Annotated in this window: 57 protein-coding genes and 2 pseudogenes (2 of these 59 cut by a window edge); 35 read left to right on the top strand and 24 right to left on the bottom strand. The window is 72.7% G+C overall.

Going from position 1 to position 54,892, the window contains the following annotated elements:
• The 3 genes in view from I4Q55_RS35540 to I4Q55_RS35530 are tightly spaced (each overlapping or abutting the next) and all read right to left on the bottom strand, a layout consistent with a single transcriptional unit that may run on beyond the window.
• Window positions 1-191, bottom strand: partial view of an ATP-binding protein gene (locus I4Q55_RS35540; RefSeq protein ID WP_206794454.1) — the beginning only. Its footprint begins 226 nt before the window's first position; the window shows 191 of its 417 coding nt (coding positions 1-191); the start codon lies at window positions 189-191; its stop codon lies beyond the left edge, outside the window.
• Window positions 188-1,771, bottom strand: coding sequence for a PP2C family protein-serine/threonine phosphatase (locus I4Q55_RS35535; protein WP_206794452.1), 1,584 nt, complete (start codon window positions 1,769-1,771; stop codon window positions 188-190). Before I4Q55_RS35535 ends, I4Q55_RS35540 begins: the two co-directional genes overlap by 4 nt.
• Window positions 1,768-2,151 carry an STAS domain-containing protein gene (locus I4Q55_RS35530; RefSeq protein ID WP_206794450.1) on the bottom strand — a complete coding sequence of 128 codons (384 nt, stop codon included), beginning with the start codon at window positions 2,149-2,151 and terminating at the stop codon, window positions 1,768-1,770. Before I4Q55_RS35530 ends, I4Q55_RS35535 begins: the two co-directional genes overlap by 4 nt.
• A 169-nt stretch (window positions 2,152-2,320) precedes the next feature.
• Here I4Q55_RS35530 and I4Q55_RS35525 point away from each other — a divergent pair, with 169 nt between their 5' ends.
• The gene (locus I4Q55_RS35525; RefSeq protein ID WP_206794448.1) at window positions 2,321-2,704 is read left to right on the top strand and encodes an STAS domain-containing protein; all 384 of its coding nucleotides are present in this window, start codon (window positions 2,321-2,323) and stop codon (window positions 2,702-2,704) included.
• Window positions 2,705-2,726: 22 nt separating this feature from the next.
• On the opposite strand, the gene I4Q55_RS35520 is transcribed toward I4Q55_RS35525, so the two are convergent.
• On the bottom strand, window positions 2,727-3,947 hold the full coding sequence (locus tag I4Q55_RS35520) for a PP2C family protein-serine/threonine phosphatase (RefSeq protein ID WP_206794446.1): 1,221 nt from the start codon (window positions 3,945-3,947) through the stop codon (window positions 2,727-2,729).
• Between the two features lie 82 nt (window positions 3,948-4,029).
• On the opposite strand from I4Q55_RS35520, the gene I4Q55_RS35515 reads away from it, so the two are divergent.
• Window positions 4,030-4,749 carry a histidine phosphatase family protein gene (locus I4Q55_RS35515; protein WP_206794445.1) on the top strand — a complete coding sequence of 240 codons (720 nt, stop codon included), beginning with the start codon at window positions 4,030-4,032 and terminating at the stop codon, window positions 4,747-4,749.
• A complete protein-coding gene (locus I4Q55_RS35510; protein WP_206794443.1) occupies window positions 4,727-5,596 on the top strand; it encodes an NAD(P)H-hydrate dehydratase in 870 nt (289 codons plus the stop codon). The genes I4Q55_RS35515 and I4Q55_RS35510 overlap by 23 nt, the downstream gene beginning before the upstream one ends.
• A gap of 12 nt (window positions 5,597-5,608) precedes the next feature.
• On the opposite strand, the gene I4Q55_RS35505 is transcribed toward I4Q55_RS35510, so the two are convergent.
• Genes I4Q55_RS35505 through I4Q55_RS35490 form a run of 4 tightly spaced genes read right to left on the bottom strand, consistent with a single transcriptional unit; the run spans window position 5,609 to window position 9,655 of the window.
• Window positions 5,609-6,328, bottom strand: a complete 720-nt coding sequence (locus I4Q55_RS35505) for an SDR family oxidoreductase (RefSeq protein WP_206794441.1) — start codon at window positions 6,326-6,328, stop codon at window positions 5,609-5,611.
• The gene (locus tag I4Q55_RS35500; protein ID WP_206794439.1) at window positions 6,325-7,173 is read right to left on the bottom strand and encodes an oxidoreductase; all 849 of its coding nucleotides are present in this window, start codon (window positions 7,171-7,173) and stop codon (window positions 6,325-6,327) included. Before I4Q55_RS35500 ends, I4Q55_RS35505 begins: the two co-directional genes overlap by 4 nt.
• A 33-nt stretch (window positions 7,174-7,206) precedes the next feature.
• Window positions 7,207-8,028 carry a helix-turn-helix transcriptional regulator gene (locus I4Q55_RS35495; protein WP_206794437.1) on the bottom strand — a complete coding sequence of 274 codons (822 nt, stop codon included), beginning with the start codon at window positions 8,026-8,028 and terminating at the stop codon, window positions 7,207-7,209.
• Between the two features lie 55 nt (window positions 8,029-8,083).
• Window positions 8,084-9,655, bottom strand: coding sequence for an alkaline phosphatase D family protein (locus tag I4Q55_RS35490; RefSeq protein ID WP_206794435.1), 1,572 nt, complete (start codon window positions 9,653-9,655; stop codon window positions 8,084-8,086).
• Window positions 9,656-9,802: 147 nt separating this feature from the next.
• On the opposite strand from I4Q55_RS35490, the gene I4Q55_RS51070 reads away from it, so the two are divergent.
• The gene (locus tag I4Q55_RS51070) at window positions 9,803-12,001 is read left to right on the top strand and encodes a PHB depolymerase family esterase (protein ID WP_206794433.1); all 2,199 of its coding nucleotides are present in this window, start codon (window positions 9,803-9,805) and stop codon (window positions 11,999-12,001) included.
• Window positions 12,002-12,064: 63 nt separating this feature from the next.
• Entirely contained in the window at window positions 12,065-12,277 is a 213-nt protein-coding gene (locus tag I4Q55_RS35480) for a hypothetical protein (RefSeq protein WP_206794431.1), read from the top strand.
• A gap of 234 nt (window positions 12,278-12,511) precedes the next feature.
• On the opposite strand, the gene I4Q55_RS35475 is transcribed toward I4Q55_RS35480, so the two are convergent.
• Entirely contained in the window at window positions 12,512-13,027 is a 516-nt protein-coding gene (locus tag I4Q55_RS35475) for an ATP-binding protein (RefSeq protein ID WP_307793404.1), read from the bottom strand.
• Between the two features lie 247 nt (window positions 13,028-13,274).
• Here I4Q55_RS35475 and rho point away from each other — a divergent pair, with 247 nt between their 5' ends.
• Window positions 13,275-14,339 carry a transcription termination factor Rho gene (rho, locus tag I4Q55_RS35470; protein ID WP_206794429.1) on the top strand — a complete coding sequence of 355 codons (1,065 nt, stop codon included), beginning with the start codon at window positions 13,275-13,277 and terminating at the stop codon, window positions 14,337-14,339.
• Here the strand turns inward: rho and I4Q55_RS35465 are convergent.
• Window positions 14,336-14,518, bottom strand: a complete 183-nt coding sequence (locus I4Q55_RS35465) for a hypothetical protein (protein ID WP_206794426.1) — start codon at window positions 14,516-14,518, stop codon at window positions 14,336-14,338. The genes rho and I4Q55_RS35465 overlap by 4 nt on opposite strands.
• Before the next feature lie 32 nt (window positions 14,519-14,550).
• Window positions 14,551-14,829, bottom strand: coding sequence for a hypothetical protein (locus I4Q55_RS35460; RefSeq protein WP_206794425.1), 279 nt, complete (start codon window positions 14,827-14,829; stop codon window positions 14,551-14,553).
• A 255-nt stretch (window positions 14,830-15,084) separates the two neighbouring features.
• On the opposite strand from I4Q55_RS35460, the gene I4Q55_RS35455 reads away from it, so the two are divergent.
• Window positions 15,085-16,017 (top strand): PrsW family intramembrane metalloprotease, encoded by a 933-nt coding sequence (locus I4Q55_RS35455; RefSeq protein ID WP_206794423.1) that lies wholly within the window; start codon window positions 15,085-15,087, stop codon window positions 16,015-16,017.
• A gap of 4 nt (window positions 16,018-16,021) precedes the next feature.
• Here the strand turns inward: I4Q55_RS35455 and I4Q55_RS35450 are convergent, their stop codons facing one another.
• From I4Q55_RS35450 to I4Q55_RS35440, 3 genes are all read right to left on the bottom strand, one after another.
• Window positions 16,022-16,222 (bottom strand): DUF3072 domain-containing protein, encoded by a 201-nt coding sequence (locus I4Q55_RS35450; protein WP_206794420.1) that lies wholly within the window; start codon window positions 16,220-16,222, stop codon window positions 16,022-16,024.
• Between the two features lie 66 nt (window positions 16,223-16,288).
• Complete coding sequence (locus tag I4Q55_RS35445) at window positions 16,289-16,711, bottom strand: hypothetical protein (RefSeq protein ID WP_206794419.1); 423 nt, start codon at window positions 16,709-16,711, stop codon at window positions 16,289-16,291.
• Window positions 16,712-16,774: 63 nt separating this feature from the next.
• Window positions 16,775-17,824 (bottom strand): NlpC/P60 family protein, encoded by a 1,050-nt coding sequence (locus I4Q55_RS35440; protein ID WP_206794416.1) that lies wholly within the window; start codon window positions 17,822-17,824, stop codon window positions 16,775-16,777.
• Between the two features lie 491 nt (window positions 17,825-18,315).
• On the opposite strand from I4Q55_RS35440, the gene I4Q55_RS35435 reads away from it, so the two are divergent.
• Both I4Q55_RS35435 and I4Q55_RS35430 read left to right on the top strand, forming a co-directional pair.
• On the top strand, window positions 18,316-19,146 hold the full coding sequence (locus I4Q55_RS35435; RefSeq protein ID WP_206794414.1) for a peptidoglycan-binding protein: 831 nt from the start codon (window positions 18,316-18,318) through the stop codon (window positions 19,144-19,146).
• Between the two features lie 183 nt (window positions 19,147-19,329).
• Window positions 19,330-20,148, top strand: a complete 819-nt coding sequence (locus I4Q55_RS35430) for an LLM class flavin-dependent oxidoreductase (RefSeq protein WP_206794412.1) — start codon at window positions 19,330-19,332, stop codon at window positions 20,146-20,148.
• Here the strand turns inward: I4Q55_RS35430 and I4Q55_RS35425 are convergent.
• Window positions 20,090-21,043 carry a threonine/serine dehydratase gene (locus I4Q55_RS35425; protein ID WP_206794410.1) on the bottom strand — a complete coding sequence of 318 codons (954 nt, stop codon included), beginning with the start codon at window positions 21,041-21,043 and terminating at the stop codon, window positions 20,090-20,092. The genes I4Q55_RS35430 and I4Q55_RS35425 overlap by 59 nt on opposite strands.
• An 84-nt stretch (window positions 21,044-21,127) precedes the next feature.
• Between I4Q55_RS35425 and I4Q55_RS35420 the strand changes: the two genes are divergently transcribed.
• Complete coding sequence (locus tag I4Q55_RS35420) at window positions 21,128-21,865, top strand: LysR family transcriptional regulator (RefSeq protein ID WP_206794408.1); 738 nt, start codon at window positions 21,128-21,130, stop codon at window positions 21,863-21,865.
• 129 nt (window positions 21,866-21,994) lie between these two features.
• On the opposite strand, the gene I4Q55_RS35415 is transcribed toward I4Q55_RS35420, so the two are convergent.
• Complete coding sequence (locus I4Q55_RS35415; RefSeq protein ID WP_206794406.1) at window positions 21,995-22,918, bottom strand: LysR family transcriptional regulator; 924 nt, start codon at window positions 22,916-22,918, stop codon at window positions 21,995-21,997.
• A 73-nt stretch (window positions 22,919-22,991) separates the two neighbouring features.
• On the opposite strand from I4Q55_RS35415, the gene I4Q55_RS35410 reads away from it, so the two are divergent.
• From I4Q55_RS35410 to I4Q55_RS35395, 4 genes are read left to right on the top strand one after another with little or no spacing between them, the layout of a single operon-like run.
• Window positions 22,992-23,909 (top strand): DMT family transporter, encoded by a 918-nt coding sequence (locus I4Q55_RS35410; RefSeq protein ID WP_206794404.1) that lies wholly within the window; start codon window positions 22,992-22,994, stop codon window positions 23,907-23,909.
• Between the two features lie 10 nt (window positions 23,910-23,919).
• A complete protein-coding gene (locus I4Q55_RS35405) occupies window positions 23,920-24,810 on the top strand; it encodes an NAD(P)H-binding protein (RefSeq protein WP_206794403.1) in 891 nt (296 codons plus the stop codon).
• Window positions 24,807-25,421 (top strand): CPBP family intramembrane glutamic endopeptidase, encoded by a 615-nt coding sequence (locus I4Q55_RS35400; RefSeq protein WP_206794401.1) that lies wholly within the window; start codon window positions 24,807-24,809, stop codon window positions 25,419-25,421. The genes I4Q55_RS35405 and I4Q55_RS35400 overlap by 4 nt, the downstream gene beginning before the upstream one ends.
• Window positions 25,422-25,427: 6 nt before the next feature.
• Entirely contained in the window at window positions 25,428-26,039 is a 612-nt protein-coding gene (locus I4Q55_RS35395) for a precorrin-3B C(17)-methyltransferase (protein ID WP_206794399.1), read from the top strand.
• Window positions 26,040-26,043: 4 nt separating this feature from the next.
• Here the strand turns inward: I4Q55_RS35395 and I4Q55_RS35390 are convergent, their stop codons facing one another.
• Window positions 26,044-26,514, bottom strand: a complete 471-nt coding sequence (locus I4Q55_RS35390; protein WP_206794398.1) for a MarR family winged helix-turn-helix transcriptional regulator — start codon at window positions 26,512-26,514, stop codon at window positions 26,044-26,046.
• Between the two features lie 82 nt (window positions 26,515-26,596).
• Between I4Q55_RS35390 and I4Q55_RS35385 the strand changes: the two genes are divergently transcribed.
• From I4Q55_RS35385 to I4Q55_RS35375, 3 genes are all read left to right on the top strand, one after another.
• Window positions 26,597-27,238, top strand: coding sequence for an FMN-dependent NADH-azoreductase (locus I4Q55_RS35385; protein WP_206794589.1), 642 nt, complete (start codon window positions 26,597-26,599; stop codon window positions 27,236-27,238).
• A 178-nt stretch (window positions 27,239-27,416) separates the two neighbouring features.
• The gene (locus I4Q55_RS35380) at window positions 27,417-27,923 is read left to right on the top strand and encodes a histidine kinase (RefSeq protein ID WP_091314726.1); all 507 of its coding nucleotides are present in this window, start codon (window positions 27,417-27,419) and stop codon (window positions 27,921-27,923) included.
• Between the two features lie 64 nt (window positions 27,924-27,987).
• Window positions 27,988-28,614, top strand: coding sequence for a response regulator (locus I4Q55_RS35375; protein ID WP_206794396.1), 627 nt, complete (start codon window positions 27,988-27,990; stop codon window positions 28,612-28,614).
• Here the strand turns inward: I4Q55_RS35375 and I4Q55_RS35370 are convergent.
• The gene (locus tag I4Q55_RS35370; RefSeq protein WP_277992031.1) at window positions 28,595-32,083 is read right to left on the bottom strand and encodes an indolepyruvate ferredoxin oxidoreductase family protein; all 3,489 of its coding nucleotides are present in this window, start codon (window positions 32,081-32,083) and stop codon (window positions 28,595-28,597) included. The genes I4Q55_RS35375 and I4Q55_RS35370 overlap by 20 nt on opposite strands.
• Window positions 32,084-32,097: 14 nt before the next feature.
• Between I4Q55_RS35370 and I4Q55_RS35365 the strand changes: the two genes are divergently transcribed.
• From I4Q55_RS35365 to I4Q55_RS35355, 3 genes are all read left to right on the top strand, one after another.
• Window positions 32,098-32,538, top strand: a complete 441-nt coding sequence (locus tag I4Q55_RS35365) for an Lrp/AsnC family transcriptional regulator (protein ID WP_206794391.1) — start codon at window positions 32,098-32,100, stop codon at window positions 32,536-32,538.
• A 149-nt stretch (window positions 32,539-32,687) separates the two neighbouring features.
• Window positions 32,688-33,275, top strand: coding sequence for a hypothetical protein (locus I4Q55_RS35360; RefSeq protein ID WP_242547352.1), 588 nt, complete (start codon window positions 32,688-32,690; stop codon window positions 33,273-33,275).
• 201 nt (window positions 33,276-33,476) lie between these two features.
• A complete protein-coding gene (locus I4Q55_RS35355) occupies window positions 33,477-34,706 on the top strand; it encodes an HNH endonuclease signature motif containing protein (RefSeq protein ID WP_206794387.1) in 1,230 nt (409 codons plus the stop codon).
• 317 nt (window positions 34,707-35,023) lie between these two features.
• On the opposite strand, the gene I4Q55_RS35350 is transcribed toward I4Q55_RS35355, so the two are convergent.
• The 3 genes from I4Q55_RS35350 to I4Q55_RS35340 form a co-directional block, all read right to left on the bottom strand.
• Window positions 35,024-36,007 (bottom strand): hypothetical protein, encoded by a 984-nt coding sequence (locus tag I4Q55_RS35350; RefSeq protein WP_206794385.1) that lies wholly within the window; start codon window positions 36,005-36,007, stop codon window positions 35,024-35,026.
• Window positions 36,008-36,098: 91 nt separating this feature from the next.
• Window positions 36,099-37,718, bottom strand: coding sequence for a thiamine pyrophosphate-binding protein (locus I4Q55_RS35345; protein WP_206794383.1), 1,620 nt, complete (start codon window positions 37,716-37,718; stop codon window positions 36,099-36,101).
• Entirely contained in the window at window positions 37,715-38,488 is a 774-nt protein-coding gene (locus I4Q55_RS35340; RefSeq protein WP_206794381.1) for a cyclase family protein, read from the bottom strand. Before I4Q55_RS35340 ends, I4Q55_RS35345 begins: the two co-directional genes overlap by 4 nt.
• A gap of 109 nt (window positions 38,489-38,597) precedes the next feature.
• Between I4Q55_RS35340 and I4Q55_RS35335 the strand changes: the two genes are divergently transcribed.
• The 9 genes from I4Q55_RS35335 to I4Q55_RS35295 all read left to right on the top strand — a co-directional run bounded on the left by I4Q55_RS35335 (window position 38,598) and on the right by I4Q55_RS35295 (window position 48,900).
• Entirely contained in the window at window positions 38,598-38,993 is a 396-nt protein-coding gene (locus I4Q55_RS35335; protein WP_206794587.1) for a GntR family transcriptional regulator, read from the top strand.
• A 10-nt stretch (window positions 38,994-39,003) separates the two neighbouring features.
• Entirely contained in the window at window positions 39,004-39,888 is an 885-nt protein-coding gene (locus I4Q55_RS35330; RefSeq protein WP_206794379.1) for an ABC transporter ATP-binding protein, read from the top strand.
• Window positions 39,885-40,856: an ABC transporter permease subunit gene (locus I4Q55_RS35325; RefSeq protein ID WP_206794377.1), complete on the top strand. Its 972-nt coding sequence runs from the start codon at window positions 39,885-39,887 to the stop codon at window positions 40,854-40,856. The genes I4Q55_RS35330 and I4Q55_RS35325 overlap by 4 nt, the downstream gene beginning before the upstream one ends.
• A gap of 124 nt (window positions 40,857-40,980) precedes the next feature.
• Complete coding sequence (locus tag I4Q55_RS35320; RefSeq protein ID WP_307793403.1) at window positions 40,981-42,525, top strand: trypsin-like peptidase domain-containing protein; 1,545 nt, start codon at window positions 40,981-40,983, stop codon at window positions 42,523-42,525.
• Entirely contained in the window at window positions 42,522-44,708 is a 2,187-nt protein-coding gene (locus I4Q55_RS35315; protein WP_206794375.1) for a serine/threonine-protein kinase, read from the top strand. The genes I4Q55_RS35320 and I4Q55_RS35315 overlap by 4 nt, the downstream gene beginning before the upstream one ends.
• 4 nt (window positions 44,709-44,712) lie before the next feature.
• Complete coding sequence (locus tag I4Q55_RS35310; protein ID WP_206794373.1) at window positions 44,713-46,131, top strand: vWA domain-containing protein; 1,419 nt, start codon at window positions 44,713-44,715, stop codon at window positions 46,129-46,131.
• Window positions 46,128-47,243 carry a hypothetical protein gene (locus tag I4Q55_RS35305; RefSeq protein WP_206794371.1) on the top strand — a complete coding sequence of 372 codons (1,116 nt, stop codon included), beginning with the start codon at window positions 46,128-46,130 and terminating at the stop codon, window positions 47,241-47,243. The genes I4Q55_RS35310 and I4Q55_RS35305 overlap by 4 nt, the downstream gene beginning before the upstream one ends.
• The gene (locus I4Q55_RS35300) at window positions 47,240-48,529 is read left to right on the top strand and encodes an ABC transporter substrate-binding protein (protein WP_206794369.1); all 1,290 of its coding nucleotides are present in this window, start codon (window positions 47,240-47,242) and stop codon (window positions 48,527-48,529) included. The genes I4Q55_RS35305 and I4Q55_RS35300 overlap by 4 nt, the downstream gene beginning before the upstream one ends.
• Before the next feature lie 26 nt (window positions 48,530-48,555).
• Window positions 48,556-48,900 (top strand): CU044_2847 family protein, encoded by a 345-nt coding sequence (locus I4Q55_RS35295; protein WP_206794367.1) that lies wholly within the window; start codon window positions 48,556-48,558, stop codon window positions 48,898-48,900.
• Window positions 48,901-48,920: 20 nt separating this feature from the next.
• Here I4Q55_RS35295 and I4Q55_RS35290 read toward each other — a convergent pair whose 3' ends face one another.
• Complete coding sequence (locus tag I4Q55_RS35290) at window positions 48,921-49,115, bottom strand: hypothetical protein (RefSeq protein ID WP_206794365.1); 195 nt, start codon at window positions 49,113-49,115, stop codon at window positions 48,921-48,923.
• A 209-nt stretch (window positions 49,116-49,324) separates the two neighbouring features.
• Between I4Q55_RS35290 and I4Q55_RS35285 the strand changes: the two genes are divergently transcribed.
• Window positions 49,325-50,071: a sugar phosphate isomerase/epimerase gene (locus I4Q55_RS35285; RefSeq protein ID WP_206794363.1), complete on the top strand. Its 747-nt coding sequence runs from the start codon at window positions 49,325-49,327 to the stop codon at window positions 50,069-50,071.
• Window positions 50,068-51,168 carry a Gfo/Idh/MocA family protein gene (locus I4Q55_RS35280; protein ID WP_206794361.1) on the top strand — a complete coding sequence of 367 codons (1,101 nt, stop codon included), beginning with the start codon at window positions 50,068-50,070 and terminating at the stop codon, window positions 51,166-51,168. The genes I4Q55_RS35285 and I4Q55_RS35280 overlap by 4 nt, the downstream gene beginning before the upstream one ends.
• On the opposite strand, the gene I4Q55_RS35275 is transcribed toward I4Q55_RS35280, so the two are convergent.
• The gene (locus I4Q55_RS35275) at window positions 51,165-51,752 is read right to left on the bottom strand and encodes a TetR/AcrR family transcriptional regulator (RefSeq protein ID WP_206794359.1); all 588 of its coding nucleotides are present in this window, start codon (window positions 51,750-51,752) and stop codon (window positions 51,165-51,167) included. The two genes, I4Q55_RS35280 and I4Q55_RS35275, sit on opposite strands and share 4 nt — an antisense overlap.
• A gap of 123 nt (window positions 51,753-51,875) precedes the next feature.
• Between I4Q55_RS35275 and I4Q55_RS35270 the strand changes: the two genes are divergently transcribed.
• Together I4Q55_RS35270 and I4Q55_RS35265 are read left to right on the top strand one after the other, a co-directional pair.
• Entirely contained in the window at window positions 51,876-52,658 is a 783-nt protein-coding gene (locus tag I4Q55_RS35270) for a DeoR/GlpR family DNA-binding transcription regulator (RefSeq protein WP_307793402.1), read from the top strand.
• Window positions 52,655-53,854 carry an MFS transporter gene (locus I4Q55_RS35265; protein WP_206794357.1) on the top strand — a complete coding sequence of 400 codons (1,200 nt, stop codon included), beginning with the start codon at window positions 52,655-52,657 and terminating at the stop codon, window positions 53,852-53,854. The genes I4Q55_RS35270 and I4Q55_RS35265 overlap by 4 nt, the downstream gene beginning before the upstream one ends.
• A gap of 53 nt (window positions 53,855-53,907) precedes the next feature.
• Here the strand turns inward: I4Q55_RS35265 and I4Q55_RS35260 are convergent.
• Window positions 53,908-54,177: pseudogene (locus I4Q55_RS35260) on the bottom strand (cation transporter); the annotation flags it as partial.
• Between I4Q55_RS35260 and I4Q55_RS49665 the strand changes: the two are divergent.
• Window positions 54,170-54,348 (top strand): annotated as a pseudogene (locus I4Q55_RS49665) (transcriptional regulator); the annotation flags it as partial. The pseudogenes I4Q55_RS35260 and I4Q55_RS49665 overlap by 8 nt on opposite strands.
• Before the next feature lie 302 nt (window positions 54,349-54,650).
• Window positions 54,651-54,892, top strand: partial view of a nitroreductase family deazaflavin-dependent oxidoreductase gene (locus I4Q55_RS35255; protein ID WP_242547351.1) — the 5' portion only. Its footprint extends 205 nt past the window's final position; 242 of the gene's 447 nt are visible here — the first part of the coding sequence; its start codon is at window positions 54,651-54,653; the stop codon falls past the right edge of the window.

The following is a 54,892-nucleotide window of genomic DNA, read 5'->3' as shown; positions in this document are numbered from 1 at the left end:
TCGGCCGAGTTGGCCATCGCCTCGTAGCCCGCGAGGACGATGTCCTCCCGCCGCTCGAGGCTCAGGGGCAGTGTGGTCAGCCAGCGCGCCAGTGCTTCCCGCAGTTCCGGCAGCCGGCCGGCCTCCGCGGCCGTGCGCCGGTGGAACGAGGCCGGGGGAGCGGGCGCGCCGGGCGGGAGCGGGTCCGTCATGGGGCGTCCTCTCCGCGGTGGCGCACGTGGATCACGGCGATGTCGTCGTCGTGCCGTCCGCGCGTCAGTTCGTCGACGAGCTTGTCCCACGCCGTTTCGAGGTCGGCCGCGGTCAGCAGCCCCGGGATACCCGCCAGCAGCCATTCGATGCCCAGGGTGAGGTCGCGGGTGCGGCTTTCGACGAGCCCGTCGGTGTAGAGCACCAGGTCCGCGCCGACCGGGAAGCCCGCGGTGCGCTGCGGGAAGACCGAGCCGATGCCCAGCGGCTGCGCGAGCGCCTCGCCGATCTGCTCGGGTGGTTCGCCCGGGCGGACCAGGATCGCCGGCAGGTGGCCGGCGTTCGCGTAGGCGAGCGAGCCGTCGGACGGCCGGTGGACCGCGTAGAAGCACGTCACGAAGCTCTCGCCGAACAGCCCGACGGCCAGTTCGGAGACGTTGCGCAGGACTTCCGACGGCGGCAGCTCCAGCAGGGCGTAGCTGCGGATGGCCGTCCGGACCTGGCCCATCACCGTCGCGGCGGTGACGCCGTGGCCGACGACGTCCCCGATGACGAACGCGGTGGCGCCCGACGGCAGCCGGATGACGTCGAACCAGTCGCCGCCGACCTTGCTCCCGGTGGCCGCGGGCAGGTACCGGGTGAACACGGCGAGGCCCGGGGTGGGCGGGGCGACCGGCAGCATGCTGCGGGACAGCTCCGAAGCGAGGGTGCGTTCGCGTTCGTAGAGCCTGGCGTTGTCCAGCGCGATGGCCGAGTAGGCGGCGATGCCCTCGGCCAGGTACTCGTGCCGCGCGGTGAACCGGTCCGGCTCGGGGTGGCCGAAGAAGAACCCGCCCAGCACCTCGCCGGAGATCGGGCTGATCACCGGGACGGCGAGGTAGCTGCACACGGGCAGGTGCCCGGCCGGCATCCCGTGGTGCGGCGCGTTCTTCCCGAACCGCGGGTCGCGGGTGATGTCGGGGCTGCGCACGGTCCCGGTGCCGTCGAAGGTCGGCGCGAACACCGCGGTGTTGCGCGGCATCGGGAAGCCGGCGAACGCCTCCCGCGGCACACCCGAGATCGTGTACAGCGTGTACGACTCGCCGAACTCGTCGACGAGGTTGTAGAAGAACGCGCCGAAGCCGGCGCCGGTCGCTTCCGTGGCCGCGTCGGTCGCGTCCTGCACGATCCGGTCGATGTCGAGCTGCGCGGTGAGTTCGCGACCGGTGGAGTGCAGCGCGTCGAGGACCGCGGCTTCGCCGCGCAGCCGCCGGACGGTGGCGGCCAGGCCGGTGGTGGCGGCGTCGATGGCGGCGGCGACGTCCACGGGCAGCGGCCCGGCTTCGTCGGTGGTATAGACCAATGCGCCGCGCTCGCCGCCGTCGGCCGCCACGGCGATCGCGCGGGTGATCTTCTTGCCGGGCACCAGTTCGGCGAGGACCGCGGGGTCGGTGACCGCGAGCGCGACGTGGTCGCCGAGCGTCGCCCGCACCTCGGCCGGGCCGAGCGGGCGGACCTCGGTGGCCGCCGGAACCCCGGTGCCGTCGACGAAAGTGCCGCGCACGGCGGCGAGGACGGCGTCGAACTCCGGCGGGGACGTCATCGGGGAGCCAGTGCTTCGGACAGCGACGGGTAGATGGCGAGTTCGTCGACCAGCCGGGTCAGCTCCAGGGGCCGCAGGGTGATCCGGCCGGTGGCCACCACGCGCAGCGGCACCGAGGCGGCAGGCCCGCGGTGCGCCCGGACGAGCTCGGCCATGCCCGCCGAGGCCAGGAAGGTGACGCCGGTGAGGTCGATGACGAGCAGCGCCGGCCGCAGCCGCGCCGCCCGTTCGGCCAACCGGCGCAGTTTCGGGGCGAGCGCGAGGTCGAGGGCACCGTCGACGCGCAGCACCGCGGCGCCGTCCCGGCTCTCCAACGCCACCGATCCGGCGGAACTGGCGGCGTCTTCGAGTGAGTCCCCCGTCACGTCCCGTTCACCCATGGCGCCCATCCTGCCTGCTCGCGGGCGCGGCGGGAAGCGGACGGGGTGCTGACACGGCGGCGTGTCGCCGGGACAGGCATGATTGACAGCGGTTGAGCAGACAGCCTTCGTGATCACGCACGCCCACCGGATGCCCGGTGGCGCTTGCCGAAGGCGAGGAGAAATCGTCATGACCGAGCCCACCCACTTCGAAAGCTCGGCCACCGCTGTGCCGTTCGGGGAGTTCCGGATCGCCCGGACGGAGCAGGAGGAAGCGATCGTCGTCGAGGTCGCCGGGGACGTGGACACGACCACCGCGCCGGCGCTCGTGCAGGCCGCGGACGAAGCACTGGCGGAGCAGCCGCCGGTGCTGGTGGTCGACCTGAGCCGGGTCGAGTTCCTCGCCTCGCCCGGCCTGACCGCGTTGCTGACGATCCACCGCAACGCCGGCACCGGCACCGCGGTCCGGATCGTCGCGTCCGGGCGGGCCACCCTGCGCCCGATCCAGCTGACCGGCCTCGAGGAGAGCCTTTCGCTCTTCCCGACGAGGGAAGCGGCGCTGACCGGGTCCTGACCCGGATCGTCCCGGCCGCGTTTCAGCCGGCCGGGACGGCACGGCGCCGGATGGCCAGCACGGCGACGTCGTCCTGGGCCGCCCGGTTGCCGATCATCGCGGCCATGACCTGCGCGCAGACCCGCTCGGGGTCCCCGGCGCGGGTGGCCGCCGCCAGCTGCCGCATGCCGACGTCCACCGGCCGGTCCCGGCGCTCGACCAGTCCGTCGGTGTAGAACACCAGCACGGCGTCTTCCGGCAGGCCGACCACCGTCGTCCGGCGTTCCGGCACGCCGATGGTCAACCCGATCGGGGGATCCGGGGGCGCGTCCACCAGCTGGCCCGCCTCGCCGGGCCGGGCGAGCACCGGGGGCAGGTGCCCGGCCAGCGACAGCGTCAGTGCCTCGCGGTCGGGACCGATGATCCCGTAGGCCACCGTGGCCATCGCCCCGTGCTCGAAGTGGTTGGCCTTGCGGTCGAGCTTGGCGAGCACTTCGGCGGGGCTCTCGCAGTCGAGGGCGTAGGCCCGCAGGGCACTGCGCAGCCGTCCCATGATCACGGCCGCGTCGAGGCCGTGGCCGGAGACGTCGCCCATCACGATGCCGAGCCGGTCACCCGGCAGGGAGAACAGGTCGTACCAGTCCCCGCCGAGCCCGGTTTCGGCACCGGGCACGTACCGGGCGCCGAAGGCCAGGCCGGGGACGTCGGGCAGGCTGCTGGGCAGCAGGCTGCGCTGCAGCGCCATGGTGGCGGTGCGGTTCTCCTCCAGCGCCTCCATCTGGACCGCCAGCGCGAGGCGGTCGGCGACCAGCTGCATGGTGGCCACTTCGGCCTCGCCGAACTCCCGGGGCGCCACGGAACCGATGTGCAGCACGCCGACGAGCTCGGTCCCGGCGATCATGGGCACGCCGAGCATCGAGTGCAGACCGCGTTCCCACAGCAGGGAGTTCACGACGGTGGTGTCGTCGACGTGGTCGATGATGACGGGGGCCCGCTCGAGCGCGACCCGGCCGGCGAACCCGCTGCCCACCGGCACCCGTACGCCCTGGTGGACCTCCTCTTCGATACCCGCCGCCGCGAAGGCGGCCAGCTGGCGGCCGCTGTGCTGGTACCGCAGCACGGTGGCGGTGTCGACCGCCATGACCTCGCGCAGGCGCTGGAGGGTTTCGGCGAGCATCTCGGCCAGCCCGAGGTGCGCGGCCGGGGCACCGAGGATCGCCTCCAGCTGCTGCAGCCGGTCGTGGGCGTCGAGACTTCGCGACATGCGACGACCCTAGCCGCAACCCCTTTGCGGCCCTAACCATCCCGGGTTTCGACGGCGGGTCCCGCGGGGTAACCAGAGCGGCGTGAACGTCGACTTGGACTGGGTGGGAGTGCTGCGGCACGGCCAGAGCACCGGGAACGTGGCCAGGGAGGAAGCGGAGTCGGCAGGCGCGGACGTGATCGACATCGCCGAGCGCGACGCCGACGTGCCGCTGACGGACCTGGGGCGCGAACAGGCTGCGGCGGCGGGGAAGTTCCTCGCCGAGGCGCCCCCGGACGTCGTCGTCACCTCCACCTACCGCCGCGCCTGGGACACCGCCCGGCTGGCGGCGCCCGACGGCGTGCCGGTCATCCCGGACGAGCGGCTGCGCGACCGCGAGCTCGGTGTCCTGGACCTGCTGACCTCGCACGGCGTCCGCGAGCGGTGGCCCGACGAGCTGCGGCGCAAGCGGCGGCTGGGCAAGTTCTACTACCGGCCGCCGGGCGGGGAGTCCTGGGCGGACGTCGTGCTGCGGCTGCGGTCCCTGCTCGCCGAGCTGAGCGTGGAGCACGCCGGGCAGCGGGTGCTGCTGGCGGCGCACGAGATGACCGTGTTCGGCCTGCGCTACCTGCTCGAAGGACTGCCCGAACCCGATCTGCTGCGCGCGGCCGGCGCCACCGAGGTCCCGAACGGCTCGGTGACGGCCTGGGAGCGCGACTCCGACGGCGGGTTCACGATGGTGCTGGCCCAGGAGGTCGGCCACCTGCACGCCACCGACACCCCGCCGACGGCGGACGACGATGCCGCACAGCAGCTCACCTGACCCGGCGCCGATCAGCCCGGCCCTGCTGCGGGACTGGCGGATCGGCGCGGACGACCGCGGCACGGTGCTCGTCGTCGGCGGCGCCCGGACGGTGCCGGGCGCACCGGCGCTGTCCGGCACCGCCGCCCTGCGCGCCGGGGCGGGCACGCTGCAGGTGGCGGTCGCCGAACGGCACGCGACGGCACTCGGCGTCTCGGTCCCCGAGTCGTCGGTGTTCGGGCTGCCGGAGACGAAGACCGGCGCGATCGCGGCCGACGCCGTCGACCGGCTGGCCGAGGTCCTGCCCGGCGCCGGCACGGTCGTGGTCGGTCCCGGCCTGACCGGCGCGCCGGAGACCGAAGACCTCCTGCGGCGCCTGGTGCCGGCGATCGCCCCGGACGCGCGGGTGGTGCTCGACGCGTTCGCGCTCGGCGCGCTGAGCCGCGCCCCGGCGCTCGCGGAACCCCTGGCCGGCCGGCTCCTCCTGACGCCGAACCGGGTCGAAGCCGCGTTCCTCGACGGCTGCGAGGAGAAGGACGTCGACGACCTGGAGACGGCGGTGCGCATCGCCGGCCGCTACGGCGGCGTGGTGCTGCTGATGGGCGTGGTCGCCGCGCCGGAGGGCCGGACGTGGCGCGACGGCAGCGGCCACGTCGGCCTGGCGACGTCCGGCAGCGGCGACGTCCTGGCGGGGCTGACCGGCGGTTTCCTGGCCCGAGGGGCAACGGCCGGCCAGGCGGCCTGCTGGGCCACGCACGTCCACGCGGTGGCCGGCCAGCGGCTGATCCCGGACACCGGCAGCACCGGCCTGCTGGCCCGTGAGCTGGTGGCGGAGATCCCGCGGGTCATCGCCGAGCTGGAGCGCTGAGCCCCGCACGGCCTACCGCTGGGCGGTCGGCCGCACGATGATCTCGTTGACGTCGACGTCCTCCGGCTGCCCGATCGCGTAGGACACGGCCCCGGCGATGGCGTCCGCCGGGAGGGTCACCGCGCGGTAGGCGCGCATCGCCTCCCGAGCACCCGGTTCGGTGATCGTGTCCGCGAGTTCGGACTCGGTGACGCCGGGGGAGACGGTCGTCACGCGGATACCCGGGCCGGCCTCCAGGCGCAGGCCTTCGGTGATCGCCCGGGCCGCGTACTTGGTGCCGCAGTAGACCGCGGCTGTCGGCACGACCTCGTGCGCGCCGGTGGAGGCGATCGTCACGAAGTGCCCGCCGCGTGCGCGCCGGAAGTGCGGCAGGACCGCCGCGATCCCGTGCAGCAGGCCGCGGAGGTTCACGTCGATCATCCGGTCCCACTCGTCGACGTGCAGGGAGTCCAGGCGCGACAACGGCATCACGCCGGCGTTGGCGACGAAGGCGTCGATCCGTCCGTGCGCCCGGGCGGCGGCGCCGGCGAACGCGGCGACGTCCGCGCGGTCGGTGACGTCGAGGCGGTGCACGTCCGCGGTGCCGCCGGTGTCGTGGATTTCCTTGGCCAGCGCGGCCAGCCGGTCTTCGCGGCGGGCGCCGAGCACGACGTGGTGGCCTTCGCGGGCCAGGCGCAGCGCGGTGGCGCGGCCGATGCCGCTGCTGGCTCCGGTGATGAGGACGGTCTTCACGGGGTTCCTTCCGGGAAGTCGGCGGCGAGGGTGGTTTCCCGCCAGGCGTCGAAGGTGGTGCGGAGGGTGCCGAGCCGGGCAGTGGCGATGTCGTAGGCGGCCCGGCCGAGGAGCAGGCGCAACGGCGGTTCGTCGCTGCCTACCGCGGCGAGGATCGCTTCGGCCGCGCGGGCCGGGTCGCCGGGCTGCCGGCCGTACGTCGCGAGCGTCGCCTCCCGGCGGGCACCCGCCGTCTCGGCGTAGTCGTCGATGCGGATCGCCGACTGCCGCATCGACGGGCCGGCCCAGTTGGTGCGGAACGCGGCCGGCTCCACGATGGTCACCTTGATGCCCAGCGGCGCCACTTCCGCGGCCAGGGACTCCGACAGCCCTTCCACGGCGAACTTCGTCGCGTGGTAGTAGCCGGTGGCACCGAAAGCGGCCAGGCCGCCGAGGGACGACACGGTGACGATGTGGCCGCCGCGGCGCGCCCGCATGCCCGGCAGGACCGCCCGGATGACGTCGGCGAGGCCGAACACGTTGGTGTCGAACAGGTTCCGGATCTCCGCGTCCTCGCCTTCCTCGACCGCGGCGAGGTAGCCGTAGCCGGCGTTGCCGACCAGGACGTCGATCCGGCCGAAGGCCGTTTCGGCGCGCTTCACGGCGTCGACGACCTGGGCGTGGTCGGTGACGTCGAGCGGCAGGGCCAGCGCGCGGTCGCCGTGGGCTTCGGCGAGGCCGGCGACCCGCGCCGGATCGCGGGCGGTGACGACCGCGCGCAGGCCGCGGTCGAGCACGGCTTCGGCCAGCGCGCGGCCGAGGCCGGTGGAGCAGCCGGTGATGAAGAAGACAGCGTTTTCGGGCACGGCGAAGTACTCCGTCCATTGTGGAAAGTGAGGTCAGGAGGCGGCGAGACTGCCCAGCAGGGCCAGCGCGGCTTCCGACGGGCTGCCCGGCTCGGCTTGGTAGACGACCAGCTGCTGACCCGGGGCGCTGTTGACGGTCAGCGCCTCGTAGCTCAGGACCAGCTCGCCGACCAGCCGGTGGTGGAACCGCTTGGTTTCGTGGGTCTTCTGCCGGATGTCGTGGCGCGCCCACAGCCGGCGGAAGTCCGCGCTCTTGACCGACAGCTCGCCGACGGTGTCGATAAGCCGTGGGTCGTCCGGGTCGATCCCGGCGGCCGCCCGCAGGCCGCCGACCGTGTTGACGGCCACGCGCTCCCAGTCCGGGTAGAACTTGCGGGCGTCCGGGTCGAGGAACACCAGGCGGACCAGGTCACCGCTGTGGGTGTGCCCGGCGAACAGCGCCTCGCCCAGCGCGTTGTGCGCGAGCACGTCGAGACACCGGCCGAGGACCACCGCGGGCGTCCCCGGCCAGCCATCCAGCAGGCGCAGCAGGTTCGGGCTGACCGCCTCCGGCCGCCGGGCGCGCCGCCGGCGTGCCGGTGCCGGCCGGGCAAGCCGGTGCAGGTGGGCCGAGGCGTCGTCGTCCAGGGCCAGCCCGCGGGCGAGCGCGTCGACGACCTGCGCCGACGGGTTCCGCTCCCGGCCCTGCTCGAGCCGGATGTAGTAGTCGGTGCTGACGCCGGCCAGCAGCGCCACCTCCTCGCGGCGCAGGCCCGCCACCCGGCGCGACCCGCCCGCGGGCAGGCCCAGCTCTTCCGGACCCACCTGCTGACGGCGGGCCCGGAGGAACTCTCCGAGGGTGTTTTCCTTGGCCACGTCTCCGAGGCTAACCCGGATGCGGCGAGCGAGGGTGGCCGTGGCGCACCCACCCTCAGACCAGCCGGATCGGCTTCCCGTCGGCGTCCGGCCGCAGCAGCGTCGCCGTGGCGGTGCGCCCGTCGACGTCCAGCGTCATCACCGCGTTCCCGAAGTGCGGCCCGGACACGCAGTGCCACGAAAGCGGCGCGGGCCGGACGCCGGTGCGGCGCGCCAGCCACTCGCTCGCCCGGGTCAGCGGCCGCCACCAGCCGGCCCGGAACAGCCGGGTCATGGACCACGGCACGGTGTTGTGCATCGGCGAGCAGGTCAGCTGGTGGACCGGCGCCGCGGTCCCGCCGGGGAACTCGGCCTTCGCGACGTACGCGTGGTGGACGTCGCCAGACAGCACGGTGACCGACGCCGGTCCGTCGTCGGCGACGCGGGCGACGAGCTTCGCCAGCCGCTCGAACGACGCGCGGAACGCCGGCCAGTGCTCCAGGTCCACGAGCTGCCGGAACCACTCGCTGAACCGCCCGACGAGCCCCGGCCGGGCGCAGAGCCGCTCGTTGACCGACTGCGCGGCCGACAGCGCGGTGGGCAGCAGCCACGGCAGCGACGTGCCGATCAGCAGGTGGTCGAACTCGCCCGACGCCTGCTCCTCGACCCAGCGGAACTCCGCCTCGCCGATCATCGACCGCTGCCCGCCCTCGAGGATCCGCCCGGCCCGCGAGTCGATCACCAGCAGCCGGACCGGGCCGAAGTCGCGCCGGTAGGACCACCGGGTGCCCTTCGCGCCGTCGGCCTCCCGGTCGGCCCGGTCGGCGAACTCGCGCAGCAGCTCGGCGTTGTCGGCGCCGGAGGCGATCACGCGCTGGTAGACGTCGTCCTCGGCCAGCTCGGCGGGCCCCAGGTTGCCCAGGTGCTGGTAGACCCAGTACGAGACCAGCGCGCCGCGCATCCGCTCCGGCCACCAGGACGTCCGCGCCATCTTCTCGCGCCAGGCCTGCGAGGTGTTCCAGTCGTCGCGCACGTCGTGGTCGTCGAAGATCATCGACGTCGGCACGGTGGACAGCAGCCAGCGCACCGCCGGGTCGCACCACGCCTCGACGTACAGGTGGCAGTACTCCTCGAAGTCGGCGACCTCGGTGCCGGGCGGCTGCGTGGTGTCGCGCCTCGAAGCGAGCCACTCCCGCGTCGCGTCGGTGGTCTCGTCGGCGTAGACCTGATCGCCGAGCAGCAGCAGCGATTCCGGCCATTCGGCCTCGTCGAGGGCGGCGATCCGGTGGGCGTAGGCGGCGAGCGCGTCCGGGCCCAGCGCGTCCTGCTCCCGCGGTTTGCGGCAGGACCCGAACACCAGCCGGAACCGCGGGTCGTCCGGGGCCGGCGTCCGGATCCGGCTCGGCGGCAGCTCGCTGTCCGGCTCGGGCCAGACGACATCGCCGTCGAGCCGCACCTGGTACGGCGTGCTCCGCCCGGGTTCCAGCCCGGTGAGCACGACCAGCGCGTAGTGGTGGCCGGCGACCTCGAACGTCCGGGCGGCGGCGTCGCCGGCCCGCACTTCGCACGGGCCGTCGGTCTCGACCCAGATCGTCGCCGACGTGGCGTCGACGTGCCGCAGCAGCGGGCCCAGCAACAGCTCGGTCATCCGGGAATCCTGGCAGAACCCGGCCCGCGCGGCCGATCGGTGAAGCGTTCGAAAGTTCCCGAAACGTTTCGATAATCGTTGACCGGCCGGGCGTGGCGACGAACCATCGTCGCAACTCTTCTCCCGTCCCCGGAAAGGATTCCTCGAGTGCGAAGAATTCTCACCGCCCTTTCCGCCGCCGTGCTGGCGATCGCCGCGTCGATCGCGCTGGTCGTGGCGGCGCAGCCGGCGTCCGCGGCCACGTTGACGCGGGTCACCGACTTCGGCAGCAATCCCAGCAACCTCAACATGTACACGTACGTCCCGGACCGCGTCGCGGCCCGCCCGGCACTGCTGGTGGCCATCCACTATTGCACGGGCTCGGCGTCGGCGATCTACAACGGCTACGCCCGCGACTACGTCACCGCGGCCGACCAGTACGGGTACGTCATCGTGTTCCCGGAAGCCACGCGCAGCGGGCAGTGCTTCGACGTTTCCTCGCCGCAGGCCCTCACCCGCGGCGGCGGCAGCGACCCGGTCGGCATCCTTTCCATGGTCAACTGGGCCAAGCAGCGCTACAACGTCGACTCCTCCCGCGTGTACGTCACCGGCTTTTCCTCCGGCGCGATGATGACGAACGTGCTCGCCGCGGAGTACCCGGACGTGTTCGCCGCCGGTGCGGCGTTCATGGGCGTGCCGGCCGGCTGCTTCGCGACCACGGACGGGTCGAGCTGGAACAGCCAGTGCTCGGGCGGCCAGCTCGTCAAGACCGCGCAGCAGTGGGGCGACCAGGCCCGTCAGATGAGCGGCGGGCGCACCGGCCCGTTCCCGCGCATGCAGCTGTGGCACGGCACGGCGGACGACACCCTGCGCTACCCGAACTTCGGCGAGGAGATCAAGCAGTGGACCAACCTGCACGGGCTGAGCCAGACGCCGTCGTCGAGTGATTCGCCGCAGCCGAGCTGGACGCGCACCCGCTACGGCGGCACCGGCACGCAGGCGCCGGTCGAGGGCATCAGCGTGCAGGGTGCCGGGCATTCGTTGCCGCAGAACGGGATGATCGCGTACGCGATCGCGTTCCTCGGCTTGACCAGCGGTGGTTCCACGACGACCACCACGACGTCTTCCGCGCCGCCGGCCGGGACCACGCTGGGCAGCGCGGCGGCGCGGACCGGGCGGTACTTCGGCACGGCGGTGTCGGCGAACAAGCTGTCGGACAGCGTGTACACCGGGATTCTGAGCCGCGAGTTCTCCATGGTCACCGCGGAGAACGAGATGAAGATCGACGCGACCGAGCCGGCGCAGGGCCAGTTCTCGTACGCCAACGCCGACCGGATCGTGAACCAGGCGACGAGCCAGGGCGCCCGGATGCGCGGGCACACGCTGGCCTGGCACCAGCAGCAGCCCGGCTGGATGCAGGGCATGGAGGGGGCGGCGCTGCGGCAGGCGATGCTCAACCACGTCACCCAGGTCGCCACGCACTACCGCGGCAAGATCCACTCGTGGGACGTGGTGAACGAGGCGTTCGAGGACGGCGGTTCCGGCGCCCGGCGCAATTCCAACCTGCAGCGCACGGGCAACGACTGGATCGAGGCGGCGTTCACCGCGGCGCGCGCGGCGGACCCGGGCGCGAAGCTGTGTTACAACGACTACAACACCGACGACTGGAGCCACGCGAAGACGCAGGCCGTGTACCGGATGGTGCAGGACTTCAAGGCCCGCGGCGTGCCGATCGACTGCGTCGGGTTCCAGTCGCACTTCAACCCCAACAGCCCGGTGCCGTCGAACTACCAGACGACGTTGCAGAGCTTCGCGAACCTGGGCGTGGACGTCCAGATCACCGAGCTGGACATCGAGGGCTCGGGGACGGCGCAGGCGAACAACTTCCGCACGGTGACTTCGGCGTGCCTCGCGGTCGCGCGTTGCACCGGGATCACGGTGTGGGGCATCCGCGACACGGATTCGTGGCGCGCGTCGGGAACGCCGTTGCTGTTCGACGGAAACGGCCAGAAGAAGGCGGCCTACACGGCGGTCCTCGAGGCGCTGAACGGCGACACGACTCAGCCTCCCTCGACGACGACTACCACTCCTTCGCCGGGTGGCTGTTCGGCGGCGTATGTGAAGACGGCGGAGTGGAACGTGGGCTTCAACGGCCAGGTGACGGTGTCGGGGAGCAGCAACTGGATGCTGACGATCACGTTCCAGGCACCGCAGAAGGTGATCGGCAGCTGGAACTACACGGGAACGTGGGACAGCACGGGCTACGTCCTGACGGCGAGGCCCAACGGCAGCGGCAACGTCATCGGCTTCACGGTCCAGCACGGCGGGAACCTGACGCCGCCGACCGTGACCTGTTCGAGTCCATAGTGGTCGTGATCACAGGTTCGAGGCGCTGCGAAAACTGTCGGTGGTGACGGATAGCCTCAGGGCATGAAAACGGACGACGCAGCAGTCCCGGCGCACCAGCTCACCAAGGGCCAGTGGTTCTGGCACGAGCCGGCGCCGGGGCTGCCCGCGTGGCAGCTGCAGGTGAATTCGGCGGAGCTGCTGGAGGATTCTGTGGAGATCTTCACGACGGACGAGGAGCGGGAGCTGGTTTCGTACCCGCGGAACCGGCTGGTGCGGCTGGCCGAGGTGGCTTGAGGGGGTTTGTGGATCTGATGGGGGAGAAACCCGCCGGCACGGTGATGCCTGAGCCGGCGGGGTGGACAGGCGGGTGGCCGCCTGCGCTTTGCCGGATCGGGTTGGCTGCGTTCCGAAACGGTCGAGGCCGTGTCCTGATCGGCGGGCCGAGGGGGTTTGGGCTGCTTTCGGGTCGGGCAGCGCCGGTCCGGGCCGATCTGGTCCGCCCTCGGACCGGCCAGTGCCCGCGCAGACCTAACCCGCGTCGCGGAGGGCCGGCGGGCGCCACGTCATGCGGACCGTTGTTCCCTTGGCGCCCGTGTCTATGTCGGACTGGTCCGTCACCTGGTCGATCAGCAGCAGGCCGCGGCCACCCGAGGTGCGCAGGCCCGCCACGCGGGGGCGGGTTGCCGGGATGCCGCAGCCGGTGTCCGTCACCGTGACTGTTATCGCGTCGCCCGCCCGGAAGGCCTGCAAGCGGGCCCAGCCGTGGCCGTCCGGGTAGGCGTGGGCCGCCACGTTGGCCAGTGCTTCGTACGTCGCCAGCGTGATGTCGTGCTTGCTGTCCGGGTCGAGCGGGAAGCCGCCCAGCCAGTGGATCAGCTTGCGGCGCAGGCCGGCCATCTCGTTGGGCAGGGCCGGGGCGAGCTCTTCGAACGTCGAGGCGACCACGGCTCCGGTGGCGCAGCGCTCCGTGGCCGTGGTCCCGGCTTGGTCGGCGTCGGTGCTTTCGCCCGTATCGACGCCAGTTTCCGGGGTATGTCGATACACGATCCGCTCCCATCGTTCAGCCGCGGTTCCCCCGTTTCAGCGGGCTTCTCCGGTGGACTACCCACCGCCACGGGGTCTTACCCGTTGTGTTTCGTGAGATGTGTCGCTACAGTGGAGACGCTCCTCGCGGATGCTGGCCCGTCGGCCGCCCGGAGGCAGCTCCCGGATCCAGGCCACTCGGCCTCTTTCCTTCTTCCCGGCCTCGCCGTCCGTGCGCAGGCCCCATTCACCACACCAGGAGACACCCATGTCTTTTCACGGAATCCTCGACCTGTCCGGCAAAACAGCGTTCGCGCGGCCCGGCTACCGGCCGGCGCCCGACGACGTCGCCGTCCCGCTTGCCCTTGTCCGCAAGCACAACCTGCGGCCCGGCGACGAAATCACCGGCACCGCCGAGAAGATCACCAGCGTCAACGGCGCCGACCCGGACGAACCACGTCCGCGCTTCGCCGACCTCGTCCCGGTGCACCCGAACCGGCGGCTGCTGCTCGAAACCACGCCGACGCGGCTGCTGCCCCGCGTCATCGACCTCGTCACCCCGCTCGGCCGGGGCCAGCGCGCGCTGGTCGTTTCGCCGCCCAAGGCCGGGAAAACCACTGTGCTGCAAGAAATCGGCCACGGGCTGTCGGTCAACCACCCCGACTGCCGGCTGCTGGTCCTGCTCGCCGACGAACGTCCGGAAGAGGTCACCGAGCTGAGCCGCACCGTGCGCGGCGAGGTGATCGCGTCCACTTTCGACCGTCCGCCCGCGGAACACGTCGCGGTCGCGGAACTCACGGTCGAGCGCGCGAAACGCTTGGTGGAGCGCGGCGAAGACGTCGTGCTCCTGCTCGACTCGCTCACCCGGCTCGGCCGCGCGTACAACCTTTCGGCACGCCAGTCCGGCCGGACGCTGTCCGGCGGCGTCGACGCGGCCGCGTTGCAGCCGATGAAGCGGATCCTCGGCGCCGCGCGGAACGTCGAGGGCGGCGGTTCCCTCACGATCATCGCGACGGCCCTGGTGGAGACGGGTTCGCTGGCCGACACGGTGTTCTTCGAGGAGCTGAAGAGCACCGGCAACGCGGAGCTCAAGCTCGACCGCAAGGCGGCCGAGCGCCGCATCTTCCCGGCGGTCGACGTGGCGGCCTCCGGCACCCGCCGCGAAGAACTGCTGGTCACGCCGGGCGAACTGGCGGCCATGCGCGAAGTCCGGCGGGCGCTGCCGGGCCCGCACGCGATCGAGCAGCTGCTGGAGCAGCTCCGCAAGACCGGTTCCAACGCCGAGTTCCTGCTCCGCGTGACGGGTGCGGCGGCGCTGCCGCAAGCGGCCTAGGTCCGCTCCTGGCGACGCTCCCGCAGCTCGCCGATCACTTTCGCGCCGGCACCAGCGGCATCTTCGGGGCTGTCCGGTGGTTCACCCTCCCCGGTGCGGTAGAGCGGGTCCTCGGCACGCCCGGGATCGGGAGTGCCAGGCCGCGCGATCTCGGGTTGCTGTTCGTCCGGCTGCGACATGCGCGTGAGGTACCCCGTGCGAGGGCGATCATTCATCGAGGCGGCTGGTAGGGGGTCGCCCGCGGATAGGAAGGGCGGTCGGGCCCCCGGTTCAGGGCGGCAACGAGAAAACCGAACCCGACAACGGCGACGACGAGCGGCGCAGCCCCGGGAGCGAGCACCCACCAGCCGAACCCACCGGCGGCAACCAGCCAGGCCACGACGAGGGTGCGCTTCGCGGTGAGGGGATAGGGCTTCGGCAGCTCCCGGACGGCCACGGCGCCGAGCACGAGCAGCCCGGCGAGGATGACAAGCAGCACGGTCAGGTACACGGGATGTCCTCCTTCGGGGAGTAGGGCATCAGCTGGTTGATTACCCGCGTGGGCGCGGGACAAGCCGTGGTGTCGGGCACACCGCTCCGGCCGAGGAGCGCGTCACGCGGCCTGCCGCCGGCCCGCAGCGCGAACTGATCTGCCGTCCCCGCGCTCCCGGCCGTGCGTCACCCGTCCGGAGCCTGCCTCCGCCACCTGCGGCGCCTCACCGGCCCACCAGGTGCGGGCCTGCGCAAACCGAGGCACAGTACCTCCATGGCCCTTCCGCCCGCTCGGTCCGCGACCACGGCCCGGCCACGCCGGGTCTGGCTGCGCATGTTCCTTACCGGTGCCCTCCTCTGGGTGCTCGCCGTTGTCGTCACCTTTGTCACCGGCAACCCGAACCTCGTGCCCACCGTTGTGCTGCTCGGGAGCTTCCTCGTTCCCGTCACCTTCGTCGCCTGGGCCTTCGGGCGGCGGCGGAGTGGAGAAGTCACCTCCGAACTGCTGTTCAGCACCTTCGTCGCCGGCGGGGTGCTCGGCGTGCTCGCCGCCTCGCTGCTCGAGTCCTACCTGCTGCATCCCTCCGCTTGGCTGTTCGCCGGGGTCGGGCTGATCGAAGAGGCCGTCAAGCTCGCCGTGCTGGCCGTGCTCACCCGGCACCTGCGGGTCAAGTTCGCCACCGACGGGCTCGTGCTCGGTGCCACCGTCGGGTTCGGATTCGCCGCCTTCGAATCCGCCGGGTACGCCTTCACCGCGCTGTTCACCGAACGCGGGCTCTCGCTCATGGACCTCGTGCAGACCGAGCTGCTCCGCGGCGTGCTCGCCCCCGTCGGTCACGGCCTGTGGACCGCGATCCTCGGCGGCGTGCTCTTCTCCGCCAGCGACCACCGCCACTTCGCCCTGACGCTCCGCCTCCTCCTCAGCTACCTCGGTGTCGCCCTCCTCCATGCGCTCTGGGACGCCATGCACGGCATCGCCCTCGTGCTCACCCTGCTGCTCACCGGCACGCCGTGGCAGTACGTCCAGCTCGAACAGGGCTACCAGCCGCAGCCCACCGCGCTGCAGGCCGACCTCTTCACCGTGCTCTCCTGGGGTGGCCTCGCCCTCGTGTCGGTGATCGGCGTCGGCTGGCTGCTCGCTGTGCGGGCGCGGGCCCGACGCGGTGAGCGGCCGGCCGCCGTCCTGTGGCGCATCCCGGCCAGGTGAACCCTCACGTGCCGCGGCCGGTCGCCTTCTGCAGGGCGTCGATCCGCTCGGACGCCTCCGCCTTCGTCAGGTCGTCCGGCACCTCCTCGCCGGCTTCCTGCGCCAGCGTCCGCAGGTACGACTTCTGCGGGCCGGTCATCGGCTCGTCGCCGGTGGTCCAGTCGCTCGGGTCCTTCTCCGGGTTCGGCTCTACCTGGTCGGTCATGACAGCTCCAATCGAACGTTTGTTCGTTTGCGGTCGACTGTAGCGCAGGGGTCCGACGGAATCTGGTCACGCGCCGGCCGGGGGCGTGCTCGGGGCACCCGCCTCGTGGCCCGGTCGCCCGTGCGTCCGGCGGTCGTCCTTCATCTGCTGTTCGTGCAGGTGGCGGCGCCCTCCGGTGAGCGAAGTGAGCAGCTCGCGCTCAAGGTCGCGGCACGCCTTGTAGTAGCCGTCGTCGTACTCCTCGACGACCTGGAAAGTCCACCGATCGGGTAATACGTTGAGCCCGATGAGCTCTTCGGAGATCCGCCGCGCCCAGTCGCCGTGGCCGGCCTTCTCGAGCTGCGCCACGGCCTCGCCGAGGGCCAGGTCCGCGCTCCCGGTCAGCTGGTGGAAGGAGTAGAGGTGCCCGCGGGCGCGCTCGATCGTCTCGAGTGCCTCGGTCACCTTGCCGACGGCTTCGACGGTGGCGGCGTCAGGGGTCTCGTCCATGTGCGAAAAGTGCCCCGTTCCGCGATTTCTACACTTCGCGGAACGGGGCACTCACCCGGGAACTCAGGCCGTGGGGCGCGTGGCTCCCGCGTACCCGCTCATCAGCGGCGAGATCTTGACGACGTCGCCGCTCGTCGGCGCGTGCACCATCTTGCCGTCGCCGATGTACATCCCGATGTGGGACACGGGGGAGTAGTAGGCGACCAGGTCGCCGGGCTGCAGCTGGTCGCGCGACACCGGGGTGCCGAACTGGGCCTGTGCCGCGGAGTTCCGGGGCAGGGTGATGCCGGCCTTCGCGTACGCCCACTGCATCAGGCCGGAGCAGTCGAACGTGCTCGGCCCGGTGGCGCCCCAGACGTAGGCGCTGCCGAGCTTGCTCAGCGCCGCGTTGACCGCGGTCTGCGCGGCCGCGGTGGGCGCCTTGACGTTCGGCGCCGCGCCGCCGGTGTCCTTCTGGGCCGCCCGGTCGGCGTTGCTGAGGGTCCGGCTCTGCGCCTCGATCTGGTCGATCTGGGCCTGCAGGTCCTTCTTCTTGGCCTCGATGTCCGAAGCCAGCTTCGCCGCCGCGTCCCGGGCGTCCTGCGCCCGCTTGGCCGCGTCGGCGGCCGACTTCTCGGCCGCCGCGGCCTTGGCCGCCGCGGTGCTGAGGTTGTCCATCGCGGCGTTCTTGTCGGTCGCGATGACCTCGAGCGCCGCCGAACGGTCCAGGAAGTCCTGAGTGGACGTGCCGGCCAGCAGCGCCGACAGCTTGTTCATCTGGACGCCGCTGGTGAACGAGGCGCCGGCGAACTTGTCCACTTCGGACTGGTACTTCCGCTTGGCCTCGTCGGCCTGTGCGCCGGCGGCCTTCGCGGCGTCGACGTCGGCGTTGGCCTTGTCGAGCTGACCCTGCTTCGCGGTCAGGTCGGCCTGGGCCGCCAGCAGGTCTTCGTTGAGCTTTTCCGCCTGCGCCGCGAGGTCGCGGTACTTGGCGAGGGCGTCGGAGCCGGTGGGCGGCGCCTGGAGGACGGGGACGGGGGCGGCGGTGGCCGGCTGGGCCATGGTGACGACAGTGATCACCGAGGCCGCGGCGAGGGCACCTGACACCACGCGCTTCACGGGATGCGAACGCATTCTCGCGCGGGTCTCCTTTGCTGATCGGCCGCCGGCGGGTACCGGGACGGCGAGTCGGGGGCCTCGCCCGTGCCCGGGGCGCGCTCGACCGCAACAGGAAGAGCCCGCGGTGGGGTCCGGTACCCGGCAGGGGGTGTCGGCGGCGATCTCGCGTCGCCGTCTGGGGACGACCGGGGGCCGCGAGATCTCGAACAGGTTACGAAACGAGCACGGGAGAGTCCAGTGGCGGCCGCCGGAAACTCTCCGTGACGCCCGTCAACACGGCTGGACCAGCGATAACGCACCCGAATGTGGCTGGGATTACACGCCGTCACCGCGCGCAAGTGCGGTACGGCCACCGCCGAGAGGACGCGGCCGAGCGTTTCGCCGTCCGTTGTGGACCTTCGCGACGCCCGGATGCGTCCAAGCTGAGGGAAACCGGTTTGTACGTCCCTTGTATCCGGTTGCGTGATTCTCCTCCCCGAAGAGATTCCGAACCATGGAGGACAAGGATGTTCACGAAGGCCGCCGTACTCACGGCGCTCACCGCCGCGACGTTCGCCGTGGCCGCACCGGCTCAGGCCGAGACTGCGGCCACGACGGTTCTGCCGGGCGCGAACATGGAAGCCGTGCTGAAGGCGGCCCAGATCGACCCGCGCCGCGCCGACGACACCCAGACCCCGGGTGCGCACGACAGCGTCCTGCTCGTCGAGCAGGCACTCCAGGCGAAGGGCCTGCTGGCGAGCCAGTACGTCGACGGCTACTTCGGCACCACGACGATCACGGCGTACTCGCAGTACCAGAAGTCGCTGGGCTACACGGGTCTCGACGCTTCCGGCCTGCCGGGCAAGACGTCGCTGGAGAAGCTGGGCGAAGGCCGGTACACGGTCACGAACCCGGTTTCCGCCGGGAGCCGCGTCACCTACCACAGCAGGACCCTCAACACCCGCACCAAGGCGATGCTCGTCGAGGCGGAACGGCTCTACGGCGCGCAGGTCGTCATCACCCAGGGCTCCTACAACGCGGGTGGCGTCGACGCTTCGGCGGGTACCCACGACGGCGGCGGCGCGATGGACATCTCGGTGTCCGGCATCTCGTCGGCGAACCGGACGAAGCTGCTGACCGCGCTGCGCAAGGTCGGGTTCGCGGCCTGGCTGCGCACCCCGGCGCAGGGCTTCGACTACCACATCCACGCGATGGCGATCTCCGACCCGGACCTGTCCTCGGGCGCGCAGCACCAGACCGGTGACTACTACCTGGGCATGAACGGCCTCGCCGGCCGCGGCGCCGACGACGGCCCCCAGGTCACCAAGGTCACCTGGGAGGAGTACCAGCGCAGCTGACGCCGGGGTGGGGGGGGGGGGGGGGGGGGGGGCGGGGGGTGGCGGGGGGGGGGGGGGGGGCCCACAGACCAGGGGGGGGGGGGGAGTCCCCGCGCTGCGGCCGCGGGGGGGCCCCGGGCGGTGGGGGCCCGGCGGGGCGCACCGGTGGTTTGATCGAAGGACCGACGACTTGGGGGTACTTCGATGCCACAGAAGGCATTCCGGTTCGGCGTGGTCGCGGGCGCGACCGAGGGCGGCGCGAAATGGCTCGCCACCGCCCGCCGAGCCGAAGAGCTCGGCTACTCGACGTTGCTGTGCCCGGACAACCTGAACATGCCGACGCCCACGGCGGCCCTCGCCGCGGCCGCCGCGGCGACGACCGAGCTGCGCGTCGGCTCGTTCGTGCTGGCCAGTCCGCTGCGCACCGCGCGGGCGGCGGCCTGGGAGGCGCACAGCCTGACCGTCGTCACCGAGGGCCGGTTCGAGCTCGGGCTCGGCACCGGACGCCCGGAAATGCGGCAGCAGGCCGGAGAACTCGGGCTGCCCTACGGTTCGGGGCAGGACCGGCTCGACGCGGTTTCCGAGACGGTCGACCACGTCCGGCGGCTCGACGGCGACGGGCACACGCCGGTGATGATCGCCGCGGGCGGCCCGAAGGTACGTCGCCTCGCCGGGTTGAAGGCCGACATCGTCACCATGGCCGGCGGCGTGCTGACCACCCGCGAAGAAATGACCGGGCACGTCGAGGAAGTCCGGGCGGCGGCCGGTGACCGCGACGTCGAGTTCGCGATGAACATCTGGGTCGTCGGCGACGAGGTGCCGCCATGGGTCCGCGATTTCATCGGCGTCGACGCCGAAACGCTCATCGAGCACGACGCCCTCGGCCTGCTTCGCGGCGACGTCGACGCCATGGTGGCCGAGCTCGAACGCCGTCGCGAAGAGCAGGGCGTGTCCTACTTCAGCGTCAACGGCGCGTTCCTCGAGCAGTTCGCCCCGGTGGTGGCGCGGCTGTCGGGGAAGTGAGCGTCGCGGGGTCGGTGTTGGCCCCGCAGAGCAGGACGGCGACCCGTTCGCCCGGCGCGGGCCGGTAGGCGCCGGAGCGCAGCGCGGCGAACGCGGTCGCGCCACCGGGCTCGACGGCGAGGCGGTAGCGGTCCCACAACGCCGCCCGGGCGTCGACGATCGCGGTGTCGTCCACCAGCACCGAACCCGCGTCCGTGCGGGTGGCGACCGCGAAGGCGATGTCGCCGAGCCGGGTCGCGCCCAGTGAGTCGGCGGCGACCCCCGAGACGTCGACCGCGACCGGCTCGCCGGCGGCCAGTGCCGAGTGCAGCGTCGGGATCGTGCGCGGCTCGACGCCGACCACGCGTGCCCGGCCTTCGACCGCGGCGGCGACGCCGGCCAGCAGCCCGCCGCCGCCGACCGCGACGAGGATCGTGTCGAGGTCGCCGGCCTGCTCCAGCAGTTCGCGGCCGAGCGTGCCCTGGCCGGCGCAGATGTCCGGCTGGTCGTAGGCGTGGCAGAAGAGCGCGCCGGAGTCCGCCGCGTCCTTCACGGCCGCGTCGTAGGCGTCGGCGTACTTCTCGCCGACCAGCTCCACCGCCGCGCCGAGCTGCCGCAGCTTCGCGACCTTCACCGCGGGCGCGGTGGACGGGACGTAGACCCGGGCGGGCAGGCCGAATTCCCGGGCGGCGTAGGCGACGGCGAGGCCCGCGTTGCCGCCCGAAGCGGCCACGACGCCGGTCTGCTCGCCCGCGGCGATGATCCGGTTGAAAGCGCCCCGGGCCTTGAAGGATCCGGTGTGCTGCAGGTGTTCCAGCTTGAACCACACGCCTTCGTCCGCGGCGAGCACCGGCGTCCGGCGGACCCGGCCCTCGATGCGCGCGGCCGCCCGGTCGACATCCGCAGTGCTGATCATGTCCCCAGCATGCGCGGCGCCGGCCGTAAGCACCAGCGACGTCTCCTATGCTGGCATTAGCGACGCTTACGGCTGGAGGCTGCCATGCTCGACGCCCACCGTCTGGCCGTGCTGGCCGAGGTCGCGCACGCCGGCTCGATCGCCGCGGCCGCCCAGCGGCTTTCCTTCACGCCGTCCGCCGTCTCGCAGCAGGTGGCCAAGCTGGAACAGGACGTCGGCGCCCGCCTGCTGCACCGCCACGCCCGCGGCGTGACGCTGACGCCGGCCGGGGAGGCGCTGCTCGTCCACGCCGAGGCGATCATCGGGGAGCTGCGCATGGCCGAGCGGACGGTTCGTGCGCTGCTCGACGAGGAGCTCACGGTGGGCACGTTCGCGAGCGCGGGCATGACCCTCGTGCCCGCCGCGCTCGCCGGGTTCCGCCGCGACCACCCCGGCGTGGCGCTGCGGCTGCTGGACCTCGAGCCGCCCGACGGGTACGGCCTGGTCAGCTCCCGCGACCTGGACCTTCTGATCACGCACCGCTATCCCGGCGCGCCGCTGCCCGAGCCGCGCGGTCTGCGGCGGTCGCTGCTGCGCTCGGAGCGGTTCCGGCTGATCCTGCCGAAGGGCCCGAAGGCGCGCGCCTGCCGGCTCACCCTGCGGACACCGGCCGCGGAGGACTGGATTGCCGGCAGCCCGGGCGTGCCCCAGCCGAGCACTCTCCCGCACCCTAGGGGTAACTGCCGCATCGATGAGGCATTTAAATGTCACGCTGATGTGGCAGATAAGCATAGGGAGGAAGTGGGGACCACCTCGGGCCCGAGAGCGTGCAGGAGCGGGTGAGCCCGGAGCGCGTCGAGGTGCAAGCGTGGCTGGCGGGAGGGCTTCCCGGTGCACCACCGGTGTCCGGGCCGGCTGGTGACCGAGATGGTGGCCCGGCTCGGCCGTCCACAGTAGACGGCAGTAGCCGGCTCAGCCGACCGGCCGGCCCGCGCTCTCGAACCGGGCCGAGGCCGCGCGCAACGCGTCCAGGCACGCCCGCACCGCCCCGCGGTCCTCCTCGCCGGCCCGGCAGATCGCGTGGATCGTGCGGGTCAGCGCCGGGCGCGTGGTCAGGATCCGGACGCCGTCGGGCAGCCGGTCGCGAGCCAGCCGGGGCACCAGCGCCGCGCCGACGTTGCCCGCCACCAGGGCCAGCTGGGTCGGGTAACCGCCGACGGTGCAGCTGATCCGCGGCTCCAGCCGCTGCTTGCGCAGCACCTGCACCAGCCACTCGTGGCAGCCGGACCCGGCGCTCCAGCCGATCCACGGCAGATCGTCCACTTCGGACAGATCGACCGCCTTGCGGTGGGCCAGCCGGTGCCCGGCGGGCAGGGCGAGGTCGGCGACGTCGGAGAACAGCTCGATCCGCGTCGTCGCCGGCGGGATCACCGTCGGGCGGTCGTTCCAGCTCTCCAGCACGGCGACGTCGAGGTCGCCGGCCAGCACGCGGGGCATCGTCTCTTCGGCCTCGCCCTCGTGCAGGGTCACCGCCAGCCGCGGGTGCTGCGCGGCGAGGGTGGCCAGCGCGGGCGGCAGCAGCGCGTGCACGGTCGTCGGGATCGCGCCGATCCGCAGCGGCCCGATGACGTCCTCGCGCAGCAGCTCCAGATCCGCTTTCGCCGCGGCCACCTGGGCGAGGATCCGCTCGGCGTGCCCGGCCAGCACCTGACCCGCCTTCGTCAGCCGGACGCCGCGCCCACGGGGCTCCAGTAGCGGCTGGCCGGCCTCCCGTTCCAGCTTCGCCAGCTGCTGCGACACCCCCGACGGCGTGACGTGCAGGGACCCGGCCGCCGCGGCGACCGAGCCGTGGGTCGCGACGGCGTGCAGCGCCCGCATCCGCTCGAGTCCGAACACGGTAGGGATGCTACCGAATTCCACGCAGAAACATTCGCTTGTCCTTGACAGTTGCCGCCCGCACGCTGGAGCCGTGCTCACGACCGCTCCCGCCCCGGCGTCCACCCGCCGCCTCGACCCGCGGCTGCTCGCCGCGCTCGGCTGCCTCTGCATCTCGCTGTCGTCGGTCTTCATCAAGGTTTCGCACGTCAGCGGCAGCACGAGCGCGTTCTGGCGCTGCCTGCTCGCGCTGCCCGTGCTGCTCCTGCTGGCCGGGCGGGAACGGCGGAAGGCCGGCCCGGCGACCCGCCGCCGCGTGGTCTTCCCGCTGCTGGCCGGCATCGGGCTCGGCCTGGACTTCGTGCTCTGGGGCGAAGCGATCCCGCGGGTCGGCGCCGGCATCGCGACCGTGCTCCTCGCCGTGCAGGTGGTGATCGTGCCGCTGCTGGCGTTCGCGTTCCTGGCCGAGCGGCCGTCCAAGCGGTTCCTCGGCGCCGTGCCCGTGCTCCTCGGCGGGATCGTGCTGGCCGGCGGGTTCGCCGGCACCGGCTCGTTCGGCCCGGACCCGGTCACCGGCGCCGTCGCGGCGCTGCTGGCCGGCGCCGGGTACGCGGGTTACCTCTTCCTGATCCGGCTCAGCGGCGGCACCGGCACGCAGGCGCACTCGCTGGTGCTGGCCACGGTGTCCGCCGGCGTGGTCGCCGTCGTGCTCGGCGTTCCGACCGGCACGCTCGACCTGACGCCGGGCTGGTCCGCGTTCGGCTGGCTGGTCGCGCTGGCCGGCGTCGGCCAGCTGGCGGGCTGGCTGCTCATCTCCGCCGCGCTGCCGCGGATGCCGGCCACCACCGGGGCGACGCTGATGCTGCTGCAGCCGGTCGGTGCGGTGCTGCTCGGCATCGGCCTGCTCGGCGAGACGCCCGGGTGGACGCAGCTGGTCGGGTGCGCGGGAGTGGTCGCGGCGGTCTGCTTCGCCGGCGGCGGAAGGCCTGCGCGCACCGACCTCCCCGGCTAACGTCGTGGGCATGCGGGTGCTGGTGGCGGGGGCGTCGGGGTTCGTCGGCAGCCGCCTGTGCCCGGCGCTGGAGGCGGCCGGCCACGAGGTGCTCGCGATGACCCGCCACCCCGCGAAGTACCGCGGCGCGGGGAAAGCCGTCCGCGGCGACGTCGCCGACGTCGGATCCCTGCGTGACGCGCTCAAAGGCGTCGAAGCCGCCTACTACCTCGTGCATTCACTCGACAGCGCGGACTTCGAGCGCCGTGACGCCGACGCCGCGCGAGCCTTCGCGAGAGCCGGCGCGGGCCTGCGCCGGATCGTCTACCTCGGCGGGCTCGGCGACGACGACGATGCGCTGTCGGCCCACCTGGCCAGCCGGCGCGAGGTCGAGCGGCTGCTGGGGGAGACCGGCGTGCCGGTGACGGTGCTGCGCGCCGGCATCGTGATCGGGCACGGCGGCACGTCGTGGGAGCTCACCCGGCAGCTGGTCGAGCACCTGCCGGCGATGGTGACCCCGCGCTGGGTGGACACGCGGACCCAGCCGATCGCCGTCGCCGACATCGTCCGCTACCTGGTCGGCGTCCTCGACCACCCGGAGGCCGCCGGGCGGACGTTCGACGTCGGCGGCCCGGAAGTGCTGGCATACCGGGACATGCTGCGGCGGGTGGCGGCGATCGAAGGCAGGCCGCTGCTGATCCTGCCGGTGCCGCTGCTGTCCCCGCGCCTGTCGTCGTACTGGCTTTCGCTGGTGACGGACATCGACGTCACCACCGGGCGGACGCTGGTCGACTCGATGACCAACGAGGTCGTCGTCCGCGACGACGCGATCCGCCGGATCGTCGAGTTCGAGCCGATGGGGTACGACGAAGCCGTCCTGCAGGCGCTGGGCGAGCGCGCGAAGAGCAGGCGGAGCGCGTGAAGCCGGTCCTCGCCGCGGTGACCGCCGCCGGGTCCGCGCTGCTCGGCGCGTCACTGGCCAGCAGCCCCGGATCAGGCCGCTTCCACGCGCTCACGGCGTCGGTCGCGGCGACGTGGCTCGCCGGGGCCCGGGCGGCCGGTCCGGTGCCGCGGGGCCGCCGGGACGTCGTTCAGCCGGTGGCCGCGGGTGCCGCCGCCTTCGGCGTGTTCTACGGGTGCGCGCTGGTCGCCCGCCGCGTCCCGCCGCTGCGCCGGGCGATCGCCGGCGTGCTGGACCACGCCCACCGCGGGCCGACGGCCACGGTGGCGGCGACGACGCTGCTCACGGGCGCGGCGGAAGAGGTGTTCTTCCGCGGCGCGCTCTACGACGCGGCGGGTGCGCGGGTTTCCACGGCGGTGTACGTGCTGTCCACGACGGCGACCCGGAACCCCGCGCTGGTGCTGGCGTCGGCGGTGATGGGGACGCTGTTCGCGTGGCAGCGCGGCCGGTCGGGCGGGGTGCAGGCGCCGCTGCTCACGCACGTGGCGTGGTCGGCGTTGATGCTCGGCTTCCTGCCGCGGCTCTTTCCGCCCGAAACGCTCGACTCGGCCGGTGCCCACCCGCCAGGATGAACGGTTGTGCGCATCCTCCTCGCCGCCGTCGCTGTCCTCGCTGTCGTCGCCGGGTGCCGGGGCGAGGTGCCCGGCGACGCCCATCCGGCCCAAGACGGCTTCGCCATCGAGGACGGGACGCGGTTGCGGTTCCGTCCGGTGCTGAGCGAGCTGCCGGCCGGGCCGGCGGCCGGCTCGCCGGGTCAGCGGCAAAGCACGAACCGGGCCACCCAGGAGGCCGCCGCGCGGGCGCTGCCCTGCGCGCCGGGCGAGCCGGACGCCCTGGACGGCCGCGACGACCCGGCGCTTCCGCTGGTCAGCTGCGACCCCGCGCAGGGCACCCGGTACATCCTCGGCCCGGCCTTCCTCAGCGGCGCGGACGTCGGCTGGGTGGAAGCCCGCTTCGAGGCGGCGTCGGGCGGTGCCCTCGTCGCCCTCAGCTTCACCGCGTCCGGGGCGCGGACGTGGGCGGAGTGGACCGGAAGCAACGTCGGCAAGCAGGTCGCGATGGTCGTGAAGAGCCGCGTGCTCACCGCGCCGGAGATCCAGTCCGCCATCACCGACGGCGCCGCGCAGATCACCGGGAAGTTCACCTTGCCGGAAGCGCGGCAGCTGGCGCGGGACATCGCCGGCGCCTGAGGGCTCAGCAGGGCCGCGGTTCCCGGCAGGCTTCCGTGGCCGTCTTGCTCGCCGCCTGCTGCAGGAGCGTGTAGAGCGTCTCGCGCTGGTCGTCGCTCAGCCCGCTGAACACCTCGTCTTCGACTGCCGTGAGGGCGAATTCGGCGCGCGCCAGCAGCTTCGCGCCGACGTCGGTCAGCTCGACCAGGTGCCGCCGTCGGTCGGCGGGTGACCGGCGGCGCTCGACCAGGTTCTCGGTCTCCAGCTCGTTGAGCAGGGTGACCACGTTCGTGCTGTCCATTTCCAGGATCTTCGCCAGGTCCTGCTGGGAGCTGCCGCCCCTGTCACGCAGCACCGTGAGGGCGATCAGGTGGCGCGGCCGCAGCCCGAGCGGAGCCAGCACCGACTCGCTGCGCAGCCGCAGCCGGCGCGCGAGGTGGTCGACCAGCGCGCCGCAGCGGTGCGGGGGCTGGTTGACGACCGGGAGCGAGGTCATGTGCCCAGTATATGGCCGCCCCAACGGTCGATGTGCTATCAATAGTTTGTACTACACCAACGATCTATGGATGGCTAACGACATGGCACATCTCCTGCACATCGACTCGAGCATCCAGGGCGACGCCTCGGTGAGCCGGCGGCTCAGCGCGCGGGCCGCGGCCGCGTGGCGGTCGGCGCACCCGGAAGGCACGGTCACCTACCGCGACCTGGGCGCGGACCCCCTCCCGCACCACGACGCGGCGAGTGGCCTGGCCGCCCAGGTCCCGCCGGAGCAGCACACTCCGGAGCAGGCGGCGGTCTGGGCGCGGACCGCCGAAATCGTCGAGGAGGTCAAGGCCGCCGACACCGTGCTGCTCGGCCTGCCGCTGTACAACTTCGGCCCGCCGAGCAGCGTGAAGACCTGGGTCGACCACCTCATCGCCCCGGGTCTTTCGATCGACCCCGAGACCTACACCGGCCTGCTCGGCGGCCGCGAGTTCGTCGTGCTGGCCAGCCGGGGCGGCGGCTACGGCGACGGCACGCCCCGCGCGGGCTGGGACCACGCGCAGCAGTGGCTTCCGCACGGCGTTTCCCTGACCGGCCTGGAGCCGCGCTTCATCACGGCGGAGCTGACGCTGGCGGCGGTCCGCCCGGCGATGGCCGACCTCGTCCCGCTCGCCGAGGAAAGCCTCGCGGCGGCGGAACGCGCCATCGACGAGCTGTGGGTCCCCGCCCGGGTCTGAAGACCGCCCGACCAGGTGAGCTGCGTCGAACACACCGGCAGGGCGTCGCGCAACCGGTGCTTCGAGCAGCTCACCCATGGCCCCGACGGCAGCAACGCGCGGCGCGGGCGGTACCGTGCCGCGGCGGGCGGACTGACGTGGTGCGGCACGGGCCGCGCCGGGGCGAGGAAGGTCGGGTTTGAGCGCGCACACCTCCCAGATGGACGACATCCGGCTCGTCGCGCAGCCCAGCGCGCTGCCGGTCACCGAGCTGTTCGTCCGCCTGATTCTCACCGACTGGTCCCTGCTGCCGATGCTTGAGCAGGTGACAGCCACCGCGAAACGGCTGGTCGGCGCCGTGATCGACGCCAGTGACCCGAAGGCGCCTGCCTTCGTCACGCTGCGGCTGCGGCTGCGCGCCGAAGTGCTCTCGATCGAGGTCGACGACGACGTCCCGGGCCGGCCGGACACCCCGGCCCGGCCCGGCGAGCGGCTGGGCGTCTCGCCCGCCGACGGCGGCGGCCGCACCACCTGGTGCGAACTGCCGCTGCCGGGCGGGATGACCGCGCGGCAGGTGCGCCTGCCGCGGCGCCAGGACCGCCGGACGCTCGTCGACGAGCCCGTCTCCGGCGATCCGGTGGCCGCGGACCCGGAGGTCCTGGAACGCCTGCTGACCCGGCTGAGCGGCTGGTCCGGCCAGAGCTGAACCCGCTCGCCCGCGCGTCCGTGCATCCAGGCAGGGGCTGACGTGGACGCGAGGAGGCAGCCGCGTGCGGATCGTGATCGCGGAGGACGACGCTCTGCTGCGCGAAGGGCTGGTGCTGCTCCTGCGCAGCGAGGGGTTCGAGGTCGTCGCCGCCGTCGACCATCCCGGCGACCTGGTGACGTCGGTCGAGGACGTGGCACCGGACCTGGCCGTCGTCGACGTCCGGATGCCGCCGACGTTCACCGACGAAGGGCTCCAAGCCGCCCTCGAAGCCCGGCGCCGGGTGCCGGGCCTGGCGATCCTCGCGCTGTCGGCGTTCGTCGAAGACGGTTACGCGGGCGACCTCCTGGCCGCGGGCGGCGGGGGAGCGGGGTACCTGCTCAAGGAGCGCGTCGGCAGGCCCGAGGAGTTCCTCGACGCCCTGCGGCGCGTCGCCGCCGGCGGCACGGTCCTCGACCGGGACGTGGTGGCGGTCCAGCTGGCCCGGCCCCGGCCCGGCGACCCGGTGGCGACGCTCACCGCTCGCGAGCGCGAGGTCGTGGCGTTGCTGGCCGAGGGGCATTCGGTGCCGACGATCGGGCGGCTGCTCGGCATCGGCACCGCCGCGGCGCGCCGGCACGCCGGGGACGTCAGCACGAAGCTGCGCGTCCCCGACGGCGCCCAGGCGATGCTCAGCTACCTGCGGGCGTGAGGACCTCGGCCTGCCGCTCCCGGTACCTGACCACGTTGGCGAGCTTGACGTCTTCGTAGCCGCGGACGAGATCGGGCAGCTCGGCCAGGGCCCGCGCTTTGCCGGCGTCCCCGGCCCGCAACGCCTCCAGGACCACGCTGCGGTAGTCCTCGATCAGCGCGCGCTCGACCTTGCGCACCTCGGCGCGGCCGAACGGGTCGAAGGGGGTGCCGCGCAGCCGCCGCAGCGCGTGGAGCAGCCGGAACGCCGGCCGGAACCACGGGCCGAGGCTGATCTTGCGCCGCATCCCGAGCGCCCGCAGGACCGGTGGGTGCAGCCGGTAGGCGTACTTCGTGCCCGCGCCGAACTGCTCCTCGAGGCCGGCCGTGAACGCCGGGTCCAGCGACAGCCGGGCGACCTCGTACTCGTCCTTGTACGCCATGAGCTTGTACAGGTGCTTCGCGACGGCCTCGGTGATCTCCGTCGGCCCGTCTTCCAGCACTCGCACCCGCTCGACGAACTCCGCGAACGCGCGAGCGTAGGCCTTGTCCTGGTAGGCGACCAGCTCGGGGATCCGGATGTCGAGCAGCCGCGCCAGCTCGGAGCCGGGCTCGGCGTGCACCAGGGCTCGCATCGGGTGCGGCTCCGTCATCGCGGGCTCCGGGGCTTCCGCCGGGGGCTCGGCGACGGCCAGGCGGCCGCGGCGGAACGCCTGCAGGTTCGCGGCGACCTGGGTGCCGTTGAGCTCGATGGCGCGTTCGAGCACCGACGCCGGCAGCGGGATCGCGCCGGTCTGGAACGCGGCGCCGAGCTGCAGCACGTTGGCGAACTGGTCGTCGTCGAAGAACTCCTCGGCCAGGCCGCGCGCGTCCAGTGACACCGTGCGCTTCGCCGCGGATTCGATCGGCGCGAGCACGCTGCCGGGGTCCGGGAAGGACACCGTCGTGTCGACGACCATCCGGCCGGTCGGGACCTCGGTCGTGGAGACGACGGCGGTCGTGCGGGCCGGGTCGGCGACCCCGAGGTTCGCCGCGTCCGCGCCGACGAGGGCGTCGCAGGCGAGGTAGAGGTCGCATTCGCCGGCGGCGAGCTTCGGCGCCTGTTCGACCGGTGCCGCCGTCACCTTCAGGTCGGAGACGACCGCGCCGCCCTTCTGCGCGAGGCCGGTCTGGTCGAGCGTGCGGACGTGCCGCCCGTCGAGGACCGCGGCGGTGGCGAGGATCTGCGTCACGGTGACCACGCCGGTGCCGCCGATCCCGGTGATCCGCACGGTGAAGTCCTGCTTGCCGGATTCCGGCGCGGGGACCGCGTCGGCAGCCAGCTCGGCGGCCTTGCGGCGCCGCTTCTTCCCGGACGGCACCACGGTGACGAACGACGGGCAGTCCCCGGCCAGGCACGAGTAGTCGACGTTGCACGACGACTGGTGGATCGCCGTCTTGCGGCCGAACTCGGTGTCCACGGGCTGCACGGACAGGCAGTTCGACTTGGTGCCGCAGTCGCCGCAGCCCTCGCAGACGCGCTGGTTGACGACCACGCGCGTCGCGGGCGCGGTCTGCTTGCCGCGACGGCGTTTCCGGCGCTTCTCGGCGGCGCACTCCTGCTCGTGGATCAGCACGGTGACGCCCTTGATCGCGGCCAGTTCCTCTTGCGTGCGCAGCAGTTCGCCGCGGTCGCGGACCTCGACACCGGCGGGCGGCTTGCGGTGTTTCGCCGGGGCGTCGCTGGTGATCACGACCCGTTTCGCGCCCTCCAGGAGCAGCAGCTGGGCGATCTTTTCGACGGGCAGCCCGCCGACCGCGTCCTGACCGCCGGTCATCGCCACGGCGGAGTTGTAGAGCAGCTTGTAGGTGATGTTCACGCCGGCGGCGACCGCCGCGCGCACCGCGAGGCTGCCGGAGTGGGTGAAGGTGCCGTCGCCGATGTTCTGGACGAAGTGCCCGGCCTCGACGAACGGCGCCATGCCGATCCACTGCGTGCCTTCGCCGCCCATCTGCGTCACGCCGAGGACGGTGCCGACCTGGTCGGGCTCCATGAACAGGGCCATCGTGTGGCAGCCGATGCCGCCACCGACGAGGGTGCCTTCCGGGACCTTCGTCGACGAGTTGTGCGGGCAGCCCGAGCAGAAGTACGGCGTGCGGGCGAGCAGCGGCACGGCGATGCGTTCGCGACGGCGGCGGTTTCGGTAGGCGTCGACCTGCGGAATGCCCGCGGGCAGCCGTTTCGCCAGCCCGGTCGCGATGCCGTCCGGGTCCAGCTCGCCCAGCTCACTGAACAGCGTGCGGCCGTCGAGGTCCTTCTTGCCGGTGATCTTCGGTGCGTTCGTTCGTCCGTACAGGATCTCCTTGAGCGCGGTTTCGACGAACGCGCGCTTCTCTTCGACGACGATGATCTCGTCGAGGCCGTCGGCGAACTCGCGGACGATCGCGGGGTCGAGGGGGTGGATCGCGCCGAGCTTGAGGACGCGGATGCCGTGCTTGCCGGTGTCCAGGCCGAGGGTGCGCAGGGCCTGCTGGAGGTCCAGGTAGGACTTCCCGGCGGAGACGATGCCGATCCGGTCGGCCGGCCCGCTTGCGGTGATCCGGTTGACGGTGCTCGCGCGCAGGTAGTCGAGGACCAGCGGGAGGCGGACGGTGAAGAGGCTGCGCTCCAGCTCGGCGAGACTCGCGCCGAGCAGCCGTGACGTCGGCTGGTGCCGGTAGCCGTTTTCGATCCGGGGTGAGTTCCACTGTGGACTGACGGTGGCGGTGCCGGAGGCGTCGGCGACGTTGGCGACGATCTTCAGCGACGTCCACAACCCGCTGGCCCGCGACAGCTCCACGGCGTGCATCCCGAGGTCGAGGACGTCCTGGGCGTCGGCGGGGAAGAGCACGGGAATGGCGAGGTCGGCGAGGGCGAGCTCGGACGCGCAGGGCACGGTGGAGGACTTCGCGTTCGGGTCGTCGCCGACGAGCGCGACCGCGCCGCCGCGCGGGTCGGTACCGGCCAGGTTGGCGTGCCGGAGGGCGTCGGAGGCGCGGTCGAGACCGGGTGCCTTGCCGTACCAGAAGCCGGTGACGCCTCGTTTCGCGCCGGCCCCCGCGACGAGCTGACTGCCCATGACCGACGTCGCGGCGAGTTCTTCGTTGAGCCCGGGCCGGTGCACGACGTCGTGCTTCTCGAGCAGCGTCGCGCGGCGCCCGAGTTCGAGGTCGTAGCCGGCCAGCGGCGAGCCCTCGTAGCCCGAGACGAAGACGGCGGGGTCACCGCCCCGCGCGCGGTCGTGGCGGACGCGGTCGAACAGCAGCCGGATCAGCGCCTGAACCCCGGTCAGGTGCACGGTCCCCGCTTCCCGCAGGTAGCGATCCTCCAGCGTGAACGTCTCCACGGCGCGCTCCCTTCTTTGGGGGCACGATGCGACGTGCGCCACAGTGACGCAACAGGTATGTCTGTTTCCCGGCCTCGAACGCAAAATTTCTCGAGTTCTGCCGCTGTCTGGCGTTGTTCTTTGCATCTAGGCTGTGACGCATGCCCGAAGAGCTGCTCGACGCCACCGACCACGAGATCCTCGGCCTCTTGCGCGAGGACGCCCGCCGCACGCTGTCGGACATAGCGAGCCGGGTGACCCTGTCGACGGCGGCGGTCAAGCGCCGCATCGACCGGCTGCGGGAGAGCGGGGTGATCACCGGCTTCACGGTCCAGGTCGATCACGCGAAACTGGGCTGGGGCATCGAGGCGTTCACCGAGCTGAGGTTCGTGGGCAACGCCAAGGTGGCCGAGATCCTCCGCACGACAACGCGCATGCCGGAGGCCCAGGCGGTGTTCACGATAGCGGGCGACCCGGACGCGCTGGTGTGGCTGCGGGTCAGGGACATGGCGCACCTGCAGAAGACGATCGACGAGATCCGCCGGCACCACCAGGTGACGGGCACGAAGACGTTGATCGCGCTGGACTCCTGGTCGCGGTAGCCGTGGAGGTCGTCACCCTGGCCCAGCGGCCGGACCTTTTCGAACCGGTCTATGCGATTCCATACCCGCCGGGATCACCGCGGTTCATGGAGGGAAGCCTGACGAGCTTGCTGGTCCGCGGGCGGCGCGTGGCTCGGAGGTGGCCTTCTTTGGTCGTAGCTCTGCTTGAAGACGGGGTGCCGGTCGCGCGGGGGATCATGGTGCCGTTTCGCGGGCGGTCGGTGTTGCCTGATCTTGGCTGGGATGCTGTGGCCGTTTGGGCTGTCGAGGATGCTCTTGACGGTGTTTCTCCTGATACCGCTTGTGGGTTGGAGATCGCTGTGCATCCTTCTTGGCAGGGGCGTGGACTTTCTTCTGTTGTGCTGGCTGGTATGCGGGATGCTGTTGCTGCTTCGGGGCTTGCGTCGCTCGTGATTCCTGTGCGTCCGCCGGACAAGGCTTTGGTTCCTGGCTTGTCCATGGAGGAGTATGCGTTCTCGGTTCGTTCGGATGGGTTGCCTGTTGATCGGTGGTTGCGTACCCATGTCCGGGCTGGGGGTCGTCTTGAGGGCGTTGCTCCGTGTTCCGCTACTGTGCAGGCTTCTTTGGTCGAGTGGCGGCGGTGGACCGGGTTGCCTTTTGACCGTGATGGTTCGGTGGTTGTTCCTGGGGCTCTTTCTCCGGTTCTTGTGTCTACTTTGGATGGTTATGCTGTTTACGTTGAACCCAACGTCTGGGTTTCCCATCGGTGTGGCTGAGTTTCATGCACGGCTTCGCCGTGGCGTGGGAAATCGGCGCTCCACGGGGTTGCGTCGCGTCGTGGGTCGGCAGCGCCGATTCCCCACGCTTCGGTTGCCCTGCCGTGGTTTCGGTGTTCTGGGGTGCGGACTGCGGCTTTACCTTTTGTTCCCACCGTATCGAGTGATGACTCTGTGTTCGATGGCCGGTAGTTTGGAGGCATGACCAACGACGTGGCTCTCTCCTCCGAGGCGGTGGCTCTCGCCGACCGCATCGGTGAGCTAGTCGCGTCGATGCGGTCCGCTGAGGCCGAACTTGGTGCGGTGCTGGTGGAAATCGAGCAGCGGGGTGTGATGGAGCTGTTCGGCTATCGCTCCGCCGCCCGGCTTCTGGAGCATCTGGCCGATGAGCCGAAGCCGGCCGCGGAACGGTTGATCAAACGCGCCCGCCTGCTCAATCCCGGCCGCAACCTCGACGGCTCCCCGATTCCCGCGCTGGCGCCCGCCACCGGGGTTGCGGCTCGGGCGGGGCGGTTGAGCAACCCGATGATCGACGTGATCACCTCGGTGCTGGCTCAGGTTCCGCCCGAGCACTGCGCGAGCGCCGAGGCCAACCTGCTGGCTTTCGCGGAGGAGGCCGGGCACAAGCAGGTCGCTGCCCTCGGTGCCCGCATCCTCGCCCACCTCGTCCCCGACGGCCAGGAGCCCGACGACACCGAACCCACCGCCCCGACCCGGGAGCTGTTCCTCCGTCGCAAAAGAACCGGGATCTGGGAACTGAGCGGCCGGTTCGACGACGAGACAGGCACCCGCGCCCACGCCCTGCTGGATGCCCTCGCCGAGCGCCGCACCGGCGACGACGGCCCCGACTTCCGCACCACCCCGCAGCGCTACGGGGATGCCTTCTCCGACGCCGTCGACCTGGCTCTGAATTCCCCAGACCTGCCGATGCAGGCCGGGGAACGAGCCCACGTCATGGTCGCGGTGTCGTTGGAGGATCTGAAGTCCGGCGTTGGCAAGGCCACGCTCGGCGACACCGGGACGATGACCGCGGCCGAAGCGCGGGTGCATGCCTGTGACGCCATGGTCATCCCCGCGGTGCTGGGCGACAAAAGCGAACCGCTGAACCTCGGCCGCCTCCGCCGCCTGATCTCCGCCGGGTTGCGTCGAGCGTTGTTCCTCCGGGATCGGGGTTGCGCGTTCCCGGGCTGTCATCGGCCACCCCGGCATTGTCAAGGTCACCACATCCGGCACTGGGCAGACGGCGGCCCCACCGATCTCACCAACCTGGTGCTGATGTGCGCTCACCACCACCGGTTGCTGCACCGCTCGGGCTGGGAAGTCCGCATCGCCGCCGACGGGCTACCGGAGTTCCTCCCACCGGTGTTCATCGACCGTCGCCGAAAGCCCAGGCGCAACAACCTCCACGAACCACTGCCATTCGCAGCCTGACCACGGGACAGGCCCGCAGCCCCACGGCTACGGGCCTACACCCACGCGACGCCTCAACCAGCCAGCAACCAACAAAGAAACTAGGACCAGCCCGGCAATCGCCGCGAACGAACACCACCAGCAAAGCCAACTCACTCGCAGCCCTCGATAGGGCTACTTGTCCACCACCCAAGGCCGCTGCCAGCGGACAAGCCCACCCGCAGCCGCAGCGAACCAGCACCACCAGCTGCCGAGAAGCCGCTCAAAGAGGCGCAAAAACCGCCCCCGCAGGCCCAAAGCCGGGATAGAAACCCCAACCCGTCCAGGAAGCGCCTGACCTACCCCCGCAACAGCACCCCCGAGTTACGTTCCCGCTCGAAGAACGTCTCCGGCCACTCGATCGAATCCGGCGGCGCGTCGATCGCCGCAGCTCGGCGCCTGAGCTCTGCCATGTACTCCGTGTCCAGCACCGCCCGGGCCGACAATGGCTCGCGCAGCAACAGATCCGCCGGGCCCTCATACAGGTATGCGTCCACGCCCGGGTAGCCGCGCGTGCCCGGCGGGTACTCGCGGTTCAGCGGGAAGTACCCCGTCTCCAAGGAACCCAGCCACGAACCCTTCATCGGCACCAAAGCCGGCCACTGGCCCAGCCGCTGCTCCAGCCGGGCGTTGTCCGATGTGAACCCGCGGTGGTCCGCCACCACATACGCGATCCCCGGGTACTCGCGCTCCAGCCGGGCCACCGCCGCGCTTCCTCCGTCGTGTGTCAAGTGGCCTACGCCGAACAACATCAGGGCCTTGCGATTTCTCTGCAGCACCTGGGTTTTCACCACCGAGGCGATCGATGCGTCACGATCCAGGAACGGCTCCAGGTCCGCCGGCGACTGCACCCGGCTCCAGTCGACCGGTGGGTCGGCCGCCAGGACCCGGATCTTCCGCGATGCCGGCAGCGTTGTGTTGACCTGCCGGATCAACGCGAACAGCTGCTCGTAGAACGTCGAAAACCCGCAGCTCGGCTGGGTCGTGTCCCGCCACACCCTGCTGATGCCGTCGACCGCCGACCCGGCGATGTACGCGTCCAGCAACGGCTGGAGACGCGCGTTGCCGCACTCCACCACCACGTCGTTCACCCGGGCCGGAAACCTGGGGTCGCGGACCAGGTCGAACACGAACGGTCCCACGTCCGGGCTGGATTTTGCCACGATCGCGTGGCTGTCGTACGCCGCCAGCAGCGCTCCCGCCGGGTCGGGGCGTTGCTGGGTCGCGTCCGCGGGTGAGACCAACAACATTGCGGCCGCCAGTACGGCCATCAAGAGTCGCATCGGAGCTCCTCGGATAGTTCCCCCACTGTCCTACGACTGTAAGACAACTCGGCCAGCATTCAGGGTTGCCGGGGGCCGTGTCAAGGGCGGGTCAGTGCCGGAACGCCTCCGTCAGCCACCACGATCCGCCGTCGTCGGCGATCTTGGCGTCGATCACCAACGGGGCCGACCGCGGTCCCGCGAGCCAATCGCGCACCGCTGACAAGTTCTGAGGCGACCGCACCGTGATGCCCGTGCAGCCGAAGCCGCGGGCGATCGCGGCCAGGTCCGAGTCGGGGAAGCGGACCGTTGTCATGTCCGCGTCGCCGAAGTGGTGGATCTCCGCTCCATATCCCGCGTCGTTGTAGACGATCACCACCAGCGGCAGGCTCAAGCGGACCGCTGTGTCCAATTCGGACAGTGCCATGTGGAACCCGCCGTCGCCCGTGCCCAGTACCGGCAGGCGGTCCGGGCGGGCCAGTGCCGCTCCGATGGCCGTGGCCAGGCCCAGGCCGATGCTCTGGAACGCCTGGGTGAAGCAGAACCCCTGCTCGTCGGGGACCGACAGGTACGCGCTCGGGTACCCCATGAAATTGCCCGAGTCGATCGAGACGATCCGCTCGGCCGGGAGCAGCTCGTCCAGGAGCTTGCTCAACGTGCGAGGATCGATGCGGCCGTCTCCGGACAGGTCCTCGTGCGCGACGTCGTTCCAGCGGCCCGTCGCGATCCGGGCCGCCACCTCCTCCGTGCGGTAGCCGCGATGCGAACGGGTCAGGGCCAGGACATCCGCGGCAGTGCTTGCCACGTCGCCGACCACGCCCAGGTCGATCGGGCGGTGGGCGCCGAGTGCCGCCTGCTCGATGTCGACCTGGGCCAGCTTGGCGTGCGGGCTGAGCAGCTTGCCGTGGCGGGTCGTCCACATGTTCAGCGCGCAGCCCCAGCCGACGACCAGGTCGGCGCCCACGATCAGCTCGGCCGCCGTCGGGGAGGCGAAGCCGCCCGAGATGCCCAGTGTGAACGGGTCGTCGGGGAACAGGCCGTGCGCCACCGCGGACGTCGCCAGGAGCGCGCCGCACCGGGCGGCCAGCCGCTGCAACGGAACGCGGCTCGCACGGGCGCCGCGGCCGGCGATGAACACCGGGCGCTCGGCCGCCGCCAGCAGGTCCGCCAGCGCCGCGACCGAATCGGCGTCCGGGCGCACCGGGGCGGGCCCCGCGAGCGCCGGCAGCGCAGGCAGCGGAGGCGCCGGCTGGGCCTGGACGTCGAGCGGCAGGTTCAGCACCACCGTCCGGCGCTGCTGGCGCGCCGTCCGGAACGCCCGCACCGTGTCGGCCACCGCGCTCGCGGGCGAGTGCACGCGCTCGGGCACCGCGCCGACCGCCGCGGCCAGGCCGGCCTGGTCGATGCGGAAGTTCGACAGCACCGACGCACCCGCGGAATCCGCGGTGAGCACCAGCAGCGGCGTCCGGCTCTTGGCCGCCTCGGTGATCCCGGTGACGGCGTTGGTCAGGCCGCAGCCCTGGTGCAGCGACAGCACCGACACCTGCCCGCTGATCCGGGCGTACGCGTCGGCCATGGTCGCCGCGCCGCCCTCGTGGCGGGCGGCGACGAACCGGACGCCGCCCGCGCGCAGCGCGTTCGTCACCTCGAAGTTGCCGCTGCCCACCACGCCGAACGCCGTGCCGGCGCCGAGGCCGGCCAGCGTCCGGCCGACCAGCTCGGCGACGTTCACCGCTCGACCAGGGCCAGGACGCGGGCGGGGCTGCCCGAGCCGCCGACGATCGGCAGCGGCGAAACCAGCAGCAGCACGCCGGTCGGCGGCAGCGTCGCGAGGTTCTGCAGCTGCGTCAGGCCGTGTTTGCCGGCGCCCAGCAGCAGCTCGTGGCACGGGAACATCGGCTCCAGGCCGGGTGCCTGGCCCGCGTCGGTGCCGACGGTCTCGACGCCGAGCCCGGTGATCGGCGTTTCCTCGGCGAGCCACCGCGCGCACTCGGGTGACACGCCCGGGGTGTGCGAGCCGGTTTCGTCGGCGTTGAGGAAGTCCTCCTGGTCGCCGCTGCGGGTGTCCCAGCCGGTGCGGTAGAGCAGCCAGCCGCCGTCGGGCAGCGGCCCGTGCTCCGCCGTCCAGGCCCGGACGTCGTCGACCGAGAGCAGGAAGTCCGGGTCCTCGGCCGCCCGTGCCGAAAAGTCGAGCACGACCGCGGGCGCCACCAGCGTCTTCAGTGGCACCCGCGAGACGTCGTGACCGTCCTTTCCGGACACCCAGTGCACCGGGACGTCCAGGTGGGTGCCGGTGTGCTCGCCGGTGTGGATGTCGTTCCAGTACCACCGCGGGCCGCGCTCGTCGTAGCGGCTGATCTCCTCCAGCCGGAACGGGATCGTGTTGGCGAACGGCTCCGGCAGGCGCAGGATCGGCGTGCTCGAGCTCAGGGGTGCGGTGAGGTCGACGATCTCGATCGCCCCGCCCGCGATCGCCTTGCTCAGCCCGTCCAACAACGACATGCCTGCCTCCCGGTGCCGGTGTGCGTGTCCGAACCAGACCCTATGCCTTGACAGGCGGGCGCCGGGAGGTGTTGTCTTAATGTCGTAAGACAATAGGAGGGTGGGCAGGGTGATCGAGTTCGTGCTCGACGGCCGTTCCCGGGTCGCCACGTACATGCAGCTCGTCGTCCAGGTGAAGCAGGCGCTGCGCGTCGGCCTGCTGCGGCCGGGCGACCAGCTGCCGAAGGTGCGCGACGTGGCCGAGGCGCTGGCGATCAACCCGAACACCGTGCTCAAGGCCTACCGCGAGCTGGTCCTGGAAGGGCTCGCCGAAGGCCGCCCGGGGGTGGGCACGTTCGTCACCGGCAGCCTGGCCGGGCCTTCGCTGGGCCACCAGGCGCAGCTGCGCGACGAGCTGAAGGCCTGGCTGGAGCGCGCCGAAGCCGCCGGGATGTCGCCCGACGACATCGCCGCCCTCATCGAAACCACGATCCGCGGCACCCGGGTGCCGCACGACCTGTCGTAGGGAGTCCGGAATGGAACTGGCGGTGGAAGCCGCGGCGCTGGGCAAGCGCTACGGCCGCACCTGGGCGTTGCGCGACTGCGCGCTGGAGGTGCCTGCCGGGCGGATCGCCGCGCTGGTCGGCCCGAACGGCGCGGGCAAGACGACGCTGCTGCACCTGGTCGTCGGCCTGTCGAAAGCCGACGAGGGCGAGGTGCGCGTCTTCGGGCGTGACCCGCGGTCCGCGCTGCCGGACATCGGGTTCGTCGCGCAGGACACCCCGCTCTACCGCGATTTCACCGCGGCGGAGCTGGTCACCATGGGCGGCAAGCTCAACCGCCGCCGTTGGGACGCCGCGCTGGCCCGCGACCGGCTGGCCATGCTCGGCATCCCGCCGGACAAGGCGGTCGGGAAGCTGTCCGGCGGGCAACGCGCCCAGGTCGCCCTGGCGCTGGCGCTGGCCAAACGGCCGCGGTTGCTGCTGCTCGACGAACCCATCGCCAGCCTCGACCCGCTCGCGCGCCGCGAGTTCATGCAGACGCTGATGGGTGCCGTGGCCGAGAGCGAGACGACCGTGCTGCTGTCCTCGCACCTGCTCGCCGACCTCGAACGCAGCTGCGACCACCTGGTCGTCCTGCAACGGTCCCGGGTCCGGCTGGCGGGCGCGGTCGACGAGCTGCTCGCCGGCCACTGCACGCTCACCGGGCCGCGGGCCGGCAGCGAATCCGTCGCCGGGGTGGCGGAGGTGGTCCGCGCGAGCCACACCGAACGCCAGTCGACGCTCCTGGTCCGCCGCGGCGACGGCCCGATCGATCCATTGTGGACGGAGCACGAAGTGACCCTCGAAGACGTGGTGCTGGCCCACCTCGCCGACACCGAGACCCGCGTTCCGGCGTCCGCTTGGGAGGTGCCGGCGTGATCTGGCTGATCTGGCGCCAGCACCGCAAGCAGGTGCTGTTCACCCTCGCCGCACTGGCCGCGCTCGCCGCCGTCATGGTGCCCACGGGCCTGGCGATGTACGCGAAGTACGACACCCTCGGCCTGAGCGCCTGCCGGTCCGCGCTCGGCAACGCGTCGATGATCACGCAGACCGACGCGGTCGCGCGCTGCGAAAGCGCCGGGCACCAGTTCCAGCAGGAGTTCGGCGGCATGGTGTTCATCGCCGTCCTGTTCGTGGTCCTGCCGGCGCTGGTCGGCGTGTTCTTCGGCGCGCCGCTGATCGCCCGCGAGGTCGAGCAGGGCACCCACCGTCTGGTGTGGACGCAGGGGGTCAGCCGCCTGCAGTGGGCGCTGGCCAAGGTCGGCCTGGTCGGGGCGATGACCACCGTGCTGGCGATCGGGTACGCGCTGGGCGTGTCCTGGTGGTTCCGGCCACTGGTCGGCGCGAGCACCGGCCGGCTGAGCTACCTCTCGTTCGACGTCCAGGGGGTCGTCCCGATCGCGTACACGCTGTTCGCGCTGGCGCTGGGCGTCTTCGCCGGCACGTACTGGCGGAAAGTCCTGCCCGCCATGGGGATCGCCCTGGCCGGGTTCACGGTGGTCCGCGTCGCGATCGAGGTCCTCGCCCGGCCGCGGTACCTGCCCGCGCAGAGCCTCACCTTCGCGCCGACCGGTGGGCAGACGCCGAACCCGGCGGCGGGCAACTGGGTCCTGGACCTCGGCGTCCGCAACGCGGCCGGGGAGCTGGTCCTGCCGAACGCCCAGCTCGGCCCGTGCCCGCCCGGTGGCTGCGCCGATGCCGCGGCCGGCCCCGGCGCGCAGAACTGGGTGCAGTACCAGCCGGGGGACCGGTTCTGGCTCTTCCAGGGCATCGAGACCGGAATCTTCGTGCTGCTGGCGGCGGCGCTGGTCTTCTTCGCCCTCCGCCGGCTGCGCACGATCGCCTGACCGGACCGCGGGTTCGTGAGTTTTCCACGGTCGCGGACCGTGCTGCGGCCGATCGGGTGATCTGCCGAGGTAAGCGGGCGAACCCGGCCCGTAGTGTCGGTGCCGGGTCGTAAGGTCGCTTTCGGTGAGGGAGCACAACGGTTCTGCCGAGGGGCGCGCGGGGGATCCGGAACCGTGGCGGGTGTGCCTGTCGGACTCGTCGGGCCGGGCACTGGGCGCCGGGATGCTGCTGGGCGAATCCACGGTGCTCACCTGCGCGCACGTCGTGCAGGCAGCCGGGGAGGAAGCGCTTTCGGGCGCGCCCGTGCTGGTGCGGTTCGTCGGCCTGGCGGGCATGCCGGAGGCGCAGGCCACCGTGCGGCCCGGCTGCTGGGTGCCGCCGACGGACGACGGCCGGGGTGACATCGCCCTGCTCGACCTCGCCGAAGCGTTTCCCCACGTGCCCGGCGCGCCGCTGGTGCGCTTGCGCGCGGTGCGCGACCGGGTGGTCCACACCTACGGCTTCCCGGCACCGCACCGCTACGGCGTCTGGGTGAACAACGCCGAGCTGGCCGGCCCGGCCGGTGCCGGCGGGGAGTGGATCCAGCTCAACTCGCCGCTGCCCGGCGAGCGGGTCCGGCGCGGCTTCAGCGGCGCGGGCGTGATCGACAAGGCGACCGGTGCGGTGCTGGGCATGGTGGTCACGGAGTACACCGACGAACGCGCCGGGCTCGCGTTCCTGATCCCGGTCGAGGTGATCGAACGGCACGTGCCGGACGTCGCCCGCTGGGTGGGTGAGCCGCCGCGGCCGGCGGCGGGCCCGCTGATCGTGGTCTTCGGCGAACGCGACGCGGCCGTCCGGGAAGGTTTCCTGGAGCAGGTGCGGCGCGAGCGCCGGGACGCCCGTCGGTCCGGAACGGGCCGCGGCGCCCGCGCCGGGCTCGCGGCGATCGTGGACGCGAGCGGCAAGACCGCCGGCGAGGTGGCCGAGCACGTCAGCGCCGGCATCAGCACCGGGGAAGCCGTCACCGTGCTGCAGACCAACCCGGAGGACGTCGCGGTGGCGGTGACCGGCCTCGAAGACGCCCGGGCGCCGGAGGAAGTGCTCACCAGCGTGGTGCGGCCGCTGGTGGACAAGGGAGCCACCGTGCTGGTCCAGTTCAGCGGGCCGGACTCACCCGGCGTGCGCCTGGCGCGGCGCTGGGAGCACGAGCGGAACGCGCGGCGGCTGGCCCGGCTGGCGCTGCTGGTCGAAATGGTGGAGCACGAAGAAGAACGCACGCGGGAGCGGGCCGCCCGGCTCGGTGCGCGCGCGGCGGTGCCCGGCAGTTCCGCGGATCTGCGCCTGCGGCTGGCCGCGCTGCGCTCGGCGGGCGAGCGGATCGAACCGGGCCGCGTGCGGCGCGCGCTGGCGGCGACCGAACGCGACGCGGAAGCGGCCCGGTGGGAGCTGGTCCGGCTGTACGGCCGGCTCGACGCGCTGGCCGACCGGCACGACGAACTGCGCGGCCGGCTGCGCGGCTACAACGCCAAAGCGACCGGCGCGGGCCTGATGGAGGACGAGGAACTGGGCGAGCTGTACCGCGCGGCCATGGCGGTGCTGGCCACGCGGCCGGACGAACCGGAGGCCGCGGCCGAGCCGGTCGAGCGGTACGTGCGTGCGGTGCGCCGCAGGCTGGAGGGAGCGTGACGACCGCTTGGTGCCACGGGCGGCCGGTCGGGCCCATCGGGTTCTGCGAGGTGTGCGGGCGCCGCCGGGTGCCGGTGGAACCGCCGGCGCCGTCCACCCCGGCCCCGTCGACGCCGGCGCCGGAGAGCACCCGGCGCAGCGTGGAGCTCTGGAGCGGCGAAGCGGACTTCCAGTCGCTGCCGGCGATCGAGGTGCCGGACCCGGAAAAGCTCGTCCTCGCCGACCCGGACTACCCCGAGCAGCACCGGTTCTGCGGCCACTGCGGCGAACCCGTCGGCCGCGCCTACGCCGGCGAACCGGCGTTCGCCGAGGGGTTCTGCGAGAACTGCGGCGAACGCTTCTCCTTCCTGCCCAAGCTGAAACGCGGCGAGCGGGTCGGCGACCGCTACGACGTCCTCGGCTGCTTCGCCCGCGGCGGGCTCGGCTGGGTGTACCTGGCCGCCGACACCGCGCTCGCCGGCCAGCACGTCGCGCTCAAGGGCGTGATCAACAGCGGCAACGCCGTGCTGCGCGCGCTCGCGCGGGTCGAGCGCGACGTGCTCGTCCGGCTCGACCACCCGAACATCGTGCGCATCAGCGACTTCGTCGAGCACCCGCCGCCCGGTGGCGGCGAGCCGGACACCTACCTGGTGATGGAGTACGTCGGCGGGCGGTCGCTGCGCGACCTCCTGCGGCAGGGGCCGCCGCCGCGGGTCGAGCACGTGATCGTCTACGGCCGGGCGATCCTCGGCGCACTGGACTACCTCCACGGCGAAGGCCTGCTCTACTGCGACATGAAGCCGGAGAACGTGATCCACGGCGACAAGCGGGTCAAGGTCATCGACCTCGGCGCGGCCCGCCCGATCGGCGACCGGACCGGGCCGAGCGTCGGCACCGAAGGCTTCCAGGCGCCGGCGCACGAGCTCGCCCGGCACGGCCTGACCGTGCGCTCGGACCTGCACACCGTGGGCCGGACGCTGCAGGTGCTGCTCGAAGCCGCGGCCGAAGACGCCGACCCGGACCGGGTCGCCGGCGGGCTGGACTCGCTGCACCGGGTGCTCGAACGCGCGGTCGCGCCGTACGAGCGGCGGTTCGCCACGGCGTCGGAGATGGCCGAGCAGCTCGACGGCGTGCGCCGGGAAATCCTTTCGCTGCGCGACGAACGGCCGCGGCCGGTGCCGTCGGCGCTGTTCGAGGACACGGCGGAACTGCTCGACGACGGCCTCGGCGCGGTGCCCGGCCTCGACCACTGGGTCACCGGCGAAGGCGTCGCCGGCCCGCTGGACCTCGGCCTGCCGGGCGCCGCCGCCGGCGCGGGCCGGCTGCCGATCCCGCGGGTCGCCCCCGAGGACGCCGCCGCCGGGTTCATCGCCGCCGCGGGCGCGCCGGGGCCCCAGCGCTGGCTGGACAAGCTCGCGATGTTCGGCGAACGCTCGGTCGAGATCGCGTTCGCCCGGACGCGGGCGCTGGTCGCGCTGGGCGACCCCACGGCCGCGGCCGCGGCACTGGCGAACGCCGAAGAACAGCTCGGGACCGAGGCCGCGCGCGACTGGCGGGCGGCCTGGCACCACGGGCTGCTGGCACTGGCCCGCGACGACGCCGAGCAGGCCGCGGCCGCGTTCGACCGGGTGCACCGCAGCTGGCCCGGCGAGATCGCGCCGAAGCTGGCGCTCGGGTTCTGCGCCGAACTGCGCGGGGACACAGCGCGGGCCGAGCGCTGGTACCGCTCGGTGTGGCACCGCGACCACGGCCAGGTCAGCGCCGCCTTCGGCCTGGCCCGCTGCGCCCTGCGGACCCACGGCCGCGACACCGCGGTCGCGCTGCTCGACGCCGTACCGCCGATCTCCCGCCACTACGACGCGGCGCGGATCGCCGCGGTGCGCATCCGGGCCGGCCGGCTGCCCTCCGGGCCACCCGGCCGCGACGACTTCGCCGACGCGGCGCGCCGCCTGCCCACGCTCTACCTCGACCGGGAGGCCCACGACCGGCTGGAGGCACTGGTCCGCGAGGCCGCGCTGACCGGGCTGGCCGGCGACGAGGGCTGGAACGGCGGCGCGCTCCTCGGCGAGCGCGTCACCGAACGCGGCCTGCGGTCGCTGCTGGAGCTGTCCCTGCGCCGGCTCGCCGAGCGGGCGCGCGACCGGAACGAGCACGGCGTGCTGGTCGACCTCGCGAACTCCGTCCGGCCGAAGACGAGAAGGTGATCGGATGCCCGAGCGGGACCGCCCGTCGTTCACCCTCCAGCTGAGCCAGAACAAGTACCTGGCGCCCGCGGACGACCGGATGGACGTCGTCCTCACCGTGCGGGTGGGCGATGCCGCGGTCGCCGCGGCCGGGCAGCCGGCGACCGCCGAGCTCCTGCTCGTGGACTGCTCCAGCTCGATGGACTGGCCGCCGACGAAGATCGAGGCCGCGCGGCACGCCTGCCGGGCGGCCATCGGCTCGCTGCGGGACGGCGTGCTGTTCGGGGTCGTCGAATGCACCGGGCGCGCCCGGCTGGTGTACCCGGCCGCGCCGCCGCTGGCGGTGGCCGGCGAGCAGACCCGCCGTGAGGCGAAGGCCGCCGCCGCCGGGCTGATCGCCGGCGGCGGCACCGCGATGAGCACGTGGCTGGACCTCGCCCTGGACCTGTTCGAACAGACCCCGGCCGCGATCCGGCACGCCGTGCTGCTCACCGACGGCCGCAACGAGTCCGACCGCACGGGGGCGCTCGACGCCGCGCTCGAGCGCTGCCGGGGTCAGTTCGCCTGTGACGCCAGGGGAATCGGTGACGACTGGGAGCCGCGGGACCTGCGGCGCATCGCGTCGGCCCTGCGCGGCGGCGCGGACGCCGTGCTGGAGGACAGCGAACTCGCCGGCGACTTCCGGCAGCTGGTCGAGCGGGCGATGGGCCGGACCGTGCCGGACCTGCGGCTGCGCCTGACCACGATGCCCTACAGCAGGCTGCGGTTCGTCAAGCAGGTCTTCCCGACCGAGGTCGAGCTCACCGCGCAGGGTCACCCCGACGGCCGCGGGTTCGAGCTGCCCACCGGGGCGTGGGGCGACGAGCTGCGCGAGTACCACCTCTGCCTCGACGTCGACGCGGGGGAGCTGACCCGGTACGAGGACCGCTTGCTGGGCACCGTCATGCTCGTCGCCGGCGAGCCGGTCGGCGAACCGCAGGCCGTCGTCGGCTACCTGACCGACGACCTCGCGCTGTCCAGCGTCCCCGACGACAACGTCGCCCGCGTCACCGGGCAAGCCGAGCTGGGCCGCGCGGTCTGGGCGGGCTGGGAAGCCTTCGAGCGCGACGACCGGGCGGTGGCGGCACGCGAGTGGGGCACCGCGGTCCGGCTCGCGACCGAGCTGGGCAACGCGGAGGTCCTCAAGCGCCTGGGCCGGCTCGTCGACGTGCGCGACGACGGCGCCGTCACGATCAAGGACGGCGTGCGCCCGCGTGACGGGTTCTCCCTGGTGCTCGGCCCGAACGTCTCCACCTTCTCCGATCCCGAGGCGCCCGCCGCCGTCGTCCCACCCGAACCCGGCGGGGCACCGCGCCAGTGCGTCCACTGTGGACACAAAGCCCGGCCGTCGGCGAAGCGGTGCGGGCGCTGTGGTGAACCCTTCGCGGCGGGAGCGCCGTCGTGACCGCGATCAGCACGACCCGGCAGACCCTGTGGTGGCTGCGGCTGGGCCTGGTGGCCGGCAGCCTGCTGGTGCTCGGGACCGCGCTGGCGACCTTCCTCGGCGTCCGGGCCAGCATCGCCGAGGTGCGGGAGCGGACCGCGCCCGCGGTGCTCGAGGTGTCGCTGGCCAAGGAGGCACTCGTGCACGCGCACGACGCGGCGGTGCGGGCCTTCGAACACGGCCAGGCGAAACTGACCGGTCCCAGCGAGCAGTACGAAGACGAAATCGCCCTGGCCAGCCAGCAGCTCGCGCAGGTCGCGGAGCACAACGCGGCCGGGGAACAGGGCAGCCAGACACTCCGGTTGATCGAGGGCCTGCTGCCGGCCTACAACGGCTTCATCGGGCGGGCCGACGCCCACTTCCGCCAGGAGGGCGGCGGCCCGCTCGCCGCGAGCGACCTGCTGTCGGCGGCGGACCTGCTGACCGCACCGGACAACGGCATCCTCGCGCGGCTCGACACGCTCGAGGCCGCCCAGCGCGCCGCCCTCGACGTCCAGCTGGACGCGAACTGGCTGGACCCCGCGATCACGGTGCTCTGGGCGCTGCCGCTGGTCGTCCTGCTCGGCACGCTGGCGTGGACCCAGCGGTTCCTCGCCCGGCGGTTCCGGCGCACGGTGAACACCGCGTTGCTGGCCGCCACGGCGGCGTGCGTGCTGCTGGGCACGGCAACGGCGCTGCTGCTGGGCATCCAGTCCGGCGCGCGGGACAGCGCCGCCGTGCTGGCGCGGACCGTGGACGCCCGGTCCGCCACCACGACGGCCGTCGCCGACCGAACCCGGTGGACGCTCACCCAGGTGCTGGCCGCCCAGTGCGGGCCGGGCGGGGTGGTCGCCTGCGGCGACACGGTCGCCGCGTTCGCCGCCGCCACGCCCGTGCCGCCCACCGTCCCGGCCCAGCCGCCGCCCGAGGTCGACGAGGCGGCCCTGCTCGGGCCGGGGCTCACCGAACCGGGCTGGAGCGGCGTGCTCGGGTACGGAATTCCCGTGCTGGCCGCCGGAATCGGCGTGCTGGCGGTGGGCGGCCTGCAACCCCGCCTCGACGAATACCGGTTCCGCACGAGGAGAGCGTCGTGAAGCGCTGCGCCTGCTGGGTGCTGATCGTCGTCCTGCTGCTGTCCGGGTGTTCCGCCGGGAGCGGCGCGGAGACGCTGACGGTGCTGGGGCCGTGGACCGGCGACGAGCAGAAGGCGTTCCAGCGGGTGCTCGACGGCTTCACCCGGGCGACCGGGATTCCCGTGCGCTACCAGGGCACCCGCGCGCAGAACCAGGTGCTGCGCGGCGACCTGCAACAGGGCACCCCGCCCCACGTCGCGGTGCTGTCGAACCCGGCCGAACTCGCGGGGTACGTGCGCTTGGGCAAGGTGAAACCGCTGGACGCCGTCCTCGACGCGGAGGTCACGGCGGCCTACAGCGCGCAGTGGCTGCGGCTGCAGCGGCTCGGCGGCAACGCCAAGTACGCGGTGGTGGTGAAGGCCGACCTGAAGAGCATCGTCTGGCACACCCCGGACTCGTTCCCCGGTCCCGCGCCGTCCACCTGGGACGAGCTGGTAGCGGCGTCACAGCGGCTGGCCGCGGCCGGGCAGCGCCCGTGGTGCCTGGGCATGGGCGCCCCGCCGAACTCCGGGTTCCCCGGCACGGACTGGCTCGAGGACATCCTGCTGCACCGCGCCGGGCCGGGCGTCTACAGCAGCTGGGCGGCGGGCCGGCTGGCCTGGACCGACCCCGCGATCGTCGCCGCGTGGCAGAGCTGGGGCACGCTGGTGCTGGCGCCCGGCGCGGTCCGCGGCGGCAGCACGGCGGCGCTGCTCACCTCGTTCGCCGACGCCGGCCGGGCCATGTTCGCCGACCCGCCCGGGTGCGCGCTGGAGCACCTCGGCTCGTTCGCGATCGGCGGGTACGCCGCCGTCCCGCGGCCGGGCGGGCCACCCGTGCCCGACCGGGACTTCCGGTTCTTCCCGTTCCCGGGCGCCGGCGGTGCCGGGCCGTCGGAGGTCTCGGCCGACCTCGCCGGGATGTTCCGCGACACGCCCGGCGCGCGCCGGCTGATGGCGTACCTGGCCGGGGCGGAGGGGCAGCGGATCTGGCCGTCCGGCGGGACCACGTTCTCGGTGCACCAGCACCTCGTCGACCAGGACGTCTACCGCAGCGACGTCACGCGGCGGATCGCGACGACGCTCGCCAGGGGCGGCAACCTGTGCTTCGACGCGTCGGACCTGATGCCCTCGGCGATGACCAGCGCGTTCTACCAGGCGGTGCTGGAGTACCTGGCCGACCCCGCCCGGCTGCCCACCCTGCTCGAGCAGCTCGACCAGGTTCGCCGCGACATCGGCCGGGAGCAGTGGCTCGACCTGCCGTGCTGAGAACCCGTACTACCGAAGGAGATCACGTGCAGGAGTTCGTGCGTTTCCCGCTGGCCGACGGCGGAACGGTCGTCGTCGAGGTCGACGGGGAACCGGGCCTGGAACACGCCTCGGTGCCCTCGGGCGTACTGCGCAAGGCGACCACGACCTTCGAGCACGCGCTGGGCGAGGTCCGCACAGCCGCGGCCGCGGCGCTGGCCCAGTTCCGCAACCTGGGCCCGGACGAGGTCGAGCTCAAGTTCGGTGTCAAGCTGGACGCCCAGGCCGGGGCGGTGATCGCGCGCACCGGCCTGCAGGGCCAGTTCGAGGTCAAGCTGAAGTGGCTGCGGGACGGGGCGTCGCCGGCCGAGGAGGCGGTGGAGGAGCGCTGAGGCGCTACGGCTGACCGGTCTCAGCCGCTCGGGCGCAGCCGCTGGTCCGGGATGTCGGCGGCGCGCCGGTCGCGTTCCCGGCGCAGCCGTTCGAGGTGCTGCTCGATCCGCCGGTCGAGGTCGCGGGCGGCCTCGGACAGGTCCGTCAGGTCGCGACGGGACCACGGGCGCCCGACGGCGGCCTCCGTGTCCCTTTCGTCCCCTGCCCTGTCCACTCCCGGCACCTCCCGGATCGGCCCTGGCTGCCTGCTCTTGGCGTTACTGCCCCATCGGGCGCTTGCCAAAACACCTTCCGGCGTGAGTCGCGGCACGCGGGCGGCCGTCCGGTGGACGTCGGGGAAAACCCCTGGTCACAATTTTGACCGGGTGGTAGAAATTGAGGAGCCGTGGCGGACGGCCGCCACCGGAGCTGGAGGAACCGGCGATGAGTGTGCCTTCCGTGCAGCTGTACTCGGTCCGCGACGCCTTCGCGGCCGACCCCGCCGACACCCTGCGGCGGCTCGCCGCGATCGGCTTCACGCAGGTCGAGCCCTACGGCGTCGTCGAGAACGCCGAGGCACTGCGGGCCGGGCTGCCCGCCTGCGGCCTGACCGCTCCCACCGCGCACGCGCAGCTGCTCGGCGCCGACCAGCACGCCGTCTTCGCCACCGCGGCCGAGCTGGGCATCGGCCTGGTGATCGACCCGTTCGTGCCGCCCGAGCGGTGGCAGGACCCCGCCGACGTCGCGGCCACCGCGGAGGCGCTCAACGCCGCCGCGAAGCTCGCGGCCGAGCACGGCATCCGCGTCGGCTACCACAACCACTGGTGGGAACTGGAATCCCGGATCGACGGCCGCAGCGCCTTCGAGGTGTTCGCCGAGCAGCTCGACCCGGCGGTCGCGCTGGAGGTCGACGCCTACTGGGCCACCGCGGGCGGCGAGGACGCCCCCGCCCTGCTGCGGCGGCTCGGCGACCGCGTGCGGGCCATCCACGTCAAGGACGGCGGGCTCGCCACCGACGCCACCGGCCAGGTCCCGGCCGGCCAGGGCCGGGTGCCGCTCGCCGATGTGCTCGCCGCCGCGCCGGACGCGCTGCGTGTGGTGGAGTTCGACGCCTTCGACGGCGACCTCTTCGAAGCCCTCGCCGCCAGCCACGCCTTCCTGACCGGCTTCCCGACCGGCGCGGACCGATGACCGGCGGGCCGGTCGGCGTCGGCATCATCGGCACCGGCGTCATCAGCGGGACCTACCTCGAGAACCTCACCGCCTTCCCGGACGTCCGCGTGGTGCGGGTCGCCGACCTCGACACCGCCCGCGCGGCGGCGCGCGCGGCCGAGTACGGCGTGCCGCGCTCGGGCACGGTGGCCGAGCTGCTGGCCGACCCGGACGTCGAGCTGGTCGTCAACCTGACCGTCCCGGCCGCGCACGTCGAGGTCGGGCTCGCCGCGCTCGAAGCGGGCAAGCACGTGTGGACGGAGAAGCCCCTCGCGCTGGACCGCCAGACCGGCCGCAAGCTCCTCGACCGCGCCCGGGAGAAGAACCTCCGGGTGGCCAGTGCGCCCGACACGGTGCTCGGCGCCGCGCTGCAGACCGCGCGGCAGGCCGTCGACGCGGGTCGCATCGGCCGTCCGCTGACCGCGCTCGCGCTGTTCCAGGTGCCGGGCCCGGAGCTGTGGCACCCGGCGCCGGAGTTCTACTTCCAGCCCGGTGGCGGGCCGCTGCTCGACATGGGCCCGTACTACCTGACGGCGCTGGTGCACCTGCTGGGCCCGGTCCGGCGCGTCACCGGGGCCGGCGGGCGGGCCCGCGACACCCGGGTCGTCGGGACCGGGCCGCGGGCGGGCACGGAGTTCCCCGTGTCGGTGGCGACCACGGTCACCGCGCTCGTGGAGTTCGAACGCGCGTCGGCCCAGCTGGTCCTGAGCTTCGACTCGGCGCTCAAGCGGCCCGCGCTGGCCGAGCTGACCGGCACGCTCGGCACCGCCGTGCTGCCCGATCCCAACCGGTTCGACGAGCCGACCCGGCTGCACCTGCTCGACCGCGAGGAGCCGGAAGAGCTGATGCCGCGGGGACATCCGGCTTCGCGTGGCACCGGCGCGCTGGAGCTGGCGCGGGCCATCCGGGCGGGCGTCCCGGAACGCGCGTCGGGGGAGCTGGCCTACCACGTGCTCGACGCGATGCTGGCCATCGAGGAGTCCATGACCCGTGGGCAGAGCGTGGAAGTGGCGAGCACGGTCGCCGTCCCGCCGCTGCTGCCGGCGGGCTGGGACCCGTACGCGAAGACGCTCTAGAGCGGGACGGTGAGCAGGTTCTGCAGGTAGAAACGCAGCGAGCCGACCAGGTCGACGTCGCCGGGGACGGTCAGCCACTGCACCTGCAGGCCGTCCATCAGCGCGATGAACGTCAGCGCGGCCAGCGCGGGCTCGACGCCGTCGCGCAGCTCGCCGCGGGCCGCGAGGGCCGCGAACGACTCGTGGACGCCGTCGCGCGCGGCCCGGTAGTGGCGGACGAAGTACGCGTGCGCCGGGTGGTCCGGGGCGACCGCTTCGGCGGCGAGCCGCGAATAGAGGTCGACGATCCCGGGGTGGCGGACGTTGTGCTCGGCGAGCGCGACGAAGTGGCGCAGGACCTCGAGCCCGGGCGGCACGGTGAGCTGCTCGCGCTCGGAGTCCTCGGCGTCCCGGCGTTCGAGCACGGCGGCGAGCAGGGCTTCCTTGGTGGGGAAGTAGTAGAGGAGGCCCGCGTGCGAAATCCCGACGCGCTTGGCGATCTCCCGCAGCGACGAGCCGTGGTAGCCGAGCTCGCCGTACGCCGCGGCCGCCGCCGTGATGATGTCCTCGCGGCGGATCCGGCCCTTCAGGTAGCCCCCGGTCACGGGGTCGCGGTGGTCTCGGCGGCGTGCACGGCACCATCATGCCGCAGCGGGAGTTCGCACATGCCGCGTGATCGAACGAACAAACCAATGGTGCGAGATCGGGCGCTTTGCGAGCATCGGGACGTGAAGAGCGCGGAACGGTTCCGGGTGATCGTGGAGCGCTTGCGCGACGCCGAGCAGGTGGGCGTCGCCGAACTGGCCGCGGCGACCGGGGCGTCGGAGATGACCGTCCGCCGCGACCTCGACCACCTGGCGTCCCGGGGCGTGCTGCGCCGCGTGCACGGCGGCGCGGTCGCGGTGTCGCCGTCGGGCGTCGAACCGCCGTTCGCGGCCCGGGCGACGACCGCCGTCGCGGCGAAGCGGGCCATCGCCGCCGCCGCGGCCGAGCTGATCCGCGACGGCGAGACGGTCGTCCTCGACAGCGGCACGACGGCGCTGGAGCTGGCGCGGCTGCTGCGCGGGCGCCCGGTCACCGTGCTGCCGCTGTCCCTGCACGCGGCCCGCGAGCTGGCCGAGGCACCCGGCGTCCGGCTGCTGCTGCCCGGTGGCGAAGCGCGGCCGGGCGAGCAGGCCCTGGTGGGCCCGCTGACGTGCGCGTCCCTGCGGGCGCTGCGGTTCGACGTCGCCGTGCTGAGCCCCTGCGCGGTCGGCGTCGACTCCGGGTTCACCGCCTTCGACCTGGACGACGCCGAGGTCAAGCGGACCGCGCTCGCCGTCTCGGCGCGGGCGATCGTGCTCGCCGATGGCACCAAGTGGGGCCGTTCCACGCTCGCCTGTGTCTGTCCCGCCGACCGCGCCGACGTGGTGATCACCGATCCCGGCGCACCAGAAGACCAGCGTGCCGCGCTGACCGAGCGCGGCGTGCTGGTGCACGTTGCTGTCCCCACCCCCACGGAGAGCCGATGACGACCGTCCAGCCCCGCCCGCGTGCCGCCCGGTTCGCGACCTTCATGTTCTTCGGCCTCAACGGCTTCGCGATGGGCATGTGGGTGGTGCACATCCCGAACATCGAGCGCGCGACGGGCATCTCGCACACCACGCTGGGCGCGCTGCTGCTGGTGCTCGGCGGCGCCGCGTTCGCCGGTATGCAGGTGGCGGGCCCGCTCGTCGACCGGCTCGGGCAGCGGCGGCTGGTGCCGGCCGCCGGGATCCTGCTCGGCCTCGCGGTGTGCGGGCCCGGGTTCGCGGATTCGTGGTGGACGCTGGGTTTGGCGCTGATCGGCTTCGGGTTCGGCAACGGTGCCATCGATGTCGGGATGAACGCCCACGCGGTCGTGGTCGAACGGGCCTACCCGCGCCCGATCATGGCGGCCTTCCACGCGATGTGGTCGATCGGCGGCGCGATCGCCGCGGTCATCGGCGCGGCGACGCTCGGCGCGGGCGTGCCCACCGGGGTGACGCTGACCAGCACCGGCCTGGTGTGCGTGCTGCTTTCCGTGGTGTCGGCGCGCTTTCTGATGGAGCCGGCCGACGCTCCGGCCGCTGTTGCTGCATCCGAGGCCGCCGAGCCGGCCGAGCGCCGCCGGACCCCGGGCCGGACGGTCTGGCTGCTCGGCCTGCTGGCGCTGGCGCTGATGCTGTCGGAGGGCGTCGCGAACGACTGGGCCGCACTGCACATGGAGAAGGTGCTCGGCACGTCGTCCTCGACGGCGGCGCTGGCGTACGGCGCCTTCGCGGTGGCGATGACGACCGGCCGGTTCCTCACCGACCGCGTCGCGGCCTGGGCGGGCCCGGCGGCGATCGTCCGCTACGGCGCGACGCTGGCGGCGGTGGGGCTGACCGTGGCCGCGGCGGTGCCGTGGGTGCCGGTGTCGCTGGTCGGCTGGGCGTTGTTCGGCCTGGGTCTTTCGGGCGGCGTCCCGCAGCTGTTCACGGCGGCGGGCAACCTGGACACGCGGGCGTCGGGCGCGTTGATGGCCCGGGTGGTCGGCCTCGGCTACGTCGGCCTGCTGGCCGGCCCGGCGCTCATCGGCGGGCTGACGCACTGGCTGCCGCTGAACGTCACGTTCGCGGTGCCGGTGGTGCTGTGCGTGCTGGCGGCCCTGTTCGCCGGGGTGCTGAGCCCGAAGCCGGAACCGGTGGAGCAGCCCGTCGGGTGCTAGCGGTGGTGCGCAAGGGTTTCGTGGGCCCGGTCCGCCCGATCGGCCGGTTCGGTCCACGGGTGCCCGACCGGCCGCGGCTCGAGCAGCCGCACCACCGATGCGTAGCCGGCGATCGCGGCCGAGGCGGCGACAACGAGCACGACGACCACGCCGGCCAGGTCCTCGGCGCGGCCGGGTCGCCGCCCGCCGGCCCAGCGGAAGGCCACACCGAGCGGGACGGCGGTCAGCGCGTCGGCGAAGTTGTGGACGGTGTCGCCCAGCAGCGCGACCGACCCGGTGACCAGCACGAGCGCGAGGTGCGCGACGGCGGTGGTGCCGACGGCGGTCAGCCGGCACCTGGCCAAGCTGCGCCTGGCAGGCCTGGTGAAGGGCCGCACGTTCGTCTACTACTCGGCGGCCGAAACCACGTCCGCGGCATGCTGGCCCAGGCTCTGCACCACGCGGAGCACGACATCCCCGCGGGCGACCACGCCCACCACCCGCGGACCGGCTGATCGGCGTTTCCCCGCCCCGCCGCACCGGGTAGCCCCGAGGTGATCGCCGTCCGAATCGCGGGCGGCGTGGCGGAGGGAATGACCGATGTCGACCGCACCCCCGGTGCCGCCCGAACCCGTCCAGCCCGATCCCGTCGTTCCGGATCCCGTGCCGCCCGGACCCCGGCCGGACCGGCCGCTCCCGGACCCCGGTGTCCCGGTGCCGGACCCGGTGCCGCCGGACCCGAAGCCGGGGCCCGAACGCGAACAACTACGAGACTCAGATCATACGAGTTTCATATGAACTCGTGTACCGTCGAGGCATGACAACAGCGCAGAGCTACCGCCGGATGATCAACACCGGCAACAAGATCGTCGTGGGGCTGCAGCGGCTCGGCGTCGCCTTCGGTCCGATGCAGCTGCTCACCGTGCCCGGGCGGCGCACCGGCGTCCCGCGCACCTTCCCCATCGCGGTCAACCCCATCGACGGGCACCGCTACATCGTCCAGGCCTACCCGAAGGCGGCCTGGGTGGCGAACGTGCGGGCCGCGGGCGAGGTGACGCT

Source organism: Amycolatopsis sp. MtRt-6, from assembly GCF_017308975.1.
GTDB lineage: Bacteria > Actinomycetota > Actinomycetes > Mycobacteriales > Pseudonocardiaceae > Amycolatopsis.
The sequence above is the reverse complement of the archived record's forward strand: the minus strand, read 5'-3'. Positions and strand labels throughout refer to the sequence as shown.

Excerpts from the sequence above, each read along its gene's own strand:
- I4Q55_RS35450 (WP_206794420.1), bottom strand. The coding sequence starts at position 16,222 with ATGACCGACCAGGTAGAGCCGAACCCGGAGAAGGACCCGAGCGACTGG.
- I4Q55_RS35490 (WP_206794435.1), bottom strand. The coding sequence starts at position 9,655 with ATGACCGAGCTGTTGCTGGGCCCGCTGCTGCGGCACGTCGACGCCACG.
- I4Q55_RS35310 (WP_206794373.1), top strand. The coding sequence starts at position 44,713 with ATGCCCGAGCGGGACCGCCCGTCGTTCACCCTCCAGCTGAGCCAGAAC.
- I4Q55_RS35370 (WP_277992031.1), bottom strand. The coding sequence starts at position 32,083 with ATGCAAAGAACAACGCCAGACAGCGGCAGAACTCGAGAAATTTTGCGT.
- I4Q55_RS35430 (WP_206794412.1), top strand. The coding sequence starts at position 19,330 with ATGCCACAGAAGGCATTCCGGTTCGGCGTGGTCGCGGGCGCGACCGAG.
- I4Q55_RS35530 (WP_206794450.1), bottom strand. The coding sequence starts at position 2,151 with ATGGGTGAACGGGACGTGACGGGGGACTCACTCGAAGACGCCGCCAGT.
- I4Q55_RS35385 (WP_206794589.1), top strand. The coding sequence starts at position 26,597 with ATGGCACATCTCCTGCACATCGACTCGAGCATCCAGGGCGACGCCTCG.
- I4Q55_RS35285 (WP_206794363.1), top strand. The coding sequence starts at position 49,325 with ATGAGTGTGCCTTCCGTGCAGCTGTACTCGGTCCGCGACGCCTTCGCG.
- I4Q55_RS35535 (WP_206794452.1), bottom strand. The coding sequence starts at position 1,771 with ATGACGTCCCCGCCGGAGTTCGACGCCGTCCTCGCCGCCGTGCGCGGC.
- I4Q55_RS35350 (WP_206794385.1), bottom strand. The coding sequence starts at position 36,007 with ATGCGACTCTTGATGGCCGTACTGGCGGCCGCAATGTTGTTGGTCTCA.
- I4Q55_RS35520 (WP_206794446.1), bottom strand. The coding sequence starts at position 3,947 with ATGTCGCGAAGTCTCGACGCCCACGACCGGCTGCAGCAGCTGGAGGCG.
- I4Q55_RS35525 (WP_206794448.1), top strand. The coding sequence starts at position 2,321 with ATGACCGAGCCCACCCACTTCGAAAGCTCGGCCACCGCTGTGCCGTTC.
- I4Q55_RS35510 (WP_206794443.1), top strand. The coding sequence starts at position 4,727 with ATGCCGCACAGCAGCTCACCTGACCCGGCGCCGATCAGCCCGGCCCTG.
- I4Q55_RS35425 (WP_206794410.1), bottom strand. The coding sequence starts at position 21,043 with ATGATCAGCACTGCGGATGTCGACCGGGCGGCCGCGCGCATCGAGGGC.
- I4Q55_RS35435 (WP_206794414.1), top strand. The coding sequence starts at position 18,316 with ATGTTCACGAAGGCCGCCGTACTCACGGCGCTCACCGCCGCGACGTTC.
- I4Q55_RS35465 (WP_206794426.1), bottom strand. The coding sequence starts at position 14,518 with ATGTCGCAGCCGGACGAACAGCAACCCGAGATCGCGCGGCCTGGCACT.
- I4Q55_RS35390 (WP_206794398.1), bottom strand. The coding sequence starts at position 26,514 with ATGACCTCGCTCCCGGTCGTCAACCAGCCCCCGCACCGCTGCGGCGCG.
- I4Q55_RS35440 (WP_206794416.1), bottom strand. The coding sequence starts at position 17,824 with ATGCGTTCGCATCCCGTGAAGCGCGTGGTGTCAGGTGCCCTCGCCGCG.
- I4Q55_RS35420 (WP_206794408.1), top strand. The coding sequence starts at position 21,128 with ATGCTCGACGCCCACCGTCTGGCCGTGCTGGCCGAGGTCGCGCACGCC.
- I4Q55_RS35365 (WP_206794391.1), top strand. The coding sequence starts at position 32,098 with ATGCCCGAAGAGCTGCTCGACGCCACCGACCACGAGATCCTCGGCCTC.
- I4Q55_RS35480 (WP_206794431.1), top strand. The coding sequence starts at position 12,065 with ATGAAAACGGACGACGCAGCAGTCCCGGCGCACCAGCTCACCAAGGGC.
- I4Q55_RS35455 (WP_206794423.1), top strand. The coding sequence starts at position 15,085 with ATGGCCCTTCCGCCCGCTCGGTCCGCGACCACGGCCCGGCCACGCCGG.
- I4Q55_RS35340 (WP_206794381.1), bottom strand. The coding sequence starts at position 38,488 with ATGTCGTTGTTGGACGGGCTGAGCAAGGCGATCGCGGGCGGGGCGATC.
- I4Q55_RS35265 (WP_206794357.1), top strand. The coding sequence starts at position 52,655 with ATGACGACCGTCCAGCCCCGCCCGCGTGCCGCCCGGTTCGCGACCTTC.
- I4Q55_RS35445 (WP_206794419.1), bottom strand. The coding sequence starts at position 16,711 with ATGGACGAGACCCCTGACGCCGCCACCGTCGAAGCCGTCGGCAAGGTG.
- I4Q55_RS35330 (WP_206794379.1), top strand. The coding sequence starts at position 39,004 with ATGGAACTGGCGGTGGAAGCCGCGGCGCTGGGCAAGCGCTACGGCCGC.
- I4Q55_RS35355 (WP_206794387.1), top strand. The coding sequence starts at position 33,477 with ATGACCAACGACGTGGCTCTCTCCTCCGAGGCGGTGGCTCTCGCCGAC.
- I4Q55_RS35405 (WP_206794403.1), top strand. The coding sequence starts at position 23,920 with ATGCGGGTGCTGGTGGCGGGGGCGTCGGGGTTCGTCGGCAGCCGCCTG.
- rho (WP_206794429.1), top strand. The coding sequence starts at position 13,275 with ATGTCTTTTCACGGAATCCTCGACCTGTCCGGCAAAACAGCGTTCGCG.
- I4Q55_RS35280 (WP_206794361.1), top strand. The coding sequence starts at position 50,068 with ATGACCGGCGGGCCGGTCGGCGTCGGCATCATCGGCACCGGCGTCATC.